44 protein-coding genes, 1 pseudogene and 5 CRISPR repeat arrays are annotated in these 57,244 nt (G+C 69.1%); of the genes and pseudogenes, 21 read left to right on the forward strand and 24 right to left on the reverse strand.

Translation table 11 applies throughout. The features are described from left to right. Positions 1–206: 206 nt before the first annotated feature. Together ACFWBF_RS22570 and ACFWBF_RS22575 are read right to left on the reverse strand one after the other, a co-directional pair. Positions 207–905, reverse strand: coding sequence for a hypothetical protein (locus tag ACFWBF_RS22570; RefSeq protein ID WP_385604700.1), 699 nt, complete (start codon positions 903–905; stop codon positions 207–209). Between the two features lie 814 nt (positions 906–1,719). After that, positions 1,720–2,496 carry an alpha/beta fold hydrolase gene (locus ACFWBF_RS22575; RefSeq protein WP_385604703.1) on the reverse strand — a complete coding sequence of 259 codons (777 nt, stop codon included), beginning with the start codon at positions 2,494–2,496 and terminating at the stop codon, positions 1,720–1,722. 134 nt (positions 2,497–2,630) lie between these two features. Here ACFWBF_RS22575 and ACFWBF_RS22580 point away from each other — a divergent pair, with 134 nt between their 5' ends. Next, entirely contained in the window at positions 2,631–3,155 is a 525-nt protein-coding gene (locus ACFWBF_RS22580; RefSeq protein ID WP_385604706.1) for a PadR family transcriptional regulator, read from the forward strand. A 120-nt stretch (positions 3,156–3,275) separates the two neighbouring features. On the opposite strand, the gene ACFWBF_RS22585 is transcribed toward ACFWBF_RS22580, so the two are convergent. Further along, positions 3,276–4,886 (reverse strand): TROVE domain-containing protein, encoded by a 1,611-nt coding sequence (locus tag ACFWBF_RS22585; RefSeq protein WP_385604709.1) that lies wholly within the window; start codon positions 4,884–4,886, stop codon positions 3,276–3,278. Between the two features lie 400 nt (positions 4,887–5,286). Continuing rightward, positions 5,287–9,510, reverse strand: a complete 4,224-nt coding sequence (locus ACFWBF_RS22590) for a S8 family serine peptidase (protein WP_385604712.1) — start codon at positions 9,508–9,510, stop codon at positions 5,287–5,289. 91 nt (positions 9,511–9,601) lie between these two features. Here ACFWBF_RS22590 and ACFWBF_RS22595 point away from each other — a divergent pair, with 91 nt between their 5' ends. After that, positions 9,602–10,555, forward strand: a complete 954-nt coding sequence (locus ACFWBF_RS22595) for a hypothetical protein (RefSeq protein WP_385604715.1) — start codon at positions 9,602–9,604, stop codon at positions 10,553–10,555. A gap of 64 nt (positions 10,556–10,619) precedes the next feature. Here the strand turns inward: ACFWBF_RS22595 and sigJ are convergent, their stop codons facing one another. Beyond that, positions 10,620–11,633 carry an RNA polymerase sigma factor SigJ gene (gene sigJ / locus ACFWBF_RS22600; protein WP_385604718.1) on the reverse strand — a complete coding sequence of 338 codons (1,014 nt, stop codon included), beginning with the start codon at positions 11,631–11,633 and terminating at the stop codon, positions 10,620–10,622. Positions 11,634–11,803: 170 nt separating this feature from the next. Between sigJ and ACFWBF_RS22605 the strand changes: the two genes are divergently transcribed. Then, positions 11,804–12,208 carry a hypothetical protein gene (locus ACFWBF_RS22605; protein WP_385604721.1) on the forward strand — a complete coding sequence of 135 codons (405 nt, stop codon included), beginning with the start codon at positions 11,804–11,806 and terminating at the stop codon, positions 12,206–12,208. A gap of 199 nt (positions 12,209–12,407) precedes the next feature. Continuing rightward, positions 12,408–12,924: a CRISPR direct-repeat array (repeat unit 29 nt; unit sequence GGGTTCATCCCCGCGGGCGCGGGGAGCAG). A 113-nt stretch (positions 12,925–13,037) separates the two neighbouring features. Here the strand turns inward: ACFWBF_RS22605 and ACFWBF_RS22610 are convergent. The 3 genes from ACFWBF_RS22610 to ACFWBF_RS22620 all read right to left on the reverse strand — a co-directional run bounded on the left by ACFWBF_RS22610 (position 13,038) and on the right by ACFWBF_RS22620 (position 16,247). Beyond that, positions 13,038–13,433 (reverse strand): Imm50 family immunity protein, encoded by a 396-nt coding sequence (locus tag ACFWBF_RS22610; RefSeq protein WP_385604724.1) that lies wholly within the window; start codon positions 13,431–13,433, stop codon positions 13,038–13,040. Then, positions 13,426–13,893, reverse strand: coding sequence for an Imm50 family immunity protein (locus ACFWBF_RS22615; protein ID WP_385604727.1), 468 nt, complete (start codon positions 13,891–13,893; stop codon positions 13,426–13,428). Before ACFWBF_RS22615 ends, ACFWBF_RS22610 begins: the two co-directional genes overlap by 8 nt. Before the next feature lie 674 nt (positions 13,894–14,567). Beyond that, positions 14,568–15,084: direct repeats of the CRISPR family, unit length 29 nt; unit sequence GGGTTCATCCCCGCGGGCGCGGGGAGCAG. A 218-nt stretch (positions 15,085–15,302) separates the two neighbouring features. Then, on the reverse strand, positions 15,303–16,247 hold the full coding sequence (locus ACFWBF_RS22620; RefSeq protein ID WP_385604730.1) for a MerR family transcriptional regulator: 945 nt from the start codon (positions 16,245–16,247) through the stop codon (positions 15,303–15,305). A gap of 362 nt (positions 16,248–16,609) precedes the next feature. Next, positions 16,610–17,124: direct repeats of the CRISPR family, unit length 28 nt; unit sequence GGGTTCATCCCCGCGGGCGCGGGGAGCA. 680 nt (positions 17,125–17,804) lie between these two features. Here ACFWBF_RS22620 and ACFWBF_RS22625 point away from each other — a divergent pair. Together ACFWBF_RS22625 and ACFWBF_RS22630 are read left to right on the forward strand one after the other, a co-directional pair. After that, positions 17,805–19,094: a flavin monoamine oxidase family protein gene (locus ACFWBF_RS22625; protein ID WP_385604733.1), complete on the forward strand. Its 1,290-nt coding sequence runs from the start codon at positions 17,805–17,807 to the stop codon at positions 19,092–19,094. A gap of 501 nt (positions 19,095–19,595) precedes the next feature. Further along, positions 19,596–20,843: an SAM-dependent methyltransferase gene (locus tag ACFWBF_RS22630; protein ID WP_385604736.1), complete on the forward strand. Its 1,248-nt coding sequence runs from the start codon at positions 19,596–19,598 to the stop codon at positions 20,841–20,843. A gap of 76 nt (positions 20,844–20,919) precedes the next feature. Here the strand turns inward: ACFWBF_RS22630 and ACFWBF_RS22635 are convergent, their stop codons facing one another. The 6 genes and pseudogenes from ACFWBF_RS22635 to ACFWBF_RS22660 all read right to left on the reverse strand — a co-directional run bounded on the left by ACFWBF_RS22635 (position 20,920) and on the right by ACFWBF_RS22660 (position 27,576). Further along, a complete protein-coding gene (locus ACFWBF_RS22635; RefSeq protein WP_385604739.1) occupies positions 20,920–21,249 on the reverse strand; it encodes a hypothetical protein in 330 nt (109 codons plus the stop codon). After that, a complete protein-coding gene (locus ACFWBF_RS22640) occupies positions 21,246–23,288 on the reverse strand; it encodes an N-6 DNA methylase (protein WP_385604745.1) in 2,043 nt (680 codons plus the stop codon). Before ACFWBF_RS22640 ends, ACFWBF_RS22635 begins: the two co-directional genes overlap by 4 nt. 681 nt (positions 23,289–23,969) lie before the next feature. Then, positions 23,970–24,213 (reverse strand): annotated as a pseudogene (locus ACFWBF_RS22645) (hypothetical protein); the annotation flags it as partial. A 365-nt stretch (positions 24,214–24,578) separates the two neighbouring features. Then, a complete protein-coding gene (locus ACFWBF_RS22650; protein ID WP_385604748.1) occupies positions 24,579–24,953 on the reverse strand; it encodes a DUF6009 family protein in 375 nt (124 codons plus the stop codon). Continuing rightward, entirely contained in the window at positions 24,950–26,476 is a 1,527-nt protein-coding gene (locus ACFWBF_RS22655) for a phage/plasmid primase, P4 family (RefSeq protein WP_385604751.1), read from the reverse strand. The genes ACFWBF_RS22650 and ACFWBF_RS22655 overlap by 4 nt, the downstream gene beginning before the upstream one ends. Beyond that, positions 26,473–27,576 carry a bifunctional DNA primase/polymerase gene (locus tag ACFWBF_RS22660; RefSeq protein WP_385604754.1) on the reverse strand — a complete coding sequence of 368 codons (1,104 nt, stop codon included), beginning with the start codon at positions 27,574–27,576 and terminating at the stop codon, positions 26,473–26,475. Before ACFWBF_RS22660 ends, ACFWBF_RS22655 begins: the two co-directional genes overlap by 4 nt. A gap of 775 nt (positions 27,577–28,351) precedes the next feature. Here ACFWBF_RS22660 and ACFWBF_RS22665 point away from each other — a divergent pair. Together ACFWBF_RS22665 and ACFWBF_RS22670 are read left to right on the forward strand one after the other, a co-directional pair. Continuing rightward, complete coding sequence (locus ACFWBF_RS22665) at positions 28,352–28,792, forward strand: DUF6086 family protein (RefSeq protein WP_385604757.1); 441 nt, start codon at positions 28,352–28,354, stop codon at positions 28,790–28,792. A gap of 44 nt (positions 28,793–28,836) precedes the next feature. Beyond that, on the forward strand, positions 28,837–29,076 hold the full coding sequence (locus ACFWBF_RS22670) for a helix-turn-helix domain-containing protein (RefSeq protein WP_385604828.1): 240 nt from the start codon (positions 28,837–28,839) through the stop codon (positions 29,074–29,076). A gap of 82 nt (positions 29,077–29,158) precedes the next feature. On the opposite strand, the gene ACFWBF_RS22675 is transcribed toward ACFWBF_RS22670, so the two are convergent. Together ACFWBF_RS22675 and ACFWBF_RS22680 are read right to left on the reverse strand one after the other, a co-directional pair. Next, positions 29,159–29,575, reverse strand: coding sequence for a hypothetical protein (locus tag ACFWBF_RS22675; protein WP_385604760.1), 417 nt, complete (start codon positions 29,573–29,575; stop codon positions 29,159–29,161). A 51-nt stretch (positions 29,576–29,626) separates the two neighbouring features. Further along, the gene (locus ACFWBF_RS22680; RefSeq protein WP_385604763.1) at positions 29,627–30,331 is read right to left on the reverse strand and encodes a hypothetical protein; all 705 of its coding nucleotides are present in this window, start codon (positions 30,329–30,331) and stop codon (positions 29,627–29,629) included. Between the two features lie 984 nt (positions 30,332–31,315). Between ACFWBF_RS22680 and ACFWBF_RS22685 the strand changes: the two genes are divergently transcribed. Beyond that, positions 31,316–31,816, forward strand: a complete 501-nt coding sequence (locus ACFWBF_RS22685) for a hypothetical protein (RefSeq protein WP_385604767.1) — start codon at positions 31,316–31,318, stop codon at positions 31,814–31,816. Positions 31,817–31,890: 74 nt separating this feature from the next. On the opposite strand, the gene ACFWBF_RS22690 is transcribed toward ACFWBF_RS22685, so the two are convergent. After that, positions 31,891–32,019 carry a hypothetical protein gene (locus ACFWBF_RS22690; protein ID WP_385604770.1) on the reverse strand — a complete coding sequence of 43 codons (129 nt, stop codon included), beginning with the start codon at positions 32,017–32,019 and terminating at the stop codon, positions 31,891–31,893. Positions 32,020–32,600: 581 nt separating this feature from the next. Here ACFWBF_RS22690 and ACFWBF_RS22695 point away from each other — a divergent pair. The 3 genes from ACFWBF_RS22695 (at position 32,601) to ACFWBF_RS22705 (ending at position 36,213) form a co-directional block, all read left to right on the forward strand. After that, positions 32,601–33,761: a ParA family protein gene (locus ACFWBF_RS22695; protein ID WP_385604773.1), complete on the forward strand. Its 1,161-nt coding sequence runs from the start codon at positions 32,601–32,603 to the stop codon at positions 33,759–33,761. Then, on the forward strand, positions 33,758–35,023 hold the full coding sequence (locus ACFWBF_RS22700; RefSeq protein WP_385604776.1) for a ParB/RepB/Spo0J family partition protein: 1,266 nt from the start codon (positions 33,758–33,760) through the stop codon (positions 35,021–35,023). Before ACFWBF_RS22695 ends, ACFWBF_RS22700 begins: the two co-directional genes overlap by 4 nt. Positions 35,024–35,178: 155 nt before the next feature. After that, the gene (locus tag ACFWBF_RS22705) at positions 35,179–36,213 is read left to right on the forward strand and encodes a hypothetical protein (protein ID WP_385604779.1); all 1,035 of its coding nucleotides are present in this window, start codon (positions 35,179–35,181) and stop codon (positions 36,211–36,213) included. 566 nt (positions 36,214–36,779) lie between these two features. Here the strand turns inward: ACFWBF_RS22705 and ACFWBF_RS22710 are convergent. Then, positions 36,780–37,691 (reverse strand): hypothetical protein, encoded by a 912-nt coding sequence (locus tag ACFWBF_RS22710; RefSeq protein ID WP_385604781.1) that lies wholly within the window; start codon positions 37,689–37,691, stop codon positions 36,780–36,782. After that, positions 37,657–38,313: a hypothetical protein gene (locus ACFWBF_RS22715; RefSeq protein ID WP_385604784.1), complete on the reverse strand. Its 657-nt coding sequence runs from the start codon at positions 38,311–38,313 to the stop codon at positions 37,657–37,659. Before ACFWBF_RS22715 ends, ACFWBF_RS22710 begins: the two co-directional genes overlap by 35 nt. An 851-nt stretch (positions 38,314–39,164) precedes the next feature. After that, a CRISPR array of direct repeats spans positions 39,165–39,443; the repeat unit is 29 nt; unit sequence GGGAACATCCCCGCGGGCGCGGGGAGCAG. Between the two features lie 566 nt (positions 39,444–40,009). Between ACFWBF_RS22715 and ACFWBF_RS22720 the strand changes: the two genes are divergently transcribed. The 10 genes from ACFWBF_RS22720 (at position 40,010) to ACFWBF_RS22765 (ending at position 51,402) form a co-directional block, all read left to right on the forward strand. Then, positions 40,010–40,231 carry a hypothetical protein gene (locus ACFWBF_RS22720; RefSeq protein ID WP_385604787.1) on the forward strand — a complete coding sequence of 74 codons (222 nt, stop codon included), beginning with the start codon at positions 40,010–40,012 and terminating at the stop codon, positions 40,229–40,231. 135 nt (positions 40,232–40,366) lie between these two features. Continuing rightward, positions 40,367–44,890, forward strand: a complete 4,524-nt coding sequence (gene casA, locus ACFWBF_RS22725) for a type I-E CRISPR-associated protein Cse1/CasA (protein ID WP_385604790.1) — start codon at positions 40,367–40,369, stop codon at positions 44,888–44,890. Next, positions 44,887–45,633: a type I-E CRISPR-associated protein Cse2/CasB gene (casB, locus tag ACFWBF_RS22730; protein ID WP_385604794.1), complete on the forward strand. Its 747-nt coding sequence runs from the start codon at positions 44,887–44,889 to the stop codon at positions 45,631–45,633. The genes casA and casB overlap by 4 nt, the downstream gene beginning before the upstream one ends. After that, positions 45,630–46,850 (forward strand): type I-E CRISPR-associated protein Cas7/Cse4/CasC, encoded by a 1,221-nt coding sequence (gene cas7e, locus ACFWBF_RS22735; protein ID WP_385604797.1) that lies wholly within the window; start codon positions 45,630–45,632, stop codon positions 46,848–46,850. Before casB ends, cas7e begins: the two co-directional genes overlap by 4 nt. After that, a complete protein-coding gene (cas5e, locus tag ACFWBF_RS22740) occupies positions 46,847–47,620 on the forward strand; it encodes a type I-E CRISPR-associated protein Cas5/CasD (RefSeq protein WP_385604800.1) in 774 nt (257 codons plus the stop codon). Before cas7e ends, cas5e begins: the two co-directional genes overlap by 4 nt. Then, complete coding sequence (gene cas6e, locus ACFWBF_RS22745; protein WP_385604802.1) at positions 47,620–48,324, forward strand: type I-E CRISPR-associated protein Cas6/Cse3/CasE; 705 nt, start codon at positions 47,620–47,622, stop codon at positions 48,322–48,324. Before cas5e ends, cas6e begins: the two co-directional genes overlap by 1 nt. A 3-nt stretch (positions 48,325–48,327) precedes the next feature. Then, positions 48,328–49,278 carry a type I-E CRISPR-associated endonuclease Cas1e gene (gene cas1e, locus ACFWBF_RS22750; protein ID WP_385604805.1) on the forward strand — a complete coding sequence of 317 codons (951 nt, stop codon included), beginning with the start codon at positions 48,328–48,330 and terminating at the stop codon, positions 49,276–49,278. Then, the gene (gene cas2e / locus ACFWBF_RS22755; RefSeq protein ID WP_385604808.1) at positions 49,275–49,622 is read left to right on the forward strand and encodes a type I-E CRISPR-associated endoribonuclease Cas2e; all 348 of its coding nucleotides are present in this window, start codon (positions 49,275–49,277) and stop codon (positions 49,620–49,622) included. The genes cas1e and cas2e overlap by 4 nt, the downstream gene beginning before the upstream one ends. An 82-nt stretch (positions 49,623–49,704) precedes the next feature. Further along, a CRISPR array of direct repeats spans positions 49,705–49,917; the repeat unit is 30 nt; unit sequence CCTGCTCCCCGCGCCCGCGGGGATGAACCC. A gap of 103 nt (positions 49,918–50,020) precedes the next feature. Continuing rightward, entirely contained in the window at positions 50,021–50,527 is a 507-nt protein-coding gene (locus tag ACFWBF_RS22760) for a SigE family RNA polymerase sigma factor (protein ID WP_385604811.1), read from the forward strand. Between the two features lie 71 nt (positions 50,528–50,598). Then, positions 50,599–51,402 carry a hypothetical protein gene (locus ACFWBF_RS22765; RefSeq protein WP_385604814.1) on the forward strand — a complete coding sequence of 268 codons (804 nt, stop codon included), beginning with the start codon at positions 50,599–50,601 and terminating at the stop codon, positions 51,400–51,402. 149 nt (positions 51,403–51,551) lie between these two features. On the opposite strand, the gene ACFWBF_RS22770 is transcribed toward ACFWBF_RS22765, so the two are convergent. The 5 genes from ACFWBF_RS22770 to ACFWBF_RS22790 all read right to left on the reverse strand — a co-directional run. Beyond that, positions 51,552–52,199 carry a dihydrofolate reductase family protein gene (locus tag ACFWBF_RS22770; RefSeq protein WP_385604817.1) on the reverse strand — a complete coding sequence of 216 codons (648 nt, stop codon included), beginning with the start codon at positions 52,197–52,199 and terminating at the stop codon, positions 51,552–51,554. A gap of 264 nt (positions 52,200–52,463) precedes the next feature. Then, positions 52,464–53,861, reverse strand: coding sequence for an MFS transporter (locus ACFWBF_RS22775; protein WP_385604831.1), 1,398 nt, complete (start codon positions 53,859–53,861; stop codon positions 52,464–52,466). A 31-nt stretch (positions 53,862–53,892) separates the two neighbouring features. Further along, complete coding sequence (locus tag ACFWBF_RS22780) at positions 53,893–55,494, reverse strand: glycoside hydrolase family 15 protein (RefSeq protein WP_385604820.1); 1,602 nt, start codon at positions 55,492–55,494, stop codon at positions 53,893–53,895. Positions 55,495–56,055: 561 nt separating this feature from the next. Further along, a complete protein-coding gene (locus ACFWBF_RS22785) occupies positions 56,056–56,403 on the reverse strand; it encodes a hypothetical protein (RefSeq protein ID WP_385604823.1) in 348 nt (115 codons plus the stop codon). A gap of 353 nt (positions 56,404–56,756) precedes the next feature. Next, positions 56,757–57,244, reverse strand: a 488-nt coding sequence (locus tag ACFWBF_RS22790; protein ID WP_385604826.1) for a hypothetical protein, incomplete at its 5' end; no start/stop codon positions are given.

A 57,244-nucleotide genomic window follows, 5' to 3' on the forward strand; every position in this document is an offset into this window, starting at 1 on the left:
CCAGCCACACCAAGATCATCTCACCTGTGACCAGCAGTTACGGGACAAGCCTTAGGCGGGCGGGTTGCGGTTTTCGAGCAGTACGTTCACTTCCAGCGGTTCTGGCTCACTTTCCGGATGCTGTTGGCGATCTTCATGAGTGTCGGACTTGAGTCCTACCCGTAGGAGGTCTCAGGGGTGCGGGCTGTATGGGGCGAGGCGGCGCCTCAGAGCTGAACACCTGTTTGAGGCGTCTGGCCAGAAATCGCTTCGCGGGCCCGGGCCGCCATTGTTGCCGTCAGTGTTTGAAGGACTTCGAGTGACGTGCCGCCCGCACCCTCGTCTCGCAGAAAGACAGTGACGGCTACCGTGCCTACCCTGACGACCGAGGTTGCCCCTGTCGCAGCCGTACCGGCAGAACCGTCGTCATTGTTCATCCTCCATGCGACGGCAATGACCTCATCGCCGCCCACGTCCGGCAAGGAAAGTGGGTCCAGACCGCTGCCGCGGTCCACCTGTTGCTTGGCCAGTGCCTTGTATCCCACGGTTGCCGCATCAATTGTGGGATAGGAGCGGAGCTCGATCCGGACTTGGTCAACCATGGAGGCGGGCACGTACTCCGACGCCGCACTGATCGACGAGCCATCGCAACCGGGACTTTTCGCCGGGCACTGCATCGTGCCCGGGAACCCGGTCTTCACGCTCCATCCGGTCGGCAGGCTCCCCAGCCCCGGAAGTACGGGCAGGACTTGAGCCGCATCGCGCAGCACCACTCGCTCGGCTTCTGGCACGTGGCCGGAATCATGCGAATCGTCCCCGGTGACCAGTCGTACGCCGCCGTAGAGCGCCAGAACAAGCACGAGCAGCGCCAGGATGGCTATGGTGAACCGCGAGCCATTGGAATTGCGGACGTTACTGACCGTCAATGGACCTAGTGATAGTTGGCTACCACGCAGTTTGCTGGTTCCGATGACAATACTGCCACTCGGGTAATGCGGTGGGTGGGACGGGCGGGGAGGGACGAGGGCGTTCCTCAGCTTCCCGGTGAACTCGGGGTCAGCAGCAAGTTCATCTTGGAGAGTGCTGCGCAGAGCCTCTACTGCAGCCGTGTCCTCCGGGTTCTGCTCTAGCCCATTTAATGCTGTCTGACCTGGTACCGAGCCCCCAAGCCGAGACCGTACCAACTCGCCCACAGCCTGCCCGACGGCTGTACTCACACCGCTTACGGCTGCCGTCATTACCTGTACGGCGGCTAACGCCAAACTTTCAGAACTCTCCATGTCCCCCACCCCTCCCGGAACAACGATGCTCGTAGCTTCTCTTGTCCACAGGACCGGTGGGAAGACCCTCAGCCCACGCCGGGGGCCGCAGATACCGGCCTCGGTGCCGGCCCGGGGAAGCGGCGCCAGGGCAGCCGGACCAGGAGCAGCGCCCAAGCCGCCGCCGCAGGCCCTCGCCTTACACCTGACACCCTGACGCCGCGCCCCGATCACCGGCTCTACCTGGAGATCCGAGACCCCGCGCCGGCCCTCGGGCTGTCGGAGGAGGCGCTGCGGGGCCGGCGACTCGTGCTCCTGCAGACGGCGCTCCGGGAGCACGCCGCGCGGCACAACCTCAAGGCCGTGATGTCGTTCCACCAGCGGGTTGAGGAGGCCGCCACGTGCCCGTACGGGTGCCGGGTCGCAGCCGTCGGCCCGCCTCGCCGTCGCCGGAGGGGTGAGCGGTGCGGCTCCCGCTGTGTCAGGCCTCTCGTAGGGCGCGGGCGGTGGCCTGGGCGAAGGCCTCCGGGTTGTCCAGCATGATGTTGTGCTCGCAGTCCGGGATCGACACCACCTCGACTCCCGCCTCGGCGAGTTCCCGCGTGCCGGGAAGTGGTTGGTCGGCCTCCGGCCGCAGGTAGGTGCGCGGGATCGGCAGGGCCGTCAGCATGTCGCGTATGGCGGGCTCAGTGCCAAGGGCCCGGTGCGTCGCGCTGCGGTACAGCGCCTCGCGCCCGGCCAGGCGCATGGTGGCCCACCAGTGCGGCCCGACGTTCTCGCGAAGTTGGTGCCACCCGCCGGCCAGGAACTCCTCCTCGGTATGGGCGGCGATGCCGCTCACCCCGGGCTGGCCGTGCACGACGGGCACCGGGTCGAGGGTCGCGTCGACCAGGACGAGTCGGCCGACCAGGTGCGGGTGGCGGGCGGCCAGCACGATGGCCACCGCGCCGCCCATGCTGTGCCCGATGACGTCCGCCGCCTGGACCTCGGCCGCCTCCAGGGCCGCCGCCACGGCGTCGGCATGGTCCTCCAGGGTGTAGGCGAAGTCGGCGGGGCGGTCGCTGATGCCGAAGCCCAGCAGGTCGACCAGCAGCGAGCGGTGGCCGGCCAGGGCGGGGTGCGCGGCGGAGGCCGCGAAGTACGGCGCGGCGGAGGCACCGAGCCCGTGCAGGTAGACACGGGTGGCACGCCGCGGGTCTCCGGGCAGCTCCACCCAGCGGATTCGCGCCCCTTCGGGGGTCACCTGGGCGTCGCGCATGACTCCTCCTCCATCACTGGATCGCTCGGTCGTATGCCCGGTGTTGCCGGCACCCGGTAGCCCAGCCATCCGAAAGCATCGCCAAGACTATACATCGGCACCGATATATAGAGGTAGTGAGGCATGATGGCGTGGTGTTGGAACTGGCGATCCTGGGCTTCCTGTACGAGCAGCCGTTGCACGGCTACGAGCTGAAGCGGCGCGTCGCGCATCTCACCGGCCACGTCCGGCCGATCGCCGACGGCACGCTCTATCCCGCCATCAAGCGACTGGAGAAGGCCGGGCTGCTGAGCCGGCAGACCGAGCCCGGCACCCGGGCGGCACCCCGGCACGTCCTCACCCTGACCGGCATGGGCCAGGACGACCTGCGCCGACGCCTGCGTGAGGCCGACGGCGTCGAGATCAGCGACGAGAACCACTGGTTCACCGTCCTGGCCTTCCTGCGCCACCTGGAGGCCCCCGACCAGCAGGCCGCAGTGCTCCGCCGCCGCCTGACCTTCCTCCAGGAGCCGAGCAGCTTCTTCTACGAGGGCGAACGCCCGCTCGGTGCCGAGGAGTTCGACGACCCCTTCCGTCAGGGCTTGCTGGCCATCGCCCGCGCCACCAGCCGCACCGAGCTGCACTGGTTGGACACCACCCTGAAGGCCCTGAGGCCCTGAGGCCCTGAAGGCCCCAGTCGGACCTCGCCGGCGCGCATGTCGAAGGGTGCTGCCCCGCCCGTGTTGTCCACCGCACGCCCTGGCCTGCTCGAGCACTCGCGGGGGTCCACCCGGAGCTCGCTACGCCGGGCCGGCAGTCCATGGCCAGGCGGCCTGGCGACCGGCCTCTATGAGGCCGATCAACCGGAACGCCGTGTCCGTGAGGCCGCCGAAGGTGTGCCGGTGCGGCCCCGCGGGGCCGTGCGCGGGCTGATACCCCGCCAGGTTCCAGGTGTAGACCGGGATCTCGGCCGGAACCGGTTCGGCCGGCCCGCGGCGGCGGCCGTGAGGCGCGGGCGCGGCCTGCTCGTCGGTGACGATCAGGACCCGGTCGTGCTCCCGGTAGTGGGCGCGTACGGCCTTCGTGGTCTCGGTGCCTCCGAGACTGTGGAACCGTTTCAGCACCTCGAGCACCGGCTCCCCCGCCTCGAAACGCACCTGCGCGCTGGACCAGCCGAACTCCACCAGGTCCGCCTGCTCGGCGCGCATCGCCAACGCGGCACCGAACACGGCCGCCGCATCCGCCCGCTTCAGCTTGGACCGCTCCGAGACGTTGTCCCAGAACATGGAGTCGGAGCGGTCCACCAGGATCAGCGTCCGGCCGGGCAGGATCGGTACGTTGGCCAGGGAGTGACCCAGCGCCCGTTCCAGCGGGTCTGCCCAGCGCGGCGACGGCGCGTGCCGGTGGGCGGCCAGGTAGCGGAAGGGGAACTGCCGGGACCGCGCGACCTCGGCGGCGTCCGCGATCCGTGCGGCGACCTGGGCGGCCACCTCGTCCGAAACCCCTGCCTCGTCGAAGTTCCGCAGGTTCCGCAGGAGCGCCATGGACCCCATCGAGGGGATCACGGCCTCCCAGACGGCCGCGTCCATCGGTCCGTGGAGCCAGCCCGCCAGGGCCTCCCAGGTCATACCCGCCGCGGCCAGCCGCTCGGCGCCGCCCGGCCCGGTCACCAGGGCCCGCCGCTCGTCCGGCGGCACCTCCGTAAGAGCCCGGTGCGCGGTCAACAGCCGGTCGGACGCCGGCGCGACCGCCTGCTCCGGGTGGTGGCGGCGGTCCAGGGCGTGCCGGAAGAGCGCGCCCTGCCAGGGCTTTTCCGGGTCGGGGGAAGCGTGCACCAGGTTGAGCACGTCACCGAAGCGGAAGTCCTTGGACGCGGTGTCGTACTTCAGCAGGGAACGGGAGGAGTACAGCCGGCGTACGGCGTCGGCGATGCCCCGCTTCACGGGCATCGGCACGCTGCGCCCGTACACCGAGGTCCAGTAGGCGAGCATCTCTCCCGGCTCGTCGGCGCGCTGGAGCACCGAGTCGATCACGGACCGGTTGGACGGGCCCCCGGACGACCCCGCCTCGAGCCGGGCCCGAACGTACGCGGCGGCCCCCACCAGGGACGCCGTACGCATGTTGCCCTCGCTGCGGAGCCAGCGCAGCAGGCCGGCCGTCCATACGGGGTCCTCGACGGCGAGTTCACCCACGAGGCGGGCGTACCGGTCGTCGCGCTCGCGGCCGCTCTCGTAAAAGGTCTGCTGGGAGACGAAATTGCCGACGGCCAGCAGGAAGAGCTCCTCCCGCGGCTCCCGTACGAAGGCCGGGCCGCCTTCGTACGTACGGAAAGGCCGTCCGGCGGGCCAGTGGTGGACCTCCGGTGCGAGCGGCGTTCGGGCGGCCTCGGAGACGTGCGGGGCCACGAGCATCTCAGACCAGACCTTGGAGACGCGCTGGGTGTAACGAGGCAGTGAATCCCCCCGGATCCAAAGGAACGGACGCCCCGGACGCAGGGTCTGATGGGGCGAAGACGGACCGCGCCTGCCGAGATCAAAAGGGGCGGCGGCGTCACTTGGTCGTCAGAAGGAAGTAGCCGCAGCCGGGCGCATCGGAGGCGCGGTCGCAACGCCAACCTATGCGGCCGAGCGAACCGCACACCAGCGATTAAACGTCGGGCCTGCTCCGGGACATCGGCGGAGCGGTCGGGCTATTCCCGCGGGCGCCGGCACGGCTCGCACAGGTCGTCCCACTTTCCGCGGGCCACGAACGGCGGCCGTGGCCGGCGGGAGAATCTCCCGCCGGCCACGCGCACGAGCGCCGACCGGGCCGTCAGCGGCGCAGCTTCAGGCGGTATACCCCGCCGTCGACCGCGCCGACGTAGAGCGTGCGGCCGTCGGGGGCCGCGGTCAGCTTGGTGGTGTCGGTGTTTTGCAGACCGCTCGAGATGTTCTCCCACGTGAGGCCGTTGTCGGTGCTGCGCAGTACGCCCCGGCCGCCCTGGACGAGTCCGGACGCGGTCGAGCCGGCGGTGGCCGCGTAGAGCGCTCCGCCGACCCGCAGCAGGTCCGAGACGTGGACCGCGAGCGGGCCGGTGTCGGCGGTGCGGAAGGTCTTGCCGTCATCGGTGCTGACCCGGACGGACGAACCGCCGACGACCAGGCGTCGGCCGTCCATCACGATCGCGGAGACGGGGCCCTCGGCGACCTTGGTCTTGGTGACGCCGCCGTCGTCCGAGCGGTAGAGGCCCGAGGCGTTGCCCAGCCAGAGGCGCCGCGGGTCGCGCGGGTCACCGGCCATGGCGTCGAAGGACCTCTCATGGAAGAGGTTCTTCCATGTCCTGCCGCCGTCGGAAGTCGCGAACAGCCCATCGCCCAAGATGCTCCTGAAGCTGATCGCCACCCGGTCCGGGTCGGCCGGGTGGACCAGGATCGAGGTCGGTATCTCCGACGACGTGCCCTTCACCTGCCAGGTCCGGCCGGCGTCACCGCTGCGGGAGACCTCGAAGAGGCCGGTCGCGGTGCGCCGGACCTGCCACACCACCTTGGTGTCCTTGGGCGAGACGGCGATGTGCGAGGTGAGACGACCGGTCCTGCCCTCTGCCCCGGACTGGCCCCACTCGGGGCCGGCGACGGGGATCGCGGTGCGGTAGGTGCCGCTCACCGTTCCGGCGAGCAGCTGGTCGCCGCTGGCCGCGAGGGCGAAGGTGGTCAGGCCCTGGACGCCGATCCGCCGGTAACCGGTGCCGTCGGCCGAGCCGCGGTACAGGCCGTCCTGTTCGCTGGACACGGTCACCGAGCCGTCGGCCCAGCGGTCGTAGTCCATCGCGATGGCGGCCTTCGAGGGGGCGGGCACGGGCTTCCAGGTCTTGCCGTGGTCGCGGCTCACCTGCCCGGTGCCGAACAGGGCGCGCAGGTACAGGTCGCCGCCGGAGGCGGACAGCCCGTTGCCGCCCTCCGCCAGGGGCAGCAGGGTGGACCAGGTGCGCCCCTTGTCGTAGGAGCCGCGGACGCCCGTACCGGGGACGTAGGCCGCCACCACGGTGGAGTCGGCCGCCATGCCGCGGATGGTGCTCACCGGCTCGTCGAGGACGAGGTGCGCCGTCCCGGGGTCGCCCTTGCCGACGCCGTCGATCCGCCAGACGCTGTCGAAGGTCGCCAGGTACAGGGTGTCGCCGACGAGGGTGGCGTCGCGGACGGCGCCGGTCACGCCGGTGGGGTACGTCGCCCAGCTGTCGCCCGCGTCCGTGCTGACCAGCAGCGTGCCGCCAACCATCGCGGCGAGGGTACGGGTCTGCTCGTCCGCGACGAACTCGTCGATGTGCGCGTCGGGCACGTCGAGCTTGCGCCAGGTGCGGCCGTTGTCGTCGGTGCGCAGGATCGTGCCCCGGCGGGTGGGGTCGGCGGCCGTGTTCACGGCGTACCACCAGCGATCGGGGCGGCGGGCGTCGACCACGACCGCTCCGGTGCCGTTGCCGTCGGCGATCGGCAGCCTGCCCACCTGGCGCCAGTTGGCGCCGCCGTCGGTGGTCAGCCAGGGGGCGGCCTTTCGGAACTGGGTCACGACGGCTTGCTTCGGCCGGGCGGGCGAGAGCGCGACGTGGCCGGCCTCGCTGTTCGGGCCGATGGGCTCCCAGCGGTCGCCGCGGCTGCCGACGGGGGTGACCTCGAAGGCGCCCGTTCCGGTGATCCGCCGGCCGTCGGTGGTCGTGGCCCGCACGGCCAGCTGGTAGGCGCCGGCCGCCTTCCCGGTCACGTCGGCCTGGTAGTAGCCGGCGCCGTTCATGGTGGTGGGCAGCGTGAAGGCCTTGCCGTGCGGCGGGGTGACAGTGATCTCCGGCGGCGCGTTCAGGGCGGCCGGGGCGGCGACGTGCACGGTGGAGCGGCCGTCGCTCGGGTCGGGGGACGCCTGGACGACCAGGTGCCGGGCGACGAGCAGGTACGGCACTTGGAGGGCCGGGCCGCGCTCGGGGGTGGCCGTGATCCGGCCGCTGATCTCCGTGTCGGTGGCCGGGCGGTCGGCGCGCAGGGTGACGGTGACGGTCGTGGACCCCCCGGCGGGGACGGTGGCCCGCGACGGGGACACGGTGGTGGGTCCGGTACTGCTGAGGGTGACGGTCAGCGGTTCCTTGCCGGGGTTGGCCAGGCGTACCTTCGCGGTGGCGCCGACGGTCCTGTCCGCCAGGTCGGCGAGGCCGAACGACACGGCCGTCGGGGAGGCGCTGAGGGTGGCCGAGGCCGCGGCGGCCACGTCGAGCCGTCCGTTGCCCTGGGCGGTGGGGCCGGTGCCGGCGAGCTGCTTCGCGGTACCGACCAGTGCGGACCTGATCCCGTCGGGGTCCTGGTCCGGGCGCAGTTGGCGCAGCAGGGCGGCGGCTCCGGCGACGTGCGGGCTCGCCATCGAGGTGCCCGACATGCGGTAGACGCCGGGTTCGTACATCGAGGTGGGGATCGTGGAGCGGATTTCCACGCCGGGTGCGACCAGGTCGGGCTTGAGGCCGAAGCCGGTGCCGGGTCCGCGCGACGAGAACGAGGCGATCTCGTCGGTGGAGTCGGTGCCGCGCAGGGTGACGGACACCTTGCCGGCGGCCAGTTGACGGCTCAGCTGGGCGTACTGGGTCGTGTCGATGCCCATGACGACCAGGCGGTCCATGCGCAACGAGTCGCCGGAGGCGGCGGTCCGGGTGAGGTCGGGGCGGGCGGGGGTCGCCGGGGCCTCGACCGTTCCCGGGGTGGCGGCGAGCACGGGTCCGGCGTTTTCCGGGAGCCCGCCGAGCACGGCGAGTGCGCCGCGCTTCTCGGCCTCGCGTGCCCAGTCGATGTCGCTCCCGCTCAGGACCTCCGTACTGGGCGGGACGAGAATGTCGGCCCGCAGGATCTTGCCCCGTACGTCACCGACCCGGTTCCAGTCCTCGGCGGTGCCCGCCCCGACGTCCACGAGCGGCGCGGTGACCGGCTCCCGGGGCGGGTTCGCGGACAGGATGCCCCGGTACGTCTGGATCAGTTCGGGCTCCTTGCCCGCCAGGTACGCGCTGGGCATCCGCATCCCGCTGGTGGAGGCGCCGACCGCGATGACGCCGTCGGCCGACGCCGGAGAGTTGACGGTGCCGCTGCCGGGCCCGTCGTTGCCCGCCGCCGCGACGACGACCACTCCGGCCCGCACGGCGGCGGTCGCCGCGCGGCCCAGCGGGTCGGTGCCGTCACCGGGGCCGCCGAGGCTCATGTTGATGACGTCGGCCGGGTGGGGGCCCGCCGGGTCGGCCGCCGCCTCGATGCCGGCGATGATGTCGGAGGTGTAGCCGCTGCCGTCGGCGCCAACGACCTTGTAGGCCAGCAGGCTCGCGTCGGGCGCCATGCCGGTGACGCCTCCCTTCTTGGCCGCCTTGCCCGCGATGATGCCCGCGACGTGGGTGCCGTGACCGTTGTCGTCCATCGGGTCGTCGTCGCCATTGGCGAAGTCGAAGCCGCCGACGACCTTGTGGCCCTTGCCGAAGCCGCCGCCCAGGTCGGGGTGGCCGTAGTCCACGCCGCTGTCCAGGACCGCCACGACGGTGCCCTTGCCGGTGGCCTTCACCCCGGCCGGGTCCTCGCGCTTCCAGACCTCGGGCGCGCCGGTCAGCGGCACGCTGGTGTCCGTGCGCAGCTGTATCCGGGTGTCGGGCCGGACGGCGGTGACGCCCGCGAGCGCGGCCAGCCGCGCCGTCTCGGATGCGGGCACCGTCATCGCCACGGCGTTGACGAGCAGGCCGAGTTTGCGGGGTGAGGCGGGGTGCAGTCCGGCTTTCCGCACCGTCCCGACGAAGGCGTCCTGCCGTGCCGCCAGGGTCCGCCGGGCCTCGCCGACGGCGGAAGCGGTGCCGGCGGCCAGGGATGTGAGCGCGCCGCCGGGGGCGGCTGCGACGGCGGCGTCCCCGGACAGTTCGACGATGACCCGCTGGTTCGGGTCGGGTGACTTCGCGGTCGCGGTGCCGGGTATCGCGGTGAGCGTCCCGGCAAGCGCGACGGTGGTGACCGTGACGGCCACCAGGCGTCGGATTCTTCGTGGGTTCTTGGCCATGGGGAGAAGTCCTAGCGCCGAAGTCACTCTCCGTACAACAGATCCTGGCGGCCCATTGCTGCCGCTGGCACAAGTGGGCCAGTATCCGCATATGACGAACGAGCTCACCGCCGCAGGCATCGATCCGTTCGACGAGAGCGTCTACCGGGCCGTGTTGACCCGGCGTACGGCGTTCCCGACCGAGCTCGCCGCCGACCTCGGCTGCTCCCCTCTCCGTGCCGCCAGGGCGCTGGACCGGCTGCACGACCACGGCCTGGTCGGGCGGCTCGCGGGCGTCCGCCGCCGGTACGCGGCGATCGAGCCGGGGGCGGCGGTCGAGTCCCTGGTACGGACCCGGGCCGCGGAGTTGGACCGGGTCCGTTCGGTGGCGGGCGAGCTGTCCCGCCTCTTCGCGGCGGCCCAGGACGGCACCGCCGGGGAGGATGAGGTGGAGATCGCCACCGGCCGCGAGGCGCTCGGCCGCTGGTTCGTCCGCCTCCAGCAGGAGGCGCGCGAGGACGTCATGACACTGGACCGGCCGCCGTACGCACTGACCACCTCCAACCCGGTGGAGAGCACGGCGCTGGGGCGCGGCGTGCGCTACCGCGCGGTCTACGCCCCCGAGGCGCTGGAGTGGCCGGGGGTGCTCGAGGACATCCGCGGACTCGTGCGCCGTGGCGAGCAGGCCCGGGTGATGCCGGGCTTGCGGATCAAACTGGCCATCGCGGACCGCCGGCTGGCGCTGATGCCGCTCTCCCTGGACCTCGACGGCGTGCGCGCTGCGGTCATCCGCCCCTCCACCCTGCTGGACGCCCTCACCGACTACTGGGAGCTGTGCTGGAAACAGGCCCTGCCGCTCGACGTCCCCGCCGAGGACCCGCTCGGTGAGGAGGATCGCCTGGTGCTCACCCTGCTGGTCAGCGGCCTCAAGGACGAGGCCATAGCCCGCCAGCTCGGCTGGTCGGTCCGCACCATGCGCCGGCGCATGAGCCGCCTCCACGAACTCCTGGGCGCGGTGAACCGCTTCCAGGCCGGCGTCGTCGCGGCCCGCCGCGGCTGGATCTGACCCGCCACCGGGCACGAGCCCACTACGTACAGGTCGCGTCAGTACTGCAGCAGTCCGGCGTCGCTCAGCCCTGCCCGGTCTCGGTCTCGTTCCCGGTCTCGTTCCCGGTCTCGGTCTCGGTCTCGGTCTCGGTCTCGGTCTCGGCCCACGGACGGAGTTTCTCCGGGTTGCGGACCGCCCAGATGCGAGCGATGCGGCCGCCACTCAGGCTGAACGCCGCCACGGTCACCGTGACGCCGGCGTGCTGGGCGACCAGGCCGGGCCGGCCGTTGACCGTCCGTTCCAGGAGTTTCAGCCCAGGGGCTTTGTCGGCGATGTGGATCAGGTACTGGGCGATGCGCTCGCTGCCCTCGACCGGGCGCAGGACGGTGCCGACCAGGCCGCCGCCATCGGCGGTCATCGTGGCGTCGGAGTCGAGGAGGCCGACGAGGGCATCGATGTCCCTGGCCTCCCACGCTTCCTTGAAGTGCCGCACCAGACCGGCCTGACCGGCCGTCGGACGCACCGGGGCCTGCGCTGCGCGGACGCGTCGACGGGCCGAGGAGGCCAGTTGCCGGCAGGCCGCGGGCGTCCGGCCTACGATCTCGGCGACTTCGGCGAAGGGGTAGCGGAAGACGTCGTGCAGGATGAACGCCACGCGTTCGGCCGGCGTCATCGACTCCAGTACGACGAGGAAGGCCATGTTCACCGACTCGTCCAGGGTGACCCGGTCGACGGGGTCGGCCGACTCGGCCCTGCCGCCGCCCGCCCGCCCGCTGAACCACTCCGTACGGTCGGGCAGCGGCTCGGGTATCCATGCGCCGACGTAGCGCTCGCGCCGGGCCCGCGCCGAACCGAGCATGTCCAGGCAGATGCGGCTGGCCACCGTCGTCAGCCAGGCGCCGGGCGACTCGATGGCCTCCTGCTGTTGCCGCGACATCGCGTACCAGCGGGTGTAGGCCTCCTGCACGGCGTCCTCGGCCTCGGCCAGCGAACCGAGCAGCCGGTACGCGAGATTGATCAGCTGGCGCCGCTCGCCGACGATCAGGCTCAGGCCCGGCTCGGCCGGCTCATGCCCTGGCTCGGACGGGGTGCCCATGGTCGTCGTCGCTCCTGGTGCTTCTCGTCCGCTTCCGCTGTCGACACTTCGCCGAAACACCGCACCGGACTACGAGGTCGACGCTTCGCCTCACATTTCCCGGGCCCACGTCGTCGGATCACCGAGACACTACCGACCCAGCGCCGCGAGGCAGATGAGGGGACCACGACATGGCCACACAGACGACGGCGGTACAGGGCAGACTCACCTTCCAGCAGGTCGCGATCGCCCTGCAGACCTTGGCCATCTTCTTCCAGGCAGTCACCGCCGGACTGCTGCTGTCCGCGTCCTACGGCGAGGTACTGCACAGCGTCGGCGCGCGCGTGATGTACGGGGCATCGATGGTGTACGTGCTCGCCGCGGTCCTGGCGTGGCGCCCGGGCGGCGGATCTCCCCGCCCCATCCTGTACGCGTCCGGCTTCCTCCTACTCGCCTCGGTACAGGTGGTCCTGGGCATCGCGCACATACCGTCGCTCCATGTCCCCCTGGGCATCCTGATGTTCGGCCTGAGCGTCCTGGCACTGAGCCAGGCCTTGTCCGCCCGCCCGTCAGAGCGCTCCGCCACCCGGCCGTAGCCGCAGCGCGACCACCCTCGGAGCAACGACCCCCCACCCCCACGCCGATGCGGCGCGGCGAAAGGCAAGGACGACCCGGACGAGTCCCACGACCAGCGCTACTCCGCCACTCTGGCGGCATTCCCTCCCACCCCACGCCAGGCAGCCGACCGGAAGGCCGGTCCCAACGAGGACCTGCCTTCCGACCCGGAACAACGCCCCATCCCTCACCGCGAACGGGGGGAGCAGTCCAGCCCGTACCAACGCCTGTGCTTGGTGTCGGGGTCATCCCGGCGGGCGCCGGGAGCAGTACTTCCGCCGCTCGGGCACGGGCAACTGCCGGGGTTCATCCCCGCGAGCGCGGGGAGCAGACCTTGCCAGGCTCTCCGCCTTCCTCCAGGAAGGGTTCATTCCCGCGGGCGCGGGGAGCAGCCGCCGAACCGGAGGACACCGCTCACAGGCTCGGGTTCATCCCCGCGGGCGCGGGGAGCAGTTCTCGGCTTGCTCGCCATCGGCGAGGTGCTGGGGTTCATCCCCGCGGGCGCGGGGAGCAGTGCGCGGCAGTCCACGGATCCGTGTGATCCAAGGGTTCATCCCCGCGGGCGCGGGGAGCAGCTCGCCGAGCAGGCCGAGAAGAAGCAGGGACCGGGTTCATCCCCGCGGGCGCGGGGAGCAGGGAGTCTGCTGCCAGGGAGGCCTTCGCGGCCGGGGTTCATCCCCGCGGGCGCGGGGAGCAGAGTTGCCGACCTGGGACTCTATGCGGGCGACGCCGCGTTCTCGAGTACTTTCACCGAATCCGGCAATCGAGCCATAGCTCCCGTTCCCGGCAAGGACCAATATGCCGGGGACGTTACTGCGCCCGACTGGCCAACCGCCCAACTGGAGCCTCAGCGTGGATCTCGCCTGCCTCGAAGGACACCCGCTTCCCCGAGCCGGTGAGCACGACGGACGACCCGTCGAGAGTGATGGCAGTGATGGGGCTCGTGGACCATCCGTCGACGGCAAGGTTCTCCACGTGAGTGCAGACCAGGAAGAACTCGACCGCGTTGTGTCCTTGCGCGTGCCATAGAGCAGCGGCTCCGGCCGGGACGGCGAAGGCAAAGAACCTCAAGGTGACCGACGCTTCGCGCTCGTCGATGTGGACGGAGATCAGGTCGTAGTCGGTCAGCGGCGGCGGGGGTGTGCCAAGGACCTCGCGGAGCGTCTCGGGATTGGCTACCTCGGCAGACCAGTCACGGTCAGTCATAGAACACCCTCCTGGTCGTGGGAGGCAGCACCTGGTGCAGATGCTGGTCGACTCGGCTCTCAAACCAGCGCTCAGCGGTATAGGGGTCCGCGTCGCCGGAGCGGTACGCGTTGAGATGGCTCGTCTTGAGCGCGGCGTATGCGGTGAACTCCAGCGAGAATCCTGCTCCGTGCACCGCGACACCGACCCGGCGCTCGCAGATCTGGACGAGGGAGCTGAACTGGACGTCGACCACGGTGCAGTCGGGAATACCCCGCATCCGCAGGTCCTCGCCGACAGCCATGAACTCGATCTGGGCCTCGAACCGATCGCAGCCAGCCTTGGTCCACGCCAGAGGGGCGAGGTCCGGGAAGCGCGGAAGGTCCACCCGCAGCTTCACAGCGGGGCCGTAGGGGCTCAGGTGGACCGACCTGAGGACCAGGTGTTCCAAGGGCGGCAGCTCGGTATAGAGCGCGGTCAACCGCTCGGAGTGGAGCAAGAGCTCCGGCCACGTGTCGGCTGAAATGGGTGGGCTCCTCTGCTCTGGGCACCTCGCGCCCGGCGAGGCCGGCCCGATCATCGTCCAAGGGGCGGCCGGAGACCTGGAAAGTGCTGCTGAACTGCGGTGGCAGGGCTTGTCGAAAGCCCTGCCACATCGCCGAAGACGGGCCTCGTTCCAGATGAAGAAGCGTAACGGCTACGGGTCCTCTCCTCGCGTCCGGATATGCCCGGGACGCATTCGTCATCAGCCCGTTCCGCCAGGTCGTCGCCAGCGCCAAGCGGGCCGGCCACGACCTGATGCCGGCCGAGCGGGTCGGTACGGTGCACACGACTCAGGGGAAGGAGGCGGACGTATTCGTCCTCGTCCTAGGCGCGGACCCACGGCGGCCTCACGGCCGAACCTCCTCAACGTCGCGGCAGCCGGGCCAAACGCCACCTCTTCGTGATCGGCAACCTCGAGGCATGGCGCGCCCAGCGCTACTTCACCACCCTGGCGGATTCCCTCCCGACCCACACGTGGCAGCCGCGCCGGCAGGCCGCGCCGAGCCAGGGCTAGGGCTCGGCCGCCGATCCGGGACAGCAGCGCCGCCCTGTGTCCCCGTCCTGCGAGCGCGGCGAACCGTAGGCCAGCCCCAGAGCGCAGCTCAGTTTGATGGCTCCATCCCCGCCAGCGCGGGGAGCCTCCTACCTCGTAGGCCCCGGTCCACTCGTGGCTGGGTTCATCCCCGCAGGCGCAGGGAGCAGACGCCGGTCAGCGGGCGCCGGCCCTTGCCTCGCGGTTCATCCCCGCGGGTGCGAGGCGCAGACACCGTCTCCGTCGATCTTGCCGAACTGCATGGGTTCATCCCCGCGGGCGCGGGGAGCAGATCGAAGTTGCCGAGTCCGGTCGGACGTTCATGGGTTCATCCCCGCGGGCGCGGGGAGCAGACGTCTCTCAGTGTGGCGACGACATCGGGCCCGGGTTCATCCCCGCGGGCGCGGGGAGCAGCACATCGTCATGACCTGGGACGCCGAGCAGGAGGGTTCATCCCCGCGGGCGCGGGGAGCAGAAACCCCGTGACTCAATTCCAAGATCCAGATAGGGTTCATCCCCGCGGGCGCGGGGAGCAGGACGGTCCCGAACGGGGTGATCTGGAAGCCGTGGGTTCATCCCCGCGGGCGCGGGGAGCAGACTTCCTGACCTGGGACTCTATGCGGGCGGCGCAGCGTTCTCGAGCACTTTCACTGAATCCGGCAATCCAGCTAAAGCTCTCATTCCAGGCAATGGGGCCGGCGCGGCACTGTGGAAGCGATGCCCGCAACGTCATAGCCCGTCACCCCGCCAGCCACCACTACGAACAACGGCGACACCACCTTCCGCCCGATCCGGGGCGGTGCCCACTGCAGTGACTACGCGTCACGGTCACGTCGCAGGGCCTGGATAAGCCAGGGGTACACCGGGATCAGGCTCGGTACCAGCTGCCAGCCGTTCACGATCCACACCAACCGCCAGTACCGGTCCACCCTGGGATCGTGTGCTTCTTCGAACTGCTGGGCCATCCAATCCCGGAATTCCGTGTCAGGGGTGCGCGCGAGCACCTCGGCAAAGCGGTGCACGAGGTCATCGATGACAAGGGCGCCCCTATCGCTGAGCGGGTCGATGCCCGCCTCCATGGCCTCGGCTACCTTCTGACGAGTGAACTCCGTCAGTTCCTCGCCGACCTCGCTCTCGATGTCGAGGTCGAGTGTGCGCCCGGCGGCCTGACACCTGGCCGTCCGGCGCATCCGGGCCCGGAAGTCCTCGTCGCCGACCAGCTCGGCGAGTTCCACCCATGCGGCGACCTGCTCGCTGGACGGAGCATCGGGGAGGTCGGGAGTAGCAGCGCGAACCATGGCCACCGCGGCCGGGTCGGCATCCACCGTGCCGAAGGTGCCCTCCACGAAATCGTCGATCAACCGTCGGCGTTCCTCGCCGGACAACTGCGTGAGCCTGTGCATGAGCTTGGTCTCCTCGGGATTGGACCCGCTTCTGGCCACGGCTCGCAGAACGCTCCGACGCAGTTTCAGCACCCGGATCTGGACGTCCGTGGCGTCGGCGTGCGCCTCGGCGACTTCCGCCACCGAGAGCTCGCGGTCCAACACCCGTTGAATCGTGGCCAGGTCCATGCCCAGCTCGCGCAGTGTGCGGAGGAGTTCCAGACGAAGCAGTGCGTCGAAGTCGTAGAGCCGATAGCCGGCGGAATTTCGGGTGGTCGGCGCTACGACCCCCGAACCGGAGTAGAACCGGATGGTCCTCACGGGCAAGCCCGTCCGCAGGGAAAGCTCCCCGATCGAGTACAGGGTCGTAGTGTCCATGTCCCCCACTCTGGTGTCTCCAGTCACTGGAGACTCAAGGCCATTTCCCAACTGGGCCCCGGCCGAGACGCCTCCGAGCGGCCGAAGCATGCGTTCGCGTGCTCTCCACTGACCGCCAGGACGCCGGGCACGCCCTGGGCGAGCGACGGCAGCGACATGCGTCACCGCTCCCTGGCGGCCTATGGCTACGAGCCCTTGGACTCCATCATTATGGCCAGACGCAGAGCGCTACTCGGCTTGATGGGTTCATCCCCGCCTGCGCCGGGGAGCAGCCCCGATCGAACTAACCGGCGCGGGAATCACAGAGTCATCCCGCGCACACGGGGAGCAGCAGACGTACAGGACTTCTGCCGGTGGTAGCCGGGTTCATCCCTGGGGCGTGAGAGCAGACCAGACTGGATGCAAACCGTCAGGTCGCAGGTGGGTTCATCCCCGCGGGCGCAGGGAGCAAACCGAGCGCGGGGAGCCGATCCTCGCGTACGCGGGTTCATCCCCGCGGGCGCGGGGAGCAGATGGCGGCTTGGCGGCGGCGGGCGGCGCGGGCGGGTTCATCCCCGCGGGCGCGGGGAGCAGCGCCGCTACAGCTGGCTCCTCGACCAGATCGTGGGTTCATCCCCGCGGGCGCGGGGAGCAACGTCCGGCGGATCTGGTGGGGGGTGAAGCAGAGGGTTCATCCCCGCGGGCGCGGGGAGCAGGGCCTGCTGGACGAGGGTCTTGGTGACCGCCAGGGTTCATCCCCGCGGGCGCGGGGAGCAGGCCAAGCTGGGACTGACCGACGCCACGGTGTCGGGTTCATCCCCGCGGGCGCGGGGAGCAGCTCTCTGGCAGCGTCGATGAGGTGGTAAGCCAGGGTTCATCCCCGCGGGCGCGGGGAGCAGGCTTCCTGACCTGGGACTCTATGCGGTCGATGCAGCGTTCTCGAGCACTTTCACTGAACCCGGCAATCCGGCTATAGCTCTCATGCCAGGCAAGGCGCGTGTGCGGGACTGTGGAGGTGATGCGCACGACCCCGCAGCCCACCACCCCGTACGACGTTGCCCGCACCGCCCGGGACGGCCCCCGGTGGCCATTGCAGGACGCCACCCAAGTGGCCGCGAAAAGTCGGTTCTTTCTGCCCGCCGGCCCCCGGCACTCCCAACATGACGGGCCCCGGAGATGCTGGTCCCGAGACACTGTGCAGATCAGGGGCCAGACATAAGAGAGCCCTCAGCCGAAGCTGAGGGCTCCCAGTACGAGTTGGCGACTCAGGCGCGGTCGGCCAGCACGAGATCGAGCTCGTCGCTGGGGGCACCTATTCATTCCCGGCCGGATTCACGGCCACCTGGAGAACCCGGTCGCCGTTCATGAAGTTCTTCGTCGTGGCCTGAGAACGGGCACTGTACGCAGCGTGACACTGGCGTCGGCGTAATCACAGGAGATCCATCGAGAAGACGTGAATTCCAGACAGAGCGTGGCGCGCGACCGGCTGGCGCCCATTCCCGGATAGTGGCTCGCGAGTCAGGCCAGACGACGGTAAGGGAGCAGATCGTGGCGACGTCAGATTCTGAAGTGGATGTCGTGATCGTGGGCGGCGGTTTCGCCGGGGTGACGGCCGCGCGTGAATTGTCGTCGCGCGGACGCCGTGCGGTCCTGGTCGAGGCGCGTGACCGCCTGGGCGGCCGGACTTACACGAAGGACCACGACGGGCATCCGATGGAGTTCGGCGGCACGTGGGTCCACCCTCTGCAGCCGCACGTGTGGTCCGAGATCGACCGCTACGACATTGAGACCGAGACGTTCCCGGTGCTGGAAGGGCTGCGGCAGGCGGTCGTCTCCGGCGGCCGCGTCGTGGACTTGTCCGACGAAGATGCCGCGCGGGCGCTGGAGGCGTTCGACGAGTTCTGTGCCCCGGGCATGACCCTGTTCCCGGAGCCGTTCCTGGAAACGGTGAGTTCGGACCCGGATGGCCTCGGTAAGCGGTCGATGCGTGAGCAGCTCGACACCTTCAAGGCCGAGCCGGCGCTGCGCGACTGGGTGGAGGGGATGTGCTGCCTGGTCGCGTTCGGCCCCCTCGACCAGTCCGGTGCGAGCGAGATCTTCCGCTGCTACGCCCTGTCGGGATACAGCGCGGCGCAGGCCATGGCCGCACTGTCGGCAACGAAGCTGGTGAAGGGGACCCGGGAGCTGATCAACTCCATTGCCGGACAGGCCACGCTGGCCGACATCCGCCTCAACTCGCCCGTGCGGCGTGTCGTCCAGACCGATGACGGGGTGCGGGTCGAGCTGGAGAGCGGCGAGGCCGTCAGCGCGCCGACGGCACTGATCGCGCTGCCGATGAACGTCCTGAACAGTGTGGAGTTCGAGCCCGGCCTGTCCGAAATCAAGCGGACCGCGTCGGCCGACCGGCACGCGGGCGCCGGCAGGAAGTGCTTCGTCCGCGTCAAGGGCGACATCGGCAACGTGAGCATCGTGGCCCCAGAGGCCCAGGCGGTCAACTTCGTGGTCACCTACACCCACGGTCCGGAAGGCTCGTGGCTGATCGTGTTCTCCGCCAACCCGGACAAGCTGCAGATGCCCCAGTTCGACGACGTCCAGGGCATGCAGAGTGCGCTGCAGCCGCTCCTGCCGGGCGTCGAGGTGGAGAGCATCGTCGGCTGGGACTGGTCCAACGACCCGCTCGCGCTGGGCACGTGGTGCATCTACCGGCCGGGACAGCTGGCGAAGGTGCTGCCGGAACTGCGCACCACCGAAGGACGGCTGTTCTTCGCGGGCGCCGACTCGTCGATCACGTGGCGCGGTTTCATCGACGGGGCGATCGAGAGCGGCTACCGCTCCGCCCGCGACATCGACAACTACCTGACCAGCTGATCACCGGCGGCGGCGCCTGCTTCGGGCACCGCCGCCGTGCTCCGGCTACGGGTCCTCGGTAACCGTCAGGGCGGAGGGAGCGAGCACCCACAGCAGGGCCCGGCCGGTGAGTGGCGTGGTGGCGATGAGGGGAGAGGTAGACCTCGGCCACTGATCCGTCGCCCCGCAGGACGTCGAGGTCGCGGGACGTCGAGGTCGCGGGACAGCCGTGACAACAGGAGCAGGGCGGCATCGAGGATGAGCCATGAGGCCAGGTTGGCGCCGATCCACCCCGCCCAGCGTCTGGTGACCTTGCGCAGTACCAGCGACTGCGACAGGCCGAGCAGGGGACCCCGCGCCAGGCTCTGGCTGGCGGCCAGGTGACAGGCCATCGACACGTCCTGGGCGCCGGGCCGATGTTGGACGTCACCCACGCCTTGCGGGGAGCTTTTGCTTTGTGGTCCGGCCTCGAACGATGCCCCTTCAGGCGGGCGGTCGTGTGTGCGGTGGGAGACTGCGCGGATGGATCTTCATACGTTCGAGGGGCTGTTGACCGAGCGGGGTCAGGTGTTGCTGGCTGCTGTGAGCGGTCTCGATCCGGCCGATGAGGTGGCGATGACGGCGCGGCTGCGGGGTGAGTATCCCGCGGAGTGGGTGTCGGCCGCTGTCGAGCAGGTGCGGTTGCGACGGAGAGCCGTGACGAAGTTCGGTGCGGAGGCGTCGCGCATGTACTTCACCCCGGACGGCCTGGAGCACTCGTCTCCTCGGGCTGTGGCGGCGTACCGGGGAGTCCGGATCATGGATGAGTTCGGGATCGTCAACGCCGGCGCGGTGGGGTGCGGGGTCGGAGGTGACGCGTTCGAGATGGCCCGGGCGCCGATGGTGACCGTACTGGTCGACCAGGACCCGCTGGCCTGCGCGGTCGCACAGGCGAACGTGCGCGCGCTGGGCGGCATCGTTGCGGAGTTCGTGTTGGCGCGGCAGTGCGCGGACCTCGCGGAGATGGCGCAGGAGACCGTGGGGTGCTCGGAGTCGGTCTTCATCAACCTCGTGCAGCGCAGCGGCCGGGACGGGGACGTCGGCTCCCCGGCGTACTGGCCTCCGCTGGAGTGGGCACTGGACGTCGTGCGCGAAGTCGGCACGGGAGCTGTCAAGGTCGCATCGGACATCGCACGGGACATCGCACGGGACATCGCACGGGAAGCCATACCCGACTGCTCCGAGACGGAATGGATCTCCTACCGCGGACAGGTCACCGAAGCCGTCCTGTGGTTCGGCCTGTCCGAGCACGACGCGAACTGGCCCGACACCCCCGTGCCCCACGGTGTGCGCCGTGCCACCGTGCTTCCCGGGGGAGCGTCCCTCACCAGCCGCGGCCTGCCCGCCCCGGCGGTGCGCCCGGTCGGTCGTTACCTGTACGAGCCCGATAACGCCGTCGTCCGTGCCGGCCTGCTCGCCGAGGTCGCGCAGGACGTCGGCGGCGGCCTCATCGACGAGACCGTCGCCCACCTCACCGCGGACACCCTGCACGCCACCGCGTTCGCCACCGCGTACGAGATCACCGACGTGTTGCCGTACGACGTGGAGAAGCTCCAGGCGCTGCTGCGTGAGCGCGGGATCGGCGAACTGTCGGTGAAGGAGCGCGGCGTGGCCGTCGTGCCGGACGAGCTCTCCCCCTGCGGCACGACCCCCGGCCCGAACACGGCCACCGTGATCCTCACGCGCGCCGCGGGAGCCCCCGTCATGCTGCTCGGCCATCCGATCGGCTGAGCCCAGCGCCCGGAGGAGCGCCACGCGAGCGAGCACATCCAGCGCGAGCCGCCGCTTCAGACCTTGCCCACAGTGCCTAGCGAGGCCTTTTCAGCTCCCTCACCGCAGCCATCACACCCAGGCAGATCCCGATCGACGTACCGAACGCCGTACCGCCGGACAAGACGGCCTCCGCCCAACCGGCGCCGTCGAGCGACTTCAGGATGCCGACGGACATGGCGACGACCAGCGAGAAGAGCACAACCGTCAGCAGCCACGGCACCCATGCGGTGGTGGAGCCGGTGACCGAGGCCTGCTGCGGAACCGCCGGATCGGTTGGAGCAGTCATGAGGAGTTCCCTTTCAGAGGTGTGATGCATCGGTGAGCGGAACAGCAGGCCGTGCGGGTCATTGGTCGTGCGGGTCACCCGTCGTGGGACCACCCGCCCATCAGGCGTTCTGCCATGGCGGCCCGCGCATCCGAGACCGCTTCCGCGAAGCGGCGGTGCGCCGTGGCCTGGTCCTCAAGAGCGGCGAGCGCCTCGGCGATGCGTAGTTGCTCCTCGAGCGGCGGGAGGACCAACGGCTGGTTGCCGAGTGAATGGGCGCTGATCGACGGCGCGGCGGTCGCCGCCGCTCGGTCGCGCACCCAAGTCACTGCGTCGGGCCGGCACAGGTAGTCCAACAGGTACCTGGGGTCCACTGGTGCTCCCGGGTGCAGGCGCAGCCGTAGCAGGTTGGGGCTCATCACCCAGCCGGCCTGCCCTTCCCGTACCAGCGCGGGCGGCCCCATCGCCCCTGACCTGATGCACGCGATGTCACCCGGCACCAGCCGGAAGTCCCGTAGCCGCCCGGCGAGCCGGGCCGGGATGCGCTCGGCGCCCGTGTCCTCGATGTGCCCCTGTCTCAAGTGCCTCGGGAACACCACGGGCACGTCGCCGTCCGGCGTACGCTGCTCCGTGCCCAGAAGTGAGTACGAGGGGCCCGCCTTGATCGCGCACACGTCAGCCAGTACCACCTCGGCCCATCCGGTCGGCAAGCGACCGGCCGCCCCCCGAGCCGGCCGCCGCGGGGACCGGGGCCCGAGCCCGGCATCGGTGACCACGGCGTCCGCCTCCCGCAGCTCCCGCCCGCGGGCTTCGATCTCCTGCCAGGCCTCGGTGGCGGCCGCGTCGGCCGCAGCCCCGTCCGGCTGGTCGGCGAGGACGTGGTCGGTGGCGCTGAGCGAGTAGCCCCGGGCACGAAGGGTCTCCCGAGTAACCAGCGCGGACCGCACCCCGCGGTCCCGGCCCGCCCACCCAGCGCCCAGGCAGGCATCCACAACGGCCTGGACATTCGCATTGTCGAGGACCCGTTTGCCCTTCTGCAGGGTGCCCAGGCTGCGGGCGTCGACGAACAGCACCTCGTCGCAGGGACGCGCATGGTGCCTGAGGAACCACAACGACACCGGTACTGGTGTGCTGGAGAACAGTCGGTCCGGCAGCGCGACGACGCACCTCACCACACCGCGTTCCACCATGTTCCGGCGGATCTCCGCCTCCGCCGCATTCGTCGAGTTCCCCGCCTTGTTGGGCATCACGACGCCGGCGGATCCGCCTTCCGCGAGGGAGGTGAGCACGTGTTGCACGTAGGCGAAGTTGTCGTTGCCGACCGGAGGGGCACCGTACGGCCACTCCCCGTCGCCACGCGCCTCCCCCGCCGAATCGCTCATGTTGAACGGGGGGTTGGTGAGAATGAAGTCGAAGCGGGTCGCGCGACGCCCATCTACGGAGCTCCAGGGGGCCCCGCGTGTCAGGCGCAGGTCGGGGCGGACGCCCTGGAGGGCCAGGTTCATGCTCGCGAGCCGCCACGTGTCACGCCCGGGGCTGGATCCGCGCACGTCGAGAGCGCTCGGCCCCGTGCCCTGCACGGCGCAGTAGGCGGCAGCCTCGGCAAGAAGCTCGCCGCCACGGGCATAAGGGTCGTAGATGCTGCTCGGCACCCCCACTTCGCAACCGCTGCGGGCGACCCCGGTCATGATGGTCGACACCGCGCGTGGGGTGAAGAACTCGCCGCTGCGCAGTCCTGCGCGGGTCTCGTACTCACAGAGGATGAGGCGGAACGCGCCCCGTCCCAGCAGGCCGACCGCCTTCACCACGCGCTTGAGGTCGTCGTACGTACGGGGCTCCAACCGCAGGACCGCCTCGCGCATTCCGGGCAGCACGGCGAGCCCCTTGAGCTGTTCGTCCACCGCCGAGCCGATGTGGTGCAGCAAGGCGTTGGCACCGTCCGAACCGGTTCCGGTGGAAGCCCGCCGCACGACGCCGTCCCACCGCGCACCTCCCGTCATCCGCAGGAAGTGGAGGCAAAGCAGGAGATTCATGTAGTCGACGACCGAGCCGGCCCCGCGGACCCGGTCGGCCAGATCCCCCATGAGTTCCCGTACGCGCTCCTGATCGAGGGGATCCGGCTCCTCGGGCTCTGACACGGATACAGTCCCAGTGGCGGGGGCGGCGACTGACTCACTCGGGGTGAGAGCCCGGCGTGCCCGGTCTCCGTACGTGACTCCCTCGGCCTCTGCGGTATCCCGGAACCGCCGGGGGACGGGGCGGGCGTCGAGCCAGGCGAGGACGGCCTCCTGATGAAAGAACTCGGCCTCGCCGGCCCTCACGGGAGCAGGAAAGCCGGGTTCGCGGCCCCAGGAGGTGACGGTCGGTCTGGCGACGCCGGCCCATGAGCCGATCTGCGACCGCGTGATCAACCGGTCGCCGTGTGGTGCTGGAGTACTGGCCATGACTGGCTCCCCCGAACTGTCCGTGTACGGCGTTTCGTTGGGGCCAACGTTAGAGGTACTGAACCCGTATGTTCCACTGCGCACTCCGGATGCGCAGATGACGCACACGGGCCTCCACGTAGATGCCGAGGACAGAGATCGGCCTTTTTATCCACTTCTGCAGCTTCAAATTGGCTGAGCAGCCAGTGCCCATCGCAGGGGAGGCCGGAACCGGCTTAGCTATCCAGGGTGGCCGACGAAGACCCGGCGAGGCACCCCTGCAGGTTCATTCCCGCGGGCGCGGGGAGCAGAGTTCCTGACCTGGGACTCTATGCGGGCGATGCAGCATTCTCGAGCACTTTCACCGAATCCGGCAATCGAGCCATAGCTCCTATTCTTCACCACGTAGTTCACGAGCCAGTCGTGCACTCCGGATCGCCGGCAGCGTCGCCGCGGTGTCGTCCGCCTCCCGGAGTCGCCACGTACGTTCCTGCTGTGTCTTGAGCCGCCTCGTGAGCGCGCGCAGCTTGCCGAGGTCTACACCGTGATCGTCGCCGTGCTTCTCGTTCACCGGGCGCGTCTTCGGGTCCTCGGGTTCGGCCACCTCAGCCTGCTGTCCGCCACGTGGGAGGTGCAACAACCTACGCCGCAAGTCGGCCAGCTCCCAGGTCCGCAGGAAGGGCCACTGCGCGACGAGTTCCCGTACCAGGGGCCCGTAGCCACGCGTGCAGCGCACCGACGGCCAGCCCGGTGAGGACGTCAGCTCGACCGCGAGCCGATGGCCCGTACGATCGGCCACCGCCTGCAGGGCGTTCCGCTGCGTCGCCAGGCGGCTGCTCGGTCGTGCGACCGAGACTGCCAGGCCCGTGCGCGCTTCGGTCTGCGTTGAGTCGCTCCAGGAAACAGCAGGTCAGAGCGTGATGCGTACACGATCAGCGACTCAAGCGACTGACGCTTGGACATTCAACAAAGCCAGCCGCGAAGTCCGTCCCCGGTGCTGAGCGGTCAGGCGTCCGCCGCCTGGGCCGGGCGCTCCGAGCGTTCCGTCTTGCGGCCCTTGCTGCCCGCCGTGAGCGTGGTCGGGTCCACGGCCTCCGCCGGGGCGCCGGTGGCGTAGAGGCCGTCGGGGACCGAGTCGCGGTCGTGCGGCAGGAGCCAGAAGACGCGGCGGCGGAAGGTGCCGCTGGAGCGCGACGGCTTGGCGCCCGGGCCGAGCTGGGCGTAGCCGACAAGGCGCCCGTCGCGGTGGTAGGCGGGCTTGCCGCGGCGGGTGGGGAGGCGGTCCAGGGACTGGCGTACGTAGTCGAGTTCGGTGACGTCCTCGAGCCAGATGAGGTCGATCTCGTGGTGGATCTCGTCGTCGGAGATGAGGGAGCTCATGCGTTCTCCTCCTCTGCGAGCAGGCCGATGCCGGGGTAGTACTTCTTCGAGTTGGACAAGATCATTTCTTTGGGTGAGGCGAGGCCCACGAGCTCGCGGGCCCGCGCCGCGAAGGCGCGGGAGGAGATGGTGGGCGCTCCTTCATTCTGGCACCAGGTGCGGTAGACGTTGTAGAGGCGGGCTTGTTCCGCCCGGTGATCGGCGTGGAAAGTGCAGCACTCCTCGAAGAACCGGCCGGTGTGGTCCTCGGTTTCCGCGTACGCGGTCGTGGCGATCCGCACCGGCTCGGGACCGGTGAGGTCCTTCTCCCCCGCCAGGTAGCGCCGGGCTCCGTCGATGAGCCAGGCCAGGATCCCGGCGCCTTCCTCGGTGACGAGGATGTCGGCGAGGTTGTCGATCTTCCGGTCGTCGGAGACGACCTTTTCGAACGGGACCAGCCGCATGCGCCGCCAGAAGGCGAAGCCGCCGGTGCCGACCTCGGGGCGGTGGTTGCCGATGAGCCACAGCTTGTGCGTGGGCGCGAAGGAGAAGAAATCCTGCCGCATCCGCCGGGCCTTGATGCGGTCGCCGCCGGTGAGGAGCTTGACGCGGGCCTCGTCGAACTTGTCGCCGGGCTTGACCTCGGAGCACACGATCACGCGCCGGCCGTGCAGTTCGGCGAGCTCGGTGGGGTGGCCGTCGAAGGCACGGGCCATCAGGAAGCCGGGCGGGGCGGCGTCGGCGTAATCGCCCAGCAGCTTCATCAGGACGTCCAGGAGGACGGACTTGCCGTTCTTGCCCGAGCCGAACAGGAAGGGCATGACCTGGGCGCCGACGTCGCCGGTGATGGAGTAGCCGAGCATCAGGTGCAGGAAGTCGATCATCTCCCGGCCTTCGGCATCGGCGCCGAAGGTGTCGGTGAGGAAGCGGTTCCAGCGCGGAGTGGGCTGCGACTGCGGGCCGGTGGACGTCGAGCGGGAGTGGAAGTCCTTGTCCGGCTCGGGCGCGCGGATCAGCCCGGTGTGCAGGTCGACGATGCCCGCCGGCGTGCACAGGGCGTACGGGTCCGCGTCGAGGAGCTCGGCCCGCAGGACCATGCCGGGGGCCGCCTTGGCCTGCGTGAGCATGGCGTTCATGCCCGAGGTGCTCAGCGCCCGGCGCCGGTGCTTCTGGAGCGACTGGTTGCTGTGGATGCCGCGGGGGTCGGTCGTGGCGATGGCCTCGGCGAGGTCTCCGGCCGCCCAGACGACCGTGTCGTCCTCGTCGACCTGCCAACGGGTGGTGTCCCACCGGTACCAGCCCAGACCGGGCACGTGCCGGTAGTCCCCGGCGTACAGGCGGACGAACAGCTTGGCGTTGCCGCGGTCGCTGAGCGTGTCCGGAACCAGCCCTGCCGGCGTGGCGTGTTCCAGGTGCGCGCGCTCGCCGCCCTGGGCCGGTACGGGAGCAGGTCCCGGCGCCGGCTCCTGGGCGAGGATCTGAGCGGCGATGGCCTCGGGGTCGAAGTCGAAGAGGTAGCCGTCGGTTTCGGGGGCGGGATTCACCGGCGGCCTCCAAGGTGCAGGGGGCGCTGCGCGCCGGCGGCCATGCCGCTGCGGATGATCTGGGCGGCGCGCTGGGCCTGCCCGGGACGGGTCGCCTCAGCGGTCTCCTGCAGGGCCCCCTCCGCGGCGGCCAGGCCCAGGTGTCCGGCCGCGACGAGGCCACCCAGGGTGTACGCCGCCCGGTTCAGCTTCTCCGTGAACCCGGCGCCCTCGGTGACCTGGGCGCACTCGGCCACGTCCGCGAGCAGCGCCGCCAGGAGCCGCGAGGTCTGGGTCTGCCCGCCGCCCGCCGCCAGGACCGCCTGGCGTGCACGGGGCGGTACGGGCCTGGGAGCGGGGATGTGAGGGGCCGGCAGGTGTCCGGTGCGCTGGAGCTCCTGGGCGAGCCAGGCGGGCAGCGGAGCGGGCCTACGGACACTTCCTACGGGCTTGTACGTCCCTGCGGCCGTGGTGGTGCCCGGAGCGATGATGTAGCCGCCGTGGGCCCGTACGTCGACCTGCCAGGCCAGCGCACGCCGGCCGGAGCCCGTGGAGCACTGCCAGCGGCGCCCGTCGGTGGCCCGGTACCAGACGTGGAGCCCGCCGGAGGGCGTACGCACCCGCAGCGTGGAGGCGTCCTCTGCGGGGCTCCGCTCGCCCCGCAGGGCGGCGAGTACGGCCAGGGAGTGGTAGCCGGTGGTCATCTTGGTGACGTCGATGTGCTCCCCGATGGCGATGCCGGGCAGGAGCCGGTCCCGGGAAGGGATTTCGCTCTGGTGCGCGTCGACGTCGATGACGACCAGGTCGGCCGGACCGCAGGCCACGCCGACGCCCAGGGCGGGGTTCTGGCCCCACCAGTGGTCGATCCGGGAGTAGTCCAGGGTCGCTGCGTGAAAGCCGTGGCACCAGCGGCCGGCGGCCAGGCAGGCACAGCCCTTGTGGGTGTGCGCGGGGGCACTGCAGTCCCGGCAGTTGGAGGCCGGGGTCTTGCGCCCGGAGGCAAGCGGGTGAACCGGCCAGCCGTTGCTGGCACACCACCGGGCCAGGCGCAGGCCTGCGATCGAACGCTCAGGGGTGGGCTGCCCTGAGTCGCTGCGAGAAAACCGCAGCTCAGCGGGCATTCGTTTCCCCTCACAGCGACTGAAGCGACTCAACAACGAACACAGACTAGCGAAGTCGACCTGGCAGCGTGCGCAGCGTGTCGCAAACACCCGGCCGGTGTGTCGCCCGACTGAACCCGAGTGCATGCTCAGCCGGCTGCTTGAGGTGGGCTCAGCGGCGGCCGGAGCGCTGAGTCAGCGACTCAAGACTGAAGCGCAGCGACCGAGCGGTTTCAGTCGCTTGAGTCGCTCTTCACAAAACCGCAGGTCAAAGCCTTGAACAGCGCCTAACAGCGACTGAAGCGACTGAAGCCTCCTATATATGACGCACACGCGCACACATGAATGTCCTCATATACCTGAGCTTGAGTCGCTTCAGTCGCTGTTTTTCCTGCTCCAGGGCTCTGACCTGCGCTTTCGGCAGCGACTCAAGCAGCGACCGAACCACTTCTTGGGTCACTGGCCTTCAGTCGCTGCCGATACGCGGGGCAGGCAGGCAGTCATCTGGCACGCCCGCAGTCCGGACTCGACGCGTCCCTCGCACGACTCGAGTCCGCTTCGCAACGCAGGAAGCCCACGGGCGGACTCCGCCGGCTCGGGCTTCCGCCGGCACCGGGCTTTCCCGGCTGACGACCACCCGATCGAGCTATCTGCCCTGGCGGTCGCAGCCAGGGCAGCATGCCCGCAGCCCTCGTCCACCACTGGAGTCCGGCCAGGAAGCAAGGCGGACGACGGTGATGATCCGGCTGGATACCTGGATACGGTGACGGCAGTGAGCAAGTGAAAGGCGGCGGCGGTGAGCCAGTACTTCGACGTGGGCAACGAGACCCTGTGGAACCCGTCCAACGGCGCCTCCCGAATGTTCCAGCGCCAAGTGCCGGTCTTCGAGGCGGAGCTGGAGCTCCCTTCGGGCATTGGTTCGATGGAGAACGAAGAGTGCCAGATCGACCCGGCCGTCTTCGGGGCCTTCGCCAATGCCCTGCTGGCGCAGCACCGAAGAACAAGCCACGCCATCGTGCTCGCCCTGTCCGAGGGCTTCACTGCCACAGTGCTGGTACTTGCAGAGCGGGCCGGGATCAAGCCGGACTGGGCAAGGCTCGGGGGCAGCCCGCAGGCCCCGCTCGAAGACGTGCAGGCTTCCACCGTCGCAGGGATGTCCGCGCCGCCTGAAGGGGGCGCCTGGGGTGCGGGACTGCGTGAGAAGGCGGAGGAGCTGGGACGACGTATGCCCCGCTGAACAGAGCAGCCGCCCTGCTGCGGGGACCGTTCACGGACACCGAACTGTCCGCGCAGGTGGGCATCAACGTCGTCAACCTGTCCGTGCTCAAGAATGACCGCGCCAAGGCCCTCCGCTTCTCGACCCTGTCGAGGATCTGCGAGGTCCTCGGGTGCCAGCCGGGAGATCTGATCACCCACGACCCGTCGAGTGGGCCCGGCCGAGCCTGGAGCGGCCGGCTGGGCGACACCGCAGCTGTGTGCGAAGCAATCCGGCTGGGCGGAAGCCCTGCGCCGCGGATATAGTGGGGCCACCAAGTTACTCAGGCACAGAAGGCCCTCCACCCCGGTGGAGGGCCTTCTGACTTGTCTGCACCGACGTCCCAGGTCAGGCGACCTGGAGCTTCGGGCGGCCCGTCGGGGCGGGCGGGGCCTGGTGGTACGTCGGCAGCTTGAGGTTGGGCAGGTCCCCGGCCTGGATGCGGACGAGCGCGGCACGGAAAGCCGCCTCCATGGCCTCGGGGTTCTCGTACTTCGCCGCGAGCGGGTGGAGCCGGTACGAGTTCCCGTTCCGCTCCTCGCTGCGCGGCCGCAGGACGATGTTCAGCTCGCACAGGGGCGCCATGAGGCCGCTCACGGCCTGGGGCGTGACCCCGTACTCGGCCGCCATGTCCTTCTGCCGTACCGGCAGCGCTCCCCCGAAGTCGCTGCGGGAGACGAGGTATTGCAGGAACTTGACGGCGGACCCTGACAACGGCAGGGCCCAGATGCGCTCCGCGACGATCGGAGACATGACGTTAGCCATGGGACGGCCTTCCTCGTGAGCGGTCGCCCGTGCACGGGCCTGGCAGCACTATCACCCGGTACGCTTCCTTCCCCCAAAGCCGGCTTCGACGCCGAAGTCGAGGTCCAGCTCCTCCTGATGGGCGCCTTCCGGCCCCACCGCGTACGGGAACGCCTCGGCGTCGCGGTCGTGGCGCTCGGCGATCTCGGCGAGTACCTCGTGCTGGGCCGTGCTGTTGCCGTGGAACCACAGGCGCACGTTGATCTGGATCCGGCCGTTGCCGGCCTTCTCCACCCAGTTGTAGCCGCAGAGCGCCTGGACGGCACGGTTCACGGTGGAACGCGTGATCATCTTGCCGCCCTTCTGTGCGGCGATCTTGTTCAGCCCGTCGGTGATCTCTTGCTGCGTGTACTGGGTGATGCCGGTGCCGGGCAATTGCCCGCCGGCCACGAAGAGGAAGACGCAGAGCTGGGACTTCGTGATGCTGTTTGCGACGGCCAACTGCGCCAGGAGCTGTGTGAACCAGTTGCTGGCCAGGCTGTAGCCGGCGTCCCCGGCCATGTCGTGGACGGACCTCGGGTCCGCCGCGTACTCGAAGTGGACGCCCTTGAGCCGACGACGGCCGCCGGGGTCGGTGGCGTGCGCCACCTTCTCCCCGAGTTGCTGGCCGAGGACCGCCAGGATGTCTCCGTACTCGGCTTCGTTCCCTGCCGCGCTGGGGGCGGGGACGGGCCGGGGCCCGCGCTGTCGACGACGGGCGGGCGGATCAGATGTCACAAGACCTCCTTATTACTCAGGCGGTCCGAGGCTATCCAAAAAATCAACGTGCGCTTGTCTTTTGGTGCGTCGGCGCGCCGGGAGGTGCCTCCGATGAACAGCTCTCACGCCGGACGCGCGATAAGTACACGCCGCGTGAAGTTATTTTTCGACCAGGCCCCGAAAGTCCACGACTGCTTGATTTAGCGTGTCGTGATGACAGCACATTCCGGGAGGGCCTAGGGCGCGCGCAAGTGCCCTGGGCCGCCCATGCCTGATGCTCTGACCTGCATCGATCCGCGGGCTGGTGCCTCCTGCAGAAAATCAACGGGTGCTTGATTTTCCGGCCAAATGTGCCCGCTGGGTACACACTTGAAGGATCCAAATGTGCTCCCCACGACACATCCCCTCGGAGAAACCAGCAGGTCAGAAGCCTGTCAGCGCGGCGCCCTCTTACTACAAGAGCAACGTGCACAGCCACCTGAGCCAGCATCAGCCCCCGGGGGTCTCCCGTCTCCACGAGCCCGAACCCAACACACCAAGGACGAAGGCCCTCTCGACACCACTCCCCCACTCACACCAGCCAAAGGACAGCAGCCATCACTGAGCCGTCCGTCTGATCCAGCCCGCGGTCCCCCGCCTCAACCCGCCGACTCGCTGGCCACACTTGGCTTCGGCCCTCATGCCCAGTGAGGGCGCCCAGCGCCCGAGGGGTGCACCGGCGACCGTCAGGGAGCCGGGGCAGGGCATGAGGGTGAGCGGGTCCAGGGCGCCCGAGCGCCTGGCGAGGGGGTCTGGGGGGCGAGCAGCCCCCCATGCCACGGCCGGTCCAGCGCGGCCAGGCGCTGGCGGGGTCCAGGGGCTGGCCCCTGGGATTCACCATCCGAGGCCGACGACGGACAAGAGTCCGGCCTGAGACGAAACCATGGCGAGGGACGGTGGCTGGCAGGCATGTTGTTATCGTTCAGCTTTGCTTTCGCGCACACGACCAAGGGAGGCCGGCGGATGTCCGCTCTGGACTTTTACGCCCATGTAGCCACTCGCTGCGACGTACTCGGGGCAGGCGTCGGCACTGACCCCGATGGCTGGGAAGCCGCTGCGGGGGCGGGATTCCTCGACGTCCCCGGGGGCGGCTTCCTCCGACGGGACTACGGCCTCGTAGAGATCAACTTCTCCCCGGACGAACACGGGCTGATGTCCTGCTTCGGCTTCGGCGTAAAGATTCAGCGGCTGCTCTACGACCAGTCCCCGGGCACCGTGCCGTCACCGCTCTCCCGGCAGTACGGGAGCTTCGCGCCCAGAGTTCCGTTCGAGGACCTTCGGGTCGCAGTCCTGGCCTTGGGCCACACTCTCCAACTCGATGACGAGTCGCGTGACATGCGCCGCTATCGCGTGCCGGAGTCGGGCGCCCACATCCACGTCATCGTCGACCCGGACCCGTATGGATCCGGCGACCCAGACCCGGACGGCCATCAGGTTGGCGACGTGTGGTCCATCGAGGTGTGATGGAGTAATTGTCAAGAGTTGTGGAGGATGAGAGTCGCTGAGGCGGGCGGCGCAGTTGACGGGGGCGTGTTCGGTCAGTCGTAAATCTCGAGATGCAGGATGGTGGCCCAGTCGCTGGTGACCAGCAGCAAGTTGCGCCACCATTCTGGGTCCTCTGTGCGGTTCTGCGGTTCGGCTTCAGTGTGTGAGCTGAGCACGTTCATGCTGCGAGGTTCTTGGGGCGTTCGCTGAGCTGACCGCGCGCGTGCCTCCCGGAACCCGAACCGATGCACAGGTCACGATCTGCTGGATCGACTCCACGGGGCTGGCACAACGCCCGAGAGCGGAGCTATCCGAAATCTTCCGGCAGAACGGGCAAAAAACGGCTCACAGAATGGCACCTCAGAACGCCGATCTCCACCCTCCCGGTGCGATGTGGCCTTGCGTCACGCACAAGGCCGCCAGAGGGCCGTACAGGGCTTTCCGGTCGTCTTAACCCACCTTTGAAGCCCACGATGACACCTCAACGGCTCAATCGGTCAGAACTGCGGACGCCGGTAACCAACCGTCCAGTCGGTATCCAGCTCGTTGCGGCAGGACCTCGATGGCGACGTCCGCCTGCTGCTGAAACAGCTCTTGCTCATCGTTCGGCCACGGAGAGGGACCCGGTGGGTATGGCCGGTGCCCCGATCGATCCCCTTGGCGGGGAGTTGGGCACCTTTAGCGTGATAGGACAGACAACTCGGGCGGAATGTTTTCGGTGCGCCTCTTCGCCTTCCCCCTAGAAGGTTAGTAAGGTACCCACATGACCGCCCCATACGATCCGGAAGTCAGGGAAAAGGTAGTTGCCAAGCTGCCGGCGTCCCTCAGGCAGGAACTCAAGGTCCGCGCTGCCCAGTTGGGCGTGGACATCCAGGACGCCGTCACCGAAGGCATCCGCGCATGGCGAGCCGATGCCTCGGCGGCCACCCCCGTGGACACCTCCGGTGCCTCGTCGTTCTCCACGTACCTCCCCACCGGCCTGTACGGGGAGTTCAAGGAGGACTGCCGAGTGCGGGAGATCCCGTACAACCAAGGCGTCGCCCAGTCGATTCGCCTGTGGCTCGACACCCACCCCTCCCCCATGGGCAGACGCCGACCCTCCAACGAAGGCGCCCGCCGGATCGTGGTCTGCAACCAGAAGGGCGGCGTGGGCAAGAGCGCCATCAGCAACGGCCTTTCCCAGGCCCTCGCCGAGACCGGCGCCCGCGTCTGCGTCATCGACTTCGACCCCCAGGGCCACCTCACCCGCCACCTCGGCGCCGAAATGCTCGGCATCAAGGAACCCAGCCTCGCCAAGCACATGCTGGGGGAGATCGAAGGGCGCGTCCGCGACCTCCTCGTGCCCATCGAGCACGGCGTGTTCGCCGGCCGGCTCTTCCTGCTCCCGTCCTGCAAGGACGCGTTCCTCTTGGACGCCCGACTCGCCACCACGCGCAACGTCCGCACCAAGGAAACCGCCCTGGAGAAGGCCCTGGAGGAACTGGAGAAGGAGTTCGACTACATCGTCGTCGACTGCCCGCCCAGCCTCGGCTACACCATGGACACCGCCCTCTACTACGCACGCACCCGCGAGGGCGAGGGCGCCAAGACCTCCGGCATCATCGTCCCCGTCCAGGCCGAGGACACCTCCGCCGACGCCTACGACATGCTCAGCGAGCAGCTCGAGGACCTCATCGACGACCTCGACATCGACATCACCCAGCTCGGCTTCGTCGTCAACCTCTACGACAGCCGCAAGGGCTACGTCGTCACCTCCTCCCTCCACAGCTGGAAGGAGTTCGGCGACCCGCCCGTCATCACCGTCATCGCCGACCTGAAGGAGCAGCGCGAAGCGGTGCGCGTCAAACTGCCCCTCCTGCACTACGCCCCCGACTGCGAGCAGTCCGAGGCCATGCGCGAGATCGCCCGGAGGATTTCCACATGAGCAAGAGCGACCTCCTCGGCACCGGCGCCGCCTTCAGCAACGCCCGCCGCACCGGCGGCCGCAGCGAACGCGGACGCGCCAAGGCCATCGCCCAGGGCGACGTGCCGAGCTACGAACTCATCCGCGTCCCCCTCGACCAGGTCTCCCCCAGCCCCCTCAACCCGCGCCGGAACTTCGGCACCGACGAGGACAAGACCCGCTTCGGCGAGGAGCTGCGCCAGGCCCAGCTCTCTGCCTGCGTCGTCACCACCCGCAGTGCGTACCTCGGGCTGTGGCCCGAGCACGAGTCCCGCATCGGCTCGGCCGCGTACGTCCTCATCAACGGCGAGCGCCGCTTCCGCAGTGCCCTGCACGTCGGACTGGAGTCGCTGGACTTCGTCGTACGCGACGACCTCGCTGCCTCCCGTACGGATTTCATCGACCACCTCCTCGCCGAGAACCTCGAGCGCGAGGACTTCGACGTGATCGAGCGGGCCCGCGGTGTCCAGCAGCTGGTCGACACCTGCGCCGACGAAGGCCGGGAGCACGGAGCCAAGTCCCGGGCCGCCGAGCGCCTGGGCCGCTCCCCCTCGTGGGTCACCAACCAGCTCGTGCTGCTGGAACTGCCCGAGGAAATCCAGATCCTGCTCAGCTCCGGCGAACTGCCCGAACGCGACGGCCGCCTGCTCGCCCGTACGGCGAAGGACCGGCCCGGGGCGGGTGCGGCGGAACTCCTGGCTTTCCTGAAGGGCTCCAAGGAACAGGAAGCCGAGGCGAAGGCAGCCCAGCGGGAGATACTGCGCACCGTGCAGGAGCCAGCTGCGGTACAGCAGCCAGCGGCAGCGAGCCCGGCCGGGGGAGTACCGGAAGTCGTGGCGGAGGCACCGGAGCCGACCTCGCAGCCGGCCCGACTTTTGTCCGCGGACAAAAGTCCGGAGACCTCGAGCCCGGTGTCCGCCCCCGCCGAGGCCCCGAAGCGGGAAGCCGAGCCGGCCCACCCGACGCCGGCTCCGACGCCTGCTGTACCGGTGGCCGTACCGGTGGTCACGCCGACGCCGGTCGCCGAAGCGCCCGCCGAAGCGCCTGCCAAGGCGGAGCCCGAGGTGGGGGAGCGCGAGGCGGAAGGCGTCATTCCTCCCCAGGCCGCCAGAGCCACGGAGACGCCCTCGATTCCGTGGCAGGACCCGAAGGCCATGTACCAAGTCATCTGGGCGAACATGTCGGCCAAGCACCGAGCCGAGCTGACGATGCTCCTGATCGAGAACAACAACCAGCGGAGCTAACCGGCCGCTGCTGCTCGTCCTGAGGGCCCCACCGCACGCGGTGGGGCCCAGACTTTTGTCCGCGGACAAAAGTCTGGGCAAGCCCAGGGTGCTGTGCGTCGGGTGCAGGAGGGGTGCCCGGTCGCCTCGCGAACCGGCTGTCTAGGGTCTTGTGCATGACGAGGACGACACCGCCGCGCCCGCTCGACGTCGAGGCGCTGTTCCCGGAACTGGCCGCGCACCGCGGCACGACCACCCGCCTCCACCCGCGTCCGGGCACCCCGGACGCGTCGCAGAGCTCGGTCGGCGGGCCGATGCTGTGGCCGGCGGACGAGCCGTGGCCGCTCTGCAGGGAAGCCCACGGCCGAGGCCGCGGACGGCGTATCGAGGACATCCGCCACGAGCGGCAGATCTGGGCGGCCGCGCGGGGGAGAGCGTCGCACGAGGGGCTCACCGAGGACGAGCGACAGCTCATGGAGACGCTGGGCCGCACGCACCGCGCGCCGGAGATGAGCGACACCGATCCGCTGCCCATGCTCGGCGTCGCCCAGTTCTACCGGCGCGACCTCCCCGACCTGCCGGCCGGGCCGGACGGATGTGACCTGCTCCAGCTGTTCTGGTGCCCCTTCGACGCCCACGGCCTCACCCGCTACGACATGCTGCTCCACCTGCACTGGCGCAACTCGGCGGAGGCCGGCGACGTACTGGCCGAGCCTCCGCAGCCGCCGGTGGTCGGCTACGCCGGGTACGTGCCCGAGCCGTGCGTGCTGCACCCGGAGCAGGTGGCCACATACCCCTTCGCCGGGCTGCTGCCCAATGAGTTGTGCGCCCGGATCGATGCCTGGGAGGAAGCCCTGGAAGAGGCGGCCGAGGAGGAGGGCGACCACGACAGCGCCGCCGAGCCGCCCGGCTACCAATACGACCTGTCGATCCCGCCCGGCTGGCGCGTCGGCGGCTTCGCTTCCTGGCACCGTACCGATCCGTCCCCGATGGACTGCCGCGCCTGCGGGACGCCGATGCACCTCCTGCTGACCGTCGACACGTCCGAGTGGGACGGCGGCAGCCAGAGCTGGGCCCCCGTCGAGGAACAAGGCCTGCCCGCGCGCGTGGCCGCCGAACCCACGGCAGTCGTCGTGGGCAACCACGGCGAACTCAACGTCTTCGCCTGCCCCACCGACCCCGGACACCCGCACCGCTGGAGCATTCAGTAGGGCTGTGGGGACTCCAGACTTTTGTCCGCGGACAAAAGTCTGGAGTCCCCACAGGGGGATCTGAGAGGCAAGGGGAAAGGGACGGTGCAGAGGGCGTCGTACTTGCTGATGACCGCCCTGAGTTCGCGGGCGGTCCGGGGTGACATGGCCAGCAGCACGCGGTCGAGGAGTGCACGGCCTTCCAGAGGGTTGCCGCAGCAGTACCAGTGGACGTTGCCCCACTCGCAGTCGTCCCACAACGCACGCCTGGGGCTGCGAACGTACTGCTGCCACCGGTCCAGAGCCAGGACCACGTCTCCCGGCTGTAGATGGTTGCGCGCGTGTTCGAGGTGGGTGATCTCCGATACCGCACGCGCGGAGAGACCGTTGATGCCCGGCCTTGCATCGTCTGTCCGGTGCCGTCGCAGGAAGGCAGTCCGGAGGTGTCCTGGCCGTCTACGCGGCATGGACCTTTCTGATGATCGTCATGCGGCAGATGCTGCCACGACTTCGCACGACGAGGGGCAGACTTTTGTCCGCGGACAAAAGTCTGCCCCCGACGGAGCGCCCTCTTCGGCGTCAGCTGTTCAGCCTCCGCGTGGGAGTTCCTCCACTGTCCATGGCCGGCTGATGCTCCCGTCGGGTTCCAGTCCGTACCTCGTCAGCTGCTTCCACCACAGCTCGTCCTGATGTGTCTCGGCCAGCACCCCCAGACCGGCGGGCTCCCCGGCGTCGATGGCTTGCAGGGCGAGCCGTTGGGCCCGCTCGCGATCGCCCGCCCTGGTACGCATCCAGGCCAGGCCGCGCAGCGCGGTGGGGTCTCCGGCGGCGGCAGCTTGCAGGTAGAGCTGCTCGGCTGCTTCCAGGTCTCCCTCCCGATCACGGACCCAGGCCCAGTGCCCAAGGGTGTTGGGGTGTCCGGCGTCGGCGGCCAGTCGTAGCTGGCGTTCGGCTCCCTCCCGGTCCCCGACCTCGTGGCTCAACGAGCCCAGCCTCCACAAGGCGTCGGGGTGCCCGGCCTCATCGGCCCTCAGGTACAGCCGGGCGGCGTGGCGCAGCCGCCAGCGGCGATGAGCCGCCGCTCCTAGGGCGAGGAGGTCGTCCGCGCGGGAGGTGTGACGGATCGCGGCGTCCCAGAACGAGGCGGGCGCCACGTGGAGACCACGGTGGGTCCGGGCGTGCTGTTCCAGGTAGTCGGCGAGCCGGTAGGAGGGATCGGCTGGAGCCTCGTCGCCTGGACGGGCGCGGATGTGAGTGAGGGGGCCGGAAGCGCCGTAGAGGGGGTGGGTCGTGTACTTCAGGGACCGCTCCAGCCAGTCCACGCCGGCCTGGTCCCACTGCAGATCCGTCATGTACCCGGGGGCGGCCGCTTCCAGCAGGGACAGGGGCAGGCGTGGTCCGTGGCCCAGGCGGCGGGCGTCCATCGCCGCCTCGATCAGGGCCCGGGATGCGGGCGGGGCGTTGTCATACCGGTCGACGAGGGCGGGAGCGCCGGCCAAGATCGGCCAGCGCCTGGGGCCCGAACACCTCGGGCACGGTGAGGGCGTGCCCGGTCACCAGAGCCCGAGCCTGAGGGTGCGGATCTACGGAGCCTGCGTCCGGGGGAGTGGTGAGGGTGGTCCAGTACTCGGGCCAGAGGGTGCCCAGTACGAGGACCGGGGCGCGCTCGCCGTCGTCCAGCAGGGTGCGCAGTTTCGCGGCGACCTGCTCCCCGAGCCCACCGCCGGGCGGCAGGTAGTGCTGCGTTTCGTTCAGCCACACCACCGTATGCGGCCCAACGCCGTCCAGGCCGGCCAAGACCGCCTCGGCGCGGCCGGGGTCGATGGGATGCCACAGCCGCCATGGCTCTGGCAGTGCCTGGATCGCCTCCCAGCAGGCCCGGGTCTTCCCCGTCGAGGAGCCGCCGACCAGTGCCACCATCCGGCTCGAGCCGTTGACGGCGTCCTGGACGCGGGCGCGGAGCTGCCGGTCGTGCTGCCGCTCGATGTAGACCGGCAGCTCCGGCAGCTCCGGCCCGCCGCTCGCCGGCTCGATGCGGATGGCCCGGTGGACCTCCAGCGCGTACGGGTTGGTGAGCTCGGCGACGGGCCGGCCCACGGGGTGTGAGTTGGCAGGCAGCACGGGCGACTCCTGCCCGCCAAGGAGGTAGTTGTTGGTGATGCGCAGGTCCCTGGCGGCCTGGTTGACCTGCCCGTGGTCAGCCGCTTCCGCGACTTGCCGAACGCGCGGGTCACTGTCAGGCCGCGGCTTGCCCGAAAAATGCCTGACCCGCCTCAGGCGTGCGCCTTCATCGCCGGCGTCATGGCCCGGCCCCGGTCGCCCGTCGGCGTCAGGGGCTCCTGGCTCGAGATCCGCCGCTGCCACCCGATCGTGATGCGCCCGCTGCCACAGTGCGACGGCTGCCGCCCGCGCCGGCTTCCAGGTGGCCGTCGCCAGGGCAGCCGCCACCAGCACTAACTCGCCCACCACGACTCCCTCTCCCGAAATACGGTTCAACCCTCCCCATCCCGAGGGGACGTACCGCACAGTCTCCGACACCCTCGGCACCCGCCCACCCGGTTCGCGAGACCGCCAGGAGGCCAGACGCTGAGGTCCCGACTTTTGTCCGCGGACAAAAGTCGGGACCTGCATCAGGAGGATGTTCGGGAGGCGACGAGAGCAGACACCCCCTGTTGTCGAGTCTGCCTCTGCCCCTGTCTGTCACACCTCCGGCACAAGCTGGAGCAAGATGTCGGCGACCCGATCTTCGTCTGCCGACAGCGCCTGGGCTTCCGCCGCCCCGGTAGGCGATCAGGGTGGGACCGCCGTTGGGCTCCGAGTGCATCCTCGCGAAGGCGGGACACCAGTAACGAGGACGCTTTGATCGCGGAGACGGGGGGACTGGCGAACAAGTCCGGCGAGTTCCCGAGCCCGCCGGGCACGTAGGGGTGCGGGGAGCAGCGGTCGTCCAGCCACCCGGGCAGGCACATCCCGGGAACATCCACGCGGGTGTGGGGAGCAGATCCCGATGATCGGGGAGGGCGCGGCTAACCGGGGAACATCCACATCCCCGCGGGCGCGGGGAGCAGACATGAGCGTTCCGCAACTCAAGACCCGGATCGGGAACATCCCCGCGGGCGCGGGGAGCAGCGCACCCATCGTGGCGGCAGCACGCTCCGCTGGGGAACATCCCCGCGGGCGCGGGGAGCAGATGATGAACTCCGCTACCAGCCACTTGCGGTAGGGAACATCCCCGCGGGCGCGGGGAGCAGTCTTCCTGAGCTGCGAGTTTATGCCGGCTACGCCTTGTATTGATGCACTTCCATTGAAACGGTCATTAGGGAGATAGCGGGGCATGGCTAATCGCCGCGTGTGGACCGCGGGGGCCCCAGCGCGCGCACTTGCCGGTCGTTGCATGGCGTTTCGCTGTGCATGACCGACTCCTCTGGGTACGGTTCTCTCCCAAGCGCCGCCTATTGGCGGCGACGGCAGTCTCGAGCTGTTCCCTGCTTTCGGTGGGGATGACCCCTGTGCGTGCTCAGCGCGCTTGCTTGTCGCGTCCTTGCTCCCCGCCTCCGCGGGGATGATCTGCACCTCATCAGAGGGTGCTCACCCCTCTGACATAACTGTGCTTGTTCAGCTCGCTTAAAGCGACCAAGTGCCTTCAATGAGCTGGTACTTGAGCAAGGGGAGCTCGTGTAGTGTGCGCCACCTGACGGTGCCTCAGGAGGCTTGTGGTGCCCGTCAACACGCCTGCGCGCACTCCCGCGCAGGCCGAGCCCGCCGGTCCGCCAAGACAAAAACGGGCTCGACCCCGATCCGCAGAAAGGACCTGCGCATGTCTGAAGTATTACCCCCGGCGAACTCCTTGGTCACCGGGCAGCAGTCACAGTCGTGGCTGCTGCCCGTATCTGTTGTCACCGCGGCACTCATGGGGGGTGCGGGCTCACAGATGGCGATCGATGCCTGCATCCGCCTTGGCGCCGTGATCGCCATCGTCGTGATCGTGCTGGTCGTCGTTGTGCGCGCTTCACCCACACGGGTGAACCCGGCGAAATGACCTTCCTAGCACGTTTGCTGCCCTGATCATGAGCGGGCTCCCCACTGTTTCCGGGTGAGCGCTGGGGAGCCCGCTCTCCGGGTGGGAACAGCGTTCCCACCGGTTCGTGAACACTGCGGTCCTGGGGGGATCGAGATGCATCATGCCGCAGCGCACTGGAGCGCTGGGCTTACACCAGCGGCACGCACGGTGTGGGCCAAGCATGACCAGAAAGCTGGAAAGTGGCTCCAATTGTGGAGGCACATGGCCGACTCAGCCGCAATGGCAGGACGGCTCTGGGACGGATGGACCCCCCACAATGTGCGCAGGCTCGTTGCGGAGAGCCTCCCCGGCGGGGAGGACGACGCAAGGCTCCTCGTAGTGTGGCTGGCGGCAATCCACGATATCGGCAAGGCCACTCCGGCCTTTGCCTGTCAGGTTGATCATCTTGCCGATGCCATGCGGGCGGCTGGGCTGGAGATGCCGACGCTGAAGCAGTTCGGGGATGCACGCAAGCGCGCCCCGCACGGGCTGGTCGGCCAGGTCATTCTGGAAGAGTGGCTGGAGCGGCACGGTTGGTCTCCACGAGCAGCCATGGCCTTCGCAGTACCTGTAGGCGGCCACCACGGTGTACCCCCGGGGCATGACCAGTTCCCCTACCTCCACCAGCACACCGAGCTCGTGCGTACCCCCGGCCAGAGCGAGCAGCTGTGGCAGGCGGTCCAGACAGAACTGCTCGATGCATGCGCTGCGGCTTACGACGTCGAGAATCGTCTGCCGCATTGGCGAACCGTCAAACTGCCTCAGCCCGTTCAGGTCGTGCTGTCTGCCCTCGTCATCCTTGCGGACTGGATCGCCAGCAATTCGGACCTCTTCCTGCTCTTCCCCGAGGATCAGCCTCGCGGAGATGTCGAGCGGATCGAGTCCGCATGGCGTGGCATTGAACTGCCGCCGCCCTGGTGCTCCCCGGCGGTGACGGAGACCGCGCAGAGCCTCTTCGAAACGCGGTTCAAACTCTCCCAGAGCCGCCCCTTGCAGGACGAAGCCGTTCGCCTTGCGCGCGAGGCAAGCACTCCTGGCCTGATGATCATCGAGGCGCCGATGGGGGAGGGAAAGACCGAGGCTGCGCTCGCTGTGGCAGAGGTCTTGGCCTCGCGTACACGTGCCGGCGGCTGCTTCGTCGCGTTGCCCACCCGCGCGACGGCCAATGCCATGTACGGACGCATGCGCAACTGGCTCAAGCACCTGCCAGGGGACGGGGCCAGGACCGTGTCCCTGGCTCACTCCAAGGCGTTCCTCAACGACGACTTCGCCCGCGACATGCGTGCCGGTGCCCGCACGATTGCAGCGGTCGACCTCGATGGGGCGACCGACTCAGTTCGGTCCGACCGGACCGACCAGTGCGCCGCCTCGTCCGAGTTGGTGGCGCATCAATGGCTGCGTGGTCGTAAGAAGGGCATGCTGGCGCCTTTCGTCGTCGGAACGATTGACCAGCTGCTCTTTGCTGGGCTCAAGAGCCGCCATCTTGCGCTGAGACACCTCGCCCTGGCGGGCAAGATCGTCGTCATCGACGAGGTTCACGCTTACGACGCCTACATGAACGAGTACCTCGAGTGCGTCCTCTCCTGGCTCGGCGAGTACAGGGTGCCCGTGATCATGCTGTCGGCGACCTTGCCTGCCGCCCGGCGCCAGGCACTCGCCCTGGCATACGTCGGCAGGTCGGATGACCGATACGAATTGGCGGAGACCAATTCCTACCCGTTGATCAGCGTGATCTCTGCGGAGCAGGACACGACTCTCAGTTCTCCCGCGGCAGCCGCTGACCGGCGTTGCAAGATCAGCATGGAGCAGCTGGACGACGAGCTTGGGACCCTCGCGGACCGTTTGGAGAGTGAACTCGCCGAAGGCGGCTGTGCGCTGGTGGTCCGCAACACCGTCGACCGCGTCCTGAGGGCAGCGGACGTCTTGCGAGAACGCTTTGGACCGGACGCGGTTACCGTGGCCCACTCCCGGTTCATCGACCTGGACCGGGCACGCAAGGACGACGACCTCGTTGCCCGGTTCGGGCCTCGTGGCAGGCGTCCGACCGGCCCGCACATCGTCGTCGCCAGCCAGGTGGCGGAACAGTCACTCGACATCGACTTCGATCTTCTGGTGACCGATCTCGCGCCCGTGGACCTGGTGCTGCAGCGTATGGGACGCCTGCACCGGCATCGCCGAGGCGAGAGTCAGTGCGAACGCCCGGTAAGGCTGCGCGCACCCAGGTGCCTGATCACCGGCGTCGACTGGAGCCTGGAACCGCCGGCCCCAGCGGGAGGTTCGGCCGCCGTGTACGGACGGCACGCCCTGATGCGTTCCCTGGCCGTTCTGCGCCCGCATTGGGCCGGCCGCCCTGTTGTTCTGCCCGACGACATCAGCCCGCTCGTGCAGAGCGCTTACGCACAATCGACACCCGGCGTACCCGAAAGCTGGGCACAGATCATGGAGAGCGCGCTCGCCGAACACGAGCACGCCATGGCAAAGCAGCGCAGGGAGGCGCAAGCCTTTCGGATCGACGAGGTCCGCAAACCCGGTCGCTCCCTCGTGGGGTGGATCGACGCGGGCGTCGGTGATGCCGACGACACCCGATCAGGCCGAGCCCAAGTCAGGGACAGTGAGGAATCCCTCGAGGTACTCGTTGTTCAGCGCCGCAGTGACGGAACGTACGCCACCCTGCCGTGGCTGGACCGCGGGCTGGGAGGGCTCGAACTCCCCACCGATGCCGTGCCGCCACCCCGCGCAGCCCGAGCTGTCGCTGCCAGCGCCATGCGGCTCCCGTACCACTTTTGTAAACCGTGGCTCATCGACCGCGTGATCGACGAGCTGGAGCAGTTCTGCCCCCAAGCCTGGCAGGGCAAGGAGAGTCACACGTTGGCCGGGGAGCTATTCCTCGTGCTCGACGAGGATTGTCAGACCAGCCTGGCAGGCTTCGACCTTCATTACAGCGAGACCGACGGTTTGGAGGTCACTCCGGCCGGTGCCAAGGATGTGAAGTTGGTGAAAGGCGTGCCCGGTTTTGACCTCGTCTCTCGTCCCTGGCTGCCCGTGCAGTTACGTGACGGATCAGCAGTTGACCTCTCCTTGAAGGAGGTCTTTGCGCGTGCGGCCGACATCCGGCGCCTCGTGGGCGACGTCCCCACCCAGGAGTTCGCACTGATGCGTCTCCTCTTGGCCATCCTGCACGATGCGGTCGACGGCCCTGAGGACATCGATGCCTGGCAGGAGCTCAGCGAGAGCCCGCAGCCGTTGGCTTCAGTCGCCTCCTATCTTGACCGCCATCGAGAGCGATTCGACCTCCTGCATCCCACCCAGCCGTTCTTCCAGGTGGCCGACCTGCGCACCCAGAAGGACGAGGTGGCGTCCCTCAATCGCCTAGTAGCCGACGTGCCGAACGGCGATCCTTTCTTCACGATGCGCCAGCCCGGCGTCGAGCGACTTTCCTTCGCAGAGGCAGCCCGATGGCTCGTCCACGCACACGCCTTCGACACGTCCGGGATCAAGTCCGGCGCCGTGGGCGATCCCAGGGTCAAGGGCGGCAAAGGCTACCCGCAGGGCGTGGGTTGGGCCGGAAACCTCGGCGGAGTGTTCGCGGAGGGAGACGACCTCCAGCAGACTCTCCTCCTCAACCTCGTCGCCTCCGACGCCTACGCACTCACCATCGACAAGGACGACCGGCCTGCCTGGCGCCGGAAGCAGTGCGGCCCGGACGTGCAGAGCGACCTGGCCTCCAGGCCCACCGGCCCCCGCGACCTCTACACATGGCAGTCCCGCCGTATCCGCCTGCACCACGACACGCAAGCCGTACACGGTGTAGTGCTTTCCTACGGAGATCCTCTCCCGGTGCCCGACACCCACCGGCGCGAACCGATGAGTGGCTGGCGCCGCAGCATCCCCCAGGAGAAGAAGCTCGGGCGTCCGCTCGTCTACATGCCTCGCCAGCACGATCCCGCCTGCTCCGCCTGGCGCAGCCTCGCTTCCCTCCTCATCTCCAACACGGAGGAACAGAGCGTTCAGCGCGGCGAGCCCGCTAAGTACCTGCGGGCCGGAGTCCTCAAGTGGATTGCCGAACTCACCCATGAGCGGCTGCTGCCCCGCGACCTGCTCATCCGCCCCCGCCTGATCAGCGCGGTCTACGGCACACAGCAGTCCGTCATCGACGAGGTCGTCGACGACGGGTTCGCCATGTCCGTGGCCCTCCTGCATGAGCGCGACCAGAGGTACGCGAAGGAGGCCATCGGGGCGGTTGAGGACAGCACCAAGGCAGTCAATGCACTGGGAGACCTCGCCGCCGACCTGGCTAAGACCGCCCGACGGCTCACCGAAGCACCGAGCGCAACGGCACGCGACCTGGGCTTCGGCTCACTCGATGGCCCCTACCGGCAGTGGCTCGCCAGCCTTGACAGCTCGGAAGAACCTGCCGAGGCCCGCGCAGCCTGGCAGCGGACGGCGTACTGGATCGTCCGCGACGCCGCAGCGGGGCTCCTGGCCGACGCAGATGAGACCGGCTGGCTGGACAACGCCGGATCCGAACGCCTCTTCCAATCAAGGCTTGGCAACGCCCTCCCCCTCCGGCACGCCGCCCAACCCGACACAGACGCACACGGGAAAGAGACCGACCTCAGCAAGGAGCCACTGCAATGACCGACCCAGCGCCGCAGATTCCGGCGCCCGCCTCGCCATCAGAGCCACGACTGAGCCAGGCCCAAGTTGCCGTGGCAGCCCAGGGACTCGGACGGCTGGGCCAGTCCGTGGCCCAGCGCATCCGGACTCTTCAGCAGGACTACAGCCACGACAGTTCTCAGGCCGTCCAGGCACTTGCGCGTCTGCGCAGGGGAATCGGCCGCCAGGCGAACGAGATGCCGGACCTCTGGGGTCTGCTGGGCATCGAGCAGTTCTATGCCGCCCAGCCGGACGGCCACCGCATCAGCGAAGCAGAAGCCCTGCGCGCCGAACGCGCCGCGCACGTCGCCGTGACCCTGTGGGCCCTGCACCAGCAGTCCAATCGGACCAAGCGGATGCACGTGGCCGACGGAGCCTCACTGGGGACGGCTGTACGGCGCCTGATGACCGGCACAGACTCTGACGAGCCGATCCGCAAGCGGCTGCTGCGAGCCGGGACCGCGACGACGTTCGACGTCCTCGCCCGAAGGCTTCGTGAACTGGTCGTGCTCCTGCGCAAGGCCGACATCCCGCTCGACTACGGCCTGCTCGCCGAACACCTGGACCGATGGCAGAAGCCCGGCGGCCCGAGCCAAGTCCGCCAGGCGTGGGGCCGCAGCTTTCACGCGTACCGCCCCTCGGCCGACGCCGGCCGACTGGAAAGCGACGTACCCGAAGGCCCCGAAACCGTCGCCAGCACGAACGAGACGAAGGACCACACATGAGCCGCACCATCCTCGACGTCCACATCCTGCAGACGGTCCCGCCGAGCAACATCAATCGTGACGACACAGGCTCCCCCAAGAGCGCCGTCTACGGAGGCGTGCGCCGCTCCAGGGTTTCCAGTCAGGCCTGGAAGAAGGCCACCCGCAACGCGTTCGACCTACTGCTGGACCCTTCCGAACTCGGAGTGCGCACGAAGAAGGTGGTGGACGCTCTCACTGAGCGAATCATTGCGCGCGAGGAGTCGCTGACGCCGGAGGAGGTGTGGCCCATGGCAGCCGAGATCATCCAGGCGGCCACAGGGGCAAAGATCGAGGCCAGCAGCCGCAAGACCGCTAGCAAGGGGAACGCCAAGGGCGACGCGGCAGAAGAGGCCGCCGAAGCACAAGCCCCTCAGTCCTCCTACCTGCTCTTCCTCAGTGCTCGGCAACTGGACGGGCTCGCTGAGCTGGCGATCGAGGGCATCGCCAAGAAGGCAGAGCCCAAGGTGTTCGTAAAGGGACCCGGAGTCAAGGCGCGGGCGAAGCAGACAGCAGCCACCCGGCACTCGGTCGACATCGCGCTGTTCGGCCGCATGGTCGCCGACACCACCGACATCAACGTCGATGCCGCTGCCCAGGTCGCCCACGCCCTGAGCGTGCACCCCGTGGACATGGAAACGGACTACTTCACCGCGGTCGATGACCAGAACAGCGATGCTGAATCAGGCGCAGGCATGATCGGCACGATCGACTTCAACTCCGCCACCCTTTACCGATACGCAGCCGTCGACGTGGACCTGCTGACCAAGAACCTCGACGCCGGACTCACTGACGGCGAACGCACCGGAGAGCCCGTCCGCCGCGCAGTCGAGGCCTTCGTCGAGGCCTTCGCCCTTTCGATGCCCACCGGCAAGTTGAACACCTTCGGCAACCAGACGCTCCCGGACGCCGTAATCGTCAAACTGCGCTCTGCCCGCCCCATCAGCTTCGTCGGCGCCTTCGAGAACCCGGTCGCCCAGGACACCACGGACGGTCACGTCCGTGCCGCCTGCCACGCCCTGGCAGAACACATCCCAGCGGTCGAGGACGCCTTCGGCGCCCCGGCCGACCACACCTGGATCGTGCGCGTCGGCAAGCAGACCCAGGACCTCGCGCCCCTCGGTGACCAGGTCAACCTGCGGGAACTCGTCACCAAAGTGGGCGAGGCCGTGGCAGACCGTCTGGGGAAGCGTGGATGAGCGTCCTGACCCTACGCCTGGCTGGCCCCCTTCAGTCATGGGGGTCCTCCGCTCGGTTCGCCCGTCGCACCACTGAGACAGCCCCCACGAAAAGCGGCGTCGTCGGCATGCTCGCCGCCGCACTCGGCCGGGACCGCACCTGCGACCTGTCCGACCTCACTGCACTTTCCTTCGCCGTGCGCATCGACCAAGCCGGCACCCGTCTGCGCGACTTCCAGACAGCCCACCACGCCGACACCGAAAAGGCGATGCCGGTCTCGGAGCGCTTCTACCTGGCCGACGCTGTTTTCGTAGCGGCGGTCGCCGGCGACGACGAACTGATTCACTCCATGCACGACGCCGTACAAAGCCCCGTCTATCTTCCCTATCTCGGCCGACGGTCCTGCCCGCCGCAGGGGCCGATCGATCTGGGGATCAGGGACGGGGACGACCCGGCAGCCGTCCTGCGACGCGAGACGTGGCAGGCCGCCGAATGGCATCAGAAACGGCACTGGAGAGAGGCCTTCGCTTCCCTGCCGGTCCTGGCCGAATCAGTCGCCGGAGGACCGCTCGGAGCTACCCTCAGGGACCAGCCGCTCAGCTTCCACCCTAGCCACCGCCGCTACGCGCTGCGCAACGTCGTGTCGTCCTCGGTCGCCGTGCCAAACCCGCACTTTCGGGCCGACGAGCGGCCAAAGCGCGGAGCGAGGCCATCCGTACCCGTACCCCGCCACGCTCCTGAAGCGCTGCTCACACCGTTGCCCACGCAGTCCCCGCTGGACGGTCACTGATGTACTTGACCCGATTCCGAATCAACACCGCCCGCCTCAGCGCCCGCCACCTGCTCGCATCACCACAGCACCTGCATGCCGCGGTGATGTCGTCATTTGCCGGGGCGCTGCCCAGTGAGGGCAACGGCTCGCGGATCCTGTGGCGCCTGGACCGCAACTCCCGGGCGGAAGTCCTGCTCTTCATCGTCAGCGAGGACCGCCCTGATCTCACCCACCTCGTGGAGCAAGCCGGCTGGCCCACCACTGCCTCCTGGCAGACATACGATTACACGGCCTTCCTCGACGGACTCACCGCCGGCAGCACCTGGGCTTTCCGCCTCACAGCGAATCCCGTCCACAACGTGCGCCGCACGCCTGAGGAACCCCTCAAGCGGACCGCACACCGCACGCCCCGCCACCAGATGGGCTGGCTGCTCACCCACCAGGAAAACGCAGGTTTCCGGATCCTGGAAACCCCGGCAGACCGGCGCCGCCTGGCACAGGGGGACGAGCACCAGCTGACGGTCCGGGATGAGCAACGCCACCGCTTCGGCAAGACGGAAATGGCCACAGGGAAAGCCAATCGGGTACCGCTGGTGACGGTCACGTTCGACGGCCGGCTGGAGGTCACCGACCCTGCCGCCCTCCGACGCACTCTCACGCTGGGGCTGGGCAAGGCGAAAGCGTACGGCTGCGGCCTGATGACACTTGCCCAGGCGGGGTGAGCGATGACCACGGTGGCTCAACGCCGGGCATCATCCCCACGTGAACTCACACGCGTCGCCGAGCGGATCTCCTTCATCTACCTGGAGCGATGCACCATCCATCGCGACGCCAACGCCATCACGGCCGAGGACGCCGACGGCACCACCCACATCCCCTCCGCCACGATCGGAACACTTCTGCTCGGCCCCGGGACGCGTATCACCCACCAGGCAATGAGCGTTCTCGCCGAGAGCGGCGCGGCGGTGGCCTGGGTCGGCGAGCACGGCGTGCGTTACTACGCCGGCGGCCGAGCACTCAGCCGCTCCGCGGCCCTCCTCGAGGCTCAGGCAACCCGCTGGGCCAACCGCCGCACCCGGCTGGAAGTGGCCCGCGCGATGTACCAGTTGAGGTTCCCCGACGAAGACCCTTCGGGGCTCACCCGGCACGAACTGCTGGGCCATGAAGGCCGCCGCGTCAAGGACTGCTATCGCCGGCAAGCCGACCGCACCGGTGTCCCCTGGCACGGACGGCACTACCTCCCTGGAGACTTCACCGCAGGCGACGCCCCCAACCAGGCCGTCACCGCCGCCGCGCAGTGCATGTACGGCGTCGCCCACGCGGTCGTGGCCGCGCTCGGCTGCGCCACCGGCCTCGGCTTCGTCCACTCCGGACACGAACTGTCCTTCGTGCTCGACGTGGCCGACCTCTACAAAACGGAGATCGGCATCCCCGTTGCCTTCGAAGTAGCCGCCGAGAGCGATCAGGACATCGGCTCTCGTACCCGCCGTGCCCTGCGCGACAGAATCAACAAGACCCAACTACTCGACCGCTGCGTGGACGACATCAAACTCCTGCTGCTTCCCGACGGCACCACCGCATCCGGATCAGAGGGAGAAGACCGGGTCACGCTCCAGTCAGACCGTGAGGTTGCCGTCGCCGCCGGGCGCAACTACTCCGGCGAGGTGACCTGGTGACTGTCATCGTTCTCACCCAGTGCCCGGTCGGCCTGCGAGGCTTTCTGACCCGCTGGCTCCTGGAGATTTCGCCGGGCGTCTTCATCGGAGGCCCATCGGCGCGCATCAGGGCGACGCTGTGGGAGGAGGTGAAGCAGTACGCAGGCAACGGCCGTGCCCTCCTGGCCTACAACACCGACAGCGAACAGGGATTTGCCTTCGAGACGCACGACCACAAGTGGCACCCGATCGACTGCGAGGGCATCACGCTGATCCACCGCCCCAGCGACCGCGCGGCACAGCCACCCCCGACCAGCCAAGGCTGGAGCAAGGCAGCCAAGCGGCGACGCTTCGGAAACCGCTAGAGGATGACTAATCCCTTTTGTCGGAATCTCCGCAAGTGCTCGAAAGCGAGCATCATCCTGTAAGGATCCGCAGGTCACGGAGCCTGCTCCCCGCGCCCGCGGGGATGAACCCCGCGGAATCCGGCGGCCAGAAGAGTCCGTACACTGCTCCCCGCGCCCGCGGGGATGAACCCGAGCCGAGGCCGTCTTCGACCTGGTCCCGGTCCTGCTCCCCGCGCCCGCGGGGATGAACCCTCCTGCTGGTTCATGCGCATTTGGAGGCTGGCCTGCTCCCCGCGCCCGCGGGAATGTCGGTGGTGGAGGAGAAAGAGCTCCCACCCCCGCGACATCCTGACGTCTCACGTAGTCATGAGGGGTATGCACGGGGATCACAGAACAAGAGAACAGGCGGGGACCGAGTGAAACCAGCACAGGAGGATGAGTACCTGGAGTTCGTGGCCGCGAGGGCAAAGGCGCTCTACCGCTCGGCGTACACACTCGCGGCCGGCGACACGCATCTTGCCGAGGACCTGGTCCAGGAAACCCTCAGCCGGTTGTACGTGCACTGGAAGCGGGTGGCCGGAGCGGACAGCCCGGCGGCCTACGCCCAGACGGTGCTGGTCCGCACCTTCCTCAGCCTGCGGCGTCGGCGAAGCACCGGCGAGCGCCCGATCGGGAACATGCCCGACAGCCCGGAGTCCGGCCCCGATGCCGCACTGCGACTCACCCTGCTGAACGCGCTCGGCCAACTGCCGCCCCGCGACCGCGCGGTGCTGCTGCTGCGCTACTGGGAGGGCCACACCATCGAGGAGACCGCCCAGATGCTCAGGCTGAGCAGCAGCGCGGTCCGCTCGCAGGGCACCCGGGCGCTCGGCAGGCTGCGTGCGCTGCTCGGCGACAGCCTGTCCGATCTGGTTCCGCAGTGAGCACCGGTGCACGCAGGTCCATGTCCATGCCGCCGCAACGCCCCCATCAGCGAAAGAGAAGTGATGCCACCATGCCGTTCGAAGCAGACCTCGCACATGCCCTGGACCGTACGACGGACTCCCTCGAACCCGACCTCACCGCGCTCCTGAGCGGAGCCGTCCAGCGCGGGCGCAACCGCCGGCGTCGGCGCAGCGCCGGCATCATCGCCGGGGTCGGCGCCTGCGCCGTGATCGCGGCAGCCGGCCTGGTGATCCCCGGCGCGCTCGCCGGGCTCCGCTCCGCAGGCTCCGACATCGAGACGGTGGCGCTGGCGATGCCCCGTTCCGCGATCACCGACACCCAGATGATCCAGGCCCTGGAGACGACGTTCCCCGGGGGCCGGTTCAGCCAGGAGACCGGGCAGAGCAACAACCCCTCGGATCCGTCCGGCGGCTACGTCGCCAACGGTGGGCTGGTCCTCGACGACGGGCACGGCGCCGCCTTCGTCGGTGTCTCGGCCGTGCGGCTCAAGCTGCCGCTGAGGGACGGCGACGGGCTGAGCTGCGAGCGGACCCCCGCGCGTGCCAAAGGCGACACCTGCACGCTGAGCGAGCTGCCGAGCAGTGCCGCGGTTCCCGGCGGGGCCGTGGTGATGTCGGAGAAGAACGCGGCCGAGCAGCCGGCCCGGGCGGACACCGCTCACCGCTGGACGGTGACGGTGACCCTGAAGTCGACCGGCGCGCAGCTTCAGATGGTGCAGTGGAACAGCACCGGCGGCGGCAGCGGCGCTGACACACCGAAGCCGACCCGTACCGCTCCCCCCCTCTCCGAGCAGCAGGTGGTGGCCGCACTCACCGGTGCCACCTGGGCGCCGATCCTCGGCGCTGTCGGCTGAACCGTAGCGACACCGAAGGGGGTTGTACCTACTCACTGACGAAAACCTGCGCCGCACTGACATCTACTCGTCTGAGGCGCGACTCGACAACCCGCCTCAGGGCAGCCCCGGCAGGCAGCACAGCTGCCCGGGGCTGCCCTGAGGGCCGGTCACTTTCGCCAGAACAGGTGGTGCGTCACCCCGCTCGGGCTGGGAACGATCTCCAGGTGGAACCGGTCGAGCAGCTCATCGGGGGACTCCCAGAGTCGTACTCCGGACCCGAACTTCACCGGCGAGACCGCCACGTGCATGGTGTCGACGAGGTCGGCGTCGAGGAACTGCCGGATGGTGGTGGCCCCGCCGCCGAGTCGGACGTCCTTGCCCTGCGCCGCCTCCCGGGCCTGCTCGAGGACCGTGGCAGGGTCGCCATCGACGAAGTGGAACGTGGTGTCGGAAAGCGTGAGCGAAGGACGCTTGTGGTGGGTCAGGACGAATACGGGGGTGTGGAACGGGGGCTCGTCACCCCACCAGCCCTGCCATTCATGGTCCTGCCAGGGCCCGCGCTGGGGACCGAACTTGTTGCGGCCCATGATCTCGGCGCCGATGTTGCGCGCGTAGTCCCGCGTGAGGTAGTCGTCCAGGCCACGGCTCCCCCCGGGGTCGGTGCGCATGGGCCAGCTCGCCGTGGCACCGGCCCATGCGAACAGCTTCTCCGGCTCGACATGACCGAACGGCCTCTCGAGGGTCTGGTCCTCACCGGCACCGATGCCGTCACTCGAGACGTTGAAGTTCTGGACTCTCAATAGCTGCTGAGCCACGCGTTCCTCCTGTGATGGGGCGATAACAGTGATGAGACTCTCCGGGCCAGGCAAACTCATCGCTACCTCCCCGACGTTCTCGTGTTGATCCGGCCGTTCCGTTGGTCGTCGATGGCGGCCCCGAGTATGAGGAGCGAAACAGCCGCCCTTCTGGAGTGGCGCGTCGTCGTACGCGAGCGTGCTCTCCCGCAGGCTTGGTGGCCGGACGGTAGGGAGACCGGCCCAGTCAGGCCGCCGTCCTCGGAGAGGCGATCTCTGCCTCACTCATCGCCGGCCGGGCTCGGTGCGTCTTGTTGGCCGGTGGGGGCGAGGGCGGGTGGCGGGTGGCGGGTGGCGGGGGAGGAGTACGGCTGCGGTGAGGCCGAGGAGTCCGACGGCTGCCAGGGTGATCATGGCGGCGGCGTAGGCGTGGCTGGTGAGGCCGGCGACGAGGATGGTGCCGGCGACCGCGGTGCCGAGGGAGGAGCCGAGGTTGGAGACGCTGCGGGACAGGCCGGAGATCTCGCCCTGCTGCTCCTCGGCGAAGCTCGACTGGACGATGTTGACGGAGGGGGTGAGCATCACACCCAGGCCGAGGCCGATGAGGAGAAGTCCGGGCGCGAAGGCCCAGGGGCTGGGTGAGCCGCCGACCACCACGGTCAGGACGACGATGCCGGCGATCGTGGTGACGAATCCCGTGAGGATGAGGGTGCGCTGGGCATGACGCTTGGCGAGGCGTTCGGCTGCGAGGGAGGAGACGAGGATTCCGAGGGTGGCCGCCGTGAAGATCACTCCGGTCTGGATCGCGTCGTATCCGCGGACGACCTGCAGATACGAGGCGACGGTGAAGGACACCCCCATCAGGAGCAGCCACTGGGCGTTCTGGGTGATGAGTCCGAGGTTGGAGGTGCGCATGCGGAACAGGCTGGTGGAGAGCAGTGGTTCCTTGCCGGCGCGTTCCCGGGCACGGACCCAGCGGAAGAAGGCGGCCAGGAAGAACGCGCCGAGGGCGAGGAGGGCGAGCATCAGCCAGCCGTTGTTGTCGGCGGCCAGGATTCCGGTGACGACCAGGACGAGGCCGACGGCGGACAGGAGGGTGCCGACGGTGTCGAAGGGGCGGGTCGGGTCCGGCGGGAGGGGGTCCTCGATGTGGCGGCTGAGGACGATGATCACGACGATCACCAGGGCCTGGAACACGAAGGCGGCCCGCCAGCTGAGGGCCGAGGTGATGAGTCCGCCGATGAGCGGGCCGGCGGCGGCGCCGATGCCTCCGAGCGCCATGATCGTCCCGAATGCGCGGGCGCGTGAGGTCGTGTCGGTGAAGAGCAGTGTGGTGAGGATGTAGACGGGCGGGATGAGGAGGGCGGTGCCGACGCCTTCGAGGATCGAGTTGCCCAGGATGAGGACGCCCAGGCTTGGTGCGGCGGCGCTGAGCAGTGCGCCGACGCCGTAGACGACGAGGCCGGTGAGCAGGCACCGTTTGCGGCCGTAGCGGTCGGTCAGTTTGCCGCCGGGGATCATCAGGGCGGCCATCACCAGCAGGAAGATGGTGATCGCGACCTGGACGCCCTGGACGGTGGTGTCGAGGTCCTCGCTGATGTCGTTGATCATCACGTTCATGTTCGAGCCGGCGAAGCTGCAGATGAACTGGGCGAGGGCGAGCGGGGCGATGACCCGCCGCATGCCGCCTGGCGTCCGCGCGGTCGGGGCGGCGTCACTCACCGGCGCCACCGCGTTCTGCCTTGTCGAGGTGCTCGTCGAGGGCGACGGCCGCGGCGACCAGCGCGAGGTGAGTGAATGCCTGGGGGAAGTTGCCGAGCCGTTCGCCGGACGGGCCGATTTCCTCGGCGAACAGGCCGACGTGGTTGGCGTAGGTCAGCATCTTGTCGAAGGCGTAGCGGGCCTGGTGCAGGCGGCCCGAGCGGGCCAGGGCCTCGACGTAGAGGAAGCTGCAGAGGTTGAAGGTGCCCTCGGAGCCGCGCAAACCGTCCGGGGAGGCCTCGGGGTTGTAGCGGTAGACGAGGCTGTCGCTGACCAGCTCCCGCTCCATGGCGTCACGGGTGCTGAGCCAGGCCGGGTCGGTGGGCGAGAGGAATCCGACGCGGGGCATGAGCAGGAGCGAGGCGTCCAGGACATCCGTGGCGTAGTGCTGGACGAAGGCCTGCCGCTGTTCGTTCCAGCCGCGTTCGACGATCTGCCGGAAGACGGCGTCGCGCTCCTGCGCCCAGCGGGCGGTGTCGGCGGGCCGGGAGTGGAGGGTGGCGAGTTTGATGCCGCGGTCGAAGGCGACCCAGGTCATCAGGCGGCTGTGGGTGAATTCCTGTTGCCCGCCGCGGGTCTCCCAGATGCCTTCGTCGGGCCGGTCCCAGTGGTCGGCGAGCCAGTCCAGTACGTCGGCGAACGCCTTCCAGCCGCGGATTTCTCCCATCTCTCCGGCCTGGGCCAAGGCGTCGGCGGCCTCGCCGTAGATGTCGAGCTGGATCTGGTCGGCGGCTGCGTTGCCCGCCCGTACCGGGGCCGAACCCTCGTAGCCCTCCAGGTGGTCCAGGACTTCCTCGGTCAGGTGGGGGTGCCCGTCGATCCGGTACATGATCTGGAGGGGCTCGCCTGAGGTGGTGCCGCCGGCCTCCAGGCGATCGCGCAGCCATCGGCGGAATGCTGCGGCCTCTTGGGTGAACCCGAGGTCGGACAGTGCCCTGACAGCCAGGGAGGAGTCACGGATCCAGGTGTAGCGGTAGTCCCAGTTGCGTTCGCCACCGACCTGCTCGGGCAGCCCCATGGTGGCGGCGGCGATGGGAGCGCCGGTGGGGGCGTAGGTGAGCAGTTTGAGGGTGATCGCGGAGCGGTTGACGATGTCGGGCCACCGGCCGCGGTAGGTGGAGGAGCGCAACCATCCGTGCCAGAACGTCCGGCACGCCTCCAGCTCCGCCGGGATGTCTTCGGGTGCCAGCTCCGCCGGGGCGGCGGCGCCGCTCGCATCGGAGGTCAGGACCACGGCGGCGTTCATGCCCGGCGGTGAGGGTGCAGCGGGCGGTGAGGTCGTCGTCATCGGGTCGCCCGGCGCCATGAAACGGGTCACCAGGACGGCGGTGTCGGAGAGATTGAGCTGGCGGACCACCGGCTCCGATCCGTCGGGCAAATGGGCGGACAGCCGGCAGTGGCCTCCGCGTTCGCTGTCCAGCAGCGAAGCGAATTCGCTGGGCGAATCGAACCGCGGCGTGCACCACCAGTTGATCGGCCCGTCGGAGGACACCAACGCGGCGGTCTGGAGGTCACCGACCATCCCGTGATCGGCGATCGCCGGGCAGGCGCTCATAAGAATCTCCCGTCGTCCGTTGAAGCCGTGGCGGCGTCCGACGCCGGGACGGGAACATCAGGGTGCGCCCCCGGGAAACATCCGGTCCCCAACACACGTCCTCGCGCCCCGAGACGGGACCCGCCTATCCGGTCGGGCCATCACCCAGCCAAAGAGATGCGACTCCGACAGCGCCTACACCAAGACATGGCCCGTCATGTCCTCGGGCGCATTCTGCCGCGAGATTTCCGGCCCAGCCGGATGACGCGCGGTGACCGCACGGGTGACTGGCGCAGGGCAGTGAGCTCCGGGCCGTACGGGCCGTCTGCCGCTCGGAGGGCTCCACCTCGGGCGACCGTTTCGGGACACCCGCCGGAGACTTCCGATCATGGAGGGGACGGACGAGTCGAAGCGCGCCGCGGCAGTGGCCCGCGGCCGTACGGCACCGCGCGACCGCGACGGAGCTACGGCAGGAGGCAGCTCTCCGCGAGGCGATGAGCTCGAGCGCCCCCGGCTGTTTCCGGTCCCCAAAAGGCCAGGCCGGGGGCGGGGGCGCCCTCCGGCACCGGGCCCTGGAACCGGTCAGTGGACGACGGTGAAGCTGCGCCACGGCAGGCTGCCGGGGGCGGTCACGTTCGAGGTGGAGGTCGCGACGTAGATTCCGTCGGCTTCGTCGGTCTTCTGGCACCCCGGCGTCCGGTACAGGACGACGTCGACCAGGGTGTTGTTCTCCACGTGGGCTGCGCCGCGCGGGAGGCCGACCTTGTGGCAGCCCTGCACGGGGGTGTTCGAGTACGTGACCACGACCGGGGAGTCGTGGGCGCGGAAGCTGAGCGTGCCCACGGTGGTCCTGTCGGCCGAGCAGGCCGTGGCCGTGAGCAGCAGCAGTGCCGCCCCGGTGATAACGCCGATGTGCCGGAGGTGGGACATGGTTTCGGTCCTCGTCTGTCCAGTGATGGCTGCCCTTGACCGCAGCCTGGCGTGCCGCACGCCGGAAGGCATCCGCTGCGCACCCGGCGGGATGACGGCCAAAGGAGAAAGAATGCCCCGCGGCGCGGTGCCCGCCACCGTGGGCCTGCTGCCGGGGCAGCCGGATTCGCCCCCTGGGCCACCGCCGTCACGCAGCTGCGCAAGACCAAGACGGTGTCGCGCCCCGGCTGCGGCAGGTGTTCGCCCTCGCGGGCCTGCTGAGACCACCACCTCAGCGACCACCAGGGCCGCGCCCCGTTCTCCGGCGTCCGCCCGGGCCGGACGCAGAGGAGAATCTGCGGCGCCTCGACAGGTCATCCCATCTGCGCCTTGATGTGGTCGAGAACCTCGTTGAACTCCTTCGTCGGCGAGAAATCGACGTACTCGCAGTCCTCAAGGGCTTCCGGCGCATGCCCTGGCGACCAGTAGAACGCCTGCCCGGCTTCGTAGATCTCGTCCTCGCCAGGCGTCCGCATCTTCAGCCGTCCCTTGAGCAGGTACCCCCAGTGAGGGCACTGGCACAGGTCGCCCGGCAAACCCGTGAGGGCCGGCGCCATGTCCGTGCCCTTGGGAAACCGCACGAACGCGGCGGACATGTCGCCTCCGACTTCCTGGAGGCGCAGTTCCACACCGCCGCCTTCGATCACGACAGGGGCCTCGGTTCTCGTCGTCGCCGTCATGGTTGCCTCCTCGTGGGAGTTCGTCCTGAGCCCAGCAAAGGAAACGTAAAACGTCGGCCCCTTCAGGCTAAGGCTTGTCCCGTAACTGCTGGTCACAGGTGAGATGATCTTGGTGTGGCTGG

This window comes from Streptomyces sp. NPDC060028 (assembly GCF_042736725.1).
GTDB lineage: Bacteria > Actinomycetota > Actinomycetes > Streptomycetales > Streptomycetaceae > Streptomyces.

Bases quoted from the DNA above. Each gene is read 5' to 3' on its own strand.
- ACFWBF_RS22690 (WP_385604770.1), bottom strand. From the start codon at position 32,019: ATGAACGTGCTCAGCTCACACACTGAAGCCGAACCGCAGAACCGCACA.
- cas6e (WP_385604802.1), top strand. From the start codon at position 47,620: ATGTACTTGACCCGATTCCGAATCAACACCGCCCGCCTCAGCGCCCGC.
- ACFWBF_RS22700 (WP_385604776.1), top strand. From the start codon at position 33,758: ATGAGCAAGAGCGACCTCCTCGGCACCGGCGCCGCCTTCAGCAACGCC.
- cas7e (WP_385604797.1), top strand. From the start codon at position 45,630: ATGAGCCGCACCATCCTCGACGTCCACATCCTGCAGACGGTCCCGCCG.
- ACFWBF_RS22765 (WP_385604814.1), top strand. From the start codon at position 50,599: ATGCCGTTCGAAGCAGACCTCGCACATGCCCTGGACCGTACGACGGAC.
- cas5e (WP_385604800.1), top strand. From the start codon at position 46,847: ATGAGCGTCCTGACCCTACGCCTGGCTGGCCCCCTTCAGTCATGGGGG.
- ACFWBF_RS22695 (WP_385604773.1), top strand. From the start codon at position 32,601: ATGACCGCCCCATACGATCCGGAAGTCAGGGAAAAGGTAGTTGCCAAG.
- sigJ (WP_385604718.1), bottom strand. From the start codon at position 11,633: ATGGGCACCCCGTCCGAGCCAGGGCATGAGCCGGCCGAGCCGGGCCTG.
- ACFWBF_RS22775 (WP_385604831.1), bottom strand. From the start codon at position 53,861: ATGCGGCGGGTCATCGCCCCGCTCGCCCTCGCCCAGTTCATCTGCAGC.
- ACFWBF_RS22630 (WP_385604736.1), top strand. From the start codon at position 19,596: ATGGATCTTCATACGTTCGAGGGGCTGTTGACCGAGCGGGGTCAGGTG.
- ACFWBF_RS22575 (WP_385604703.1), bottom strand. From the start codon at position 2,496: ATGCGCGACGCCCAGGTGACCCCCGAAGGGGCGCGAATCCGCTGGGTG.
- ACFWBF_RS22685 (WP_385604767.1), top strand. From the start codon at position 31,316: ATGTCCGCTCTGGACTTTTACGCCCATGTAGCCACTCGCTGCGACGTA.
- ACFWBF_RS22605 (WP_385604721.1), top strand. From the start codon at position 11,804: ATGGCCACACAGACGACGGCGGTACAGGGCAGACTCACCTTCCAGCAG.
- ACFWBF_RS22720 (WP_385604787.1), top strand. From the start codon at position 40,010: ATGTCTGAAGTATTACCCCCGGCGAACTCCTTGGTCACCGGGCAGCAG.
- ACFWBF_RS22705 (WP_385604779.1), top strand. From the start codon at position 35,179: ATGACGAGGACGACACCGCCGCGCCCGCTCGACGTCGAGGCGCTGTTC.
- ACFWBF_RS22675 (WP_385604760.1), bottom strand. From the start codon at position 29,575: ATGGCTAACGTCATGTCTCCGATCGTCGCGGAGCGCATCTGGGCCCTG.
- casA (WP_385604790.1), top strand. From the start codon at position 40,367: ATGCATCATGCCGCAGCGCACTGGAGCGCTGGGCTTACACCAGCGGCA.
- ACFWBF_RS22660 (WP_385604754.1), bottom strand. From the start codon at position 27,576: ATGCCCGCTGAGCTGCGGTTTTCTCGCAGCGACTCAGGGCAGCCCACC.
- cas1e (WP_385604805.1), top strand. From the start codon at position 48,328: ATGACCACGGTGGCTCAACGCCGGGCATCATCCCCACGTGAACTCACA.
- ACFWBF_RS22610 (WP_385604724.1), bottom strand. From the start codon at position 13,433: ATGACTGACCGTGACTGGTCTGCCGAGGTAGCCAATCCCGAGACGCTC.
- ACFWBF_RS22585 (WP_385604709.1), bottom strand. From the start codon at position 4,886: ATGCTCGTGGCCCCGCACGTCTCCGAGGCCGCCCGAACGCCGCTCGCA.
- ACFWBF_RS22595 (WP_385604715.1), top strand. From the start codon at position 9,602: ATGACGAACGAGCTCACCGCCGCAGGCATCGATCCGTTCGACGAGAGC.
- ACFWBF_RS22650 (WP_385604748.1), bottom strand. From the start codon at position 24,953: ATGAGCTCCCTCATCTCCGACGACGAGATCCACCACGAGATCGACCTC.
- ACFWBF_RS22780 (WP_385604820.1), bottom strand. From the start codon at position 55,494: ATGAGCGCCTGCCCGGCGATCGCCGATCACGGGATGGTCGGTGACCTC.
- ACFWBF_RS22620 (WP_385604730.1), bottom strand. From the start codon at position 16,247: ATGGACACTACGACCCTGTACTCGATCGGGGAGCTTTCCCTGCGGACG.
- casB (WP_385604794.1), top strand. From the start codon at position 44,887: ATGACCGACCCAGCGCCGCAGATTCCGGCGCCCGCCTCGCCATCAGAG.
- ACFWBF_RS22590 (WP_385604712.1), bottom strand. From the start codon at position 9,510: ATGGCCAAGAACCCACGAAGAATCCGACGCCTGGTGGCCGTCACGGTC.
- ACFWBF_RS22785 (WP_385604823.1), bottom strand. From the start codon at position 56,403: ATGTCCCACCTCCGGCACATCGGCGTTATCACCGGGGCGGCACTGCTG.